Raw genomic sequence first — 55,142 nt, forward strand, 5'->3', positions numbered from 1 at the left:
ACGTTGAGGAGCTGCGGCAGCTCGTCGAGATTCGTCCGCCGCAGGATCGCGCCGACCTGGGTGATGCGGCTGTCGTTGCGGGTCGCCTGCTTGAACACCGCGCTGGCATCCGCCCGCATCGACCGGAACTTGAACACGCCGAAGGGCTGCTGATTGAAGCCGTAGCGCTTCTGCCGGAAGAAGACCGGGCCCGGACTGTCGAGCTTGATCGCCACGGCGATCGCCGCGAGCAGCGGCGACAGGGAGACCAGGGCGATCGCCGCCACGACTAGGTCGAGGGCGCGCTTCAGCACGATCTCGGCGATGTTGAGCGGCCGGCGGCCGATATTGATGCCGGAGACGCCGCCGACACGGGCGACCTGCATGTCGGGGAACCGGTCGAGCACGCTGCCGGGCCGGAGATGCAGGGCGGAGGGCACCCGCAGGAAAGCGTCGATGCAGCGCTCGACTTCCGCTGTGTCGGTCCACGGGACCAGCACGAAGACATCGTCCGGCCGCAGGAACCGCACCACCGACACGGCGAGATCGAGATCCTCCTGAAGCTGGTCGTGCCGCGACACGGTGTCGGCGCCCGGATCGACCCGGCGCAGGTAGCTAGTGCCGACGATCCGGGATCCGAGCTGATCGGCCTCGTGGCTGGCATAGAAGCGGGCGATGTCCTCCTCGTAGCCGACGAGGTGAACGCGGCTGGCGGAGGCGGATCCGGATGCGAGGCTGCGGCGCACCAGACGGGTCGCCGCGGTCCGGGTCATCACCAGGACGGGCAGGCCGATGACGAAGGAGGCGATCGAGACGAGGCGCGAGTAATCGTTCGTGGTCTTGGTCAGGAAGCCGACCAGCAGCACCGCCGCCCAGGCGACCAGCCAGAGCGAGGCCATGCGCTGGATGTTGAGCTTCTGCGCCATGATGCCGTCGAGGCTGTAATCCTCCCGCAGCACGTTGGTCGCCACGATGATCGCGCCGAGCAGGGCGGCCAGCCGCAGGCCGCGCAGGGCCGTCACCCAGACGCTCTCGCCCCCGAAGGCGACCTGATAGGCGAATTCGACGCCCAGGATGACCGCGACGATCGCCACGATGTCGGCCACCGCCATCGACGACGACATGGCGATGCGCGCCAGCGCGCGACCGCGGCGCGGCAGGAGCGCCGACCATACGCTGCGACGGCGTTCGGCCGAGGTCGGCAAGGCCTGGAACGTCTCCGGAACCCGCTCGTGAAACATTTCGCTCGCCACGTCCCGGTTTGATCGGACTTTGTACCGGTCTGAAACACGTAAGTTTTCAGCGCCGGCATCTGCCGATGACGGAGCAAGGGGTGAGCCGCGACGGTGAGCGTTTCGGCAGCAAAGGCGTGGCCGCCCATGTAGGCGAACGTCCGGCCGTCGGCAATACATGGTAAATGCTGAGTCACCGGAATACAGACACATGCGGCCCGGCGGGGCTCGACAGCCCGATACCAGCAGTTGCGTTGGAATGTCAGATCATTGCTGGCCGGTTGAATCCCCCCACCGGCGCGTGGCCTGGCGGATCTTTCCGCTTTCGCGTGGATTCAATCATCGCGATTGCCGTGCGCGGGATACGGCAACCCTAAATTAAAAGGCGCCCGCCGCCGATCCGGTAGCGAGCGCCCTGAATACCGTGACAGGTAGCGTCAGACGGCGTCTGCGTGCTGCTTGGCGCCGTCCGCGCCGCCGACCGTCTGGACCATCTCGAACCCCTCGAATTGCGGATGACCGAGATAGAGCGGCTTGGTCGAGGGCGCCCGGCTATGGGCCTTGCGGAACTGCTCGGAGCGCGTCCAGGCCTCGAAGTCGGCGCGCGAGCGCCAGACGGTGTGCGAGGCGTAGAGGACGTGGTCCTCCTGCTCCGGACCGCGGAGCAGATGAAACTCGACGAAGCCCTCCATCTCCCCGAGGTGGCTGTCGCGGCCGAGCCAGACGGCCTCGAAGTCCTCGGTCGCATCCTTAACGACCTTGAAGCGATTCATCGCGATAAACATGGTGATCTCCGTTGCCGCACCGAATTTAGGCCCCGAACCCCGTCCGGGCGAGCCCTGCTGCGGCGACGCGGCGCGCGCCAAGGACTGCGCAGTCTTAGCCCATCGACATTTCAGCAACAATGTTTCGAAGATACGTCAGGTTAAACCACAAGATGTGGTCCTAGACTTGCGGAGCTTAACAACTTGGTGTCCAATTGCGGTACGGTTCGTATTGTGGCGCGGTCGGGGTGTTGACCGACTGCTATAGGGCTCGTCGTTGACGCGGAATCTTGTTCCGCGTTCGAGAGCCGGGGGCAAAAAGGGCTTAGAGACGCGGCCATTTGCAATGCAGTCGGCTGCTGCTCTAGCGTGTGACACAGCACGTTAGGTATAGGCGTGATATGAGATCGAGGGTGGGACGGTGAAGCGGCGCGACGGCGAGGCCAGAACACCGGATCCGCAAGGGGACGTTGTTCAGAGTGTGGACAAGGACACGAACGGTCAAATGATGCCGAAACAGACCACGGACGTGGACCGTCTGGTCGGTATCCGCATCACCGCGTTGCGGAAGGCGCGAGGTCTCAGCCAGACCGCGCTCGGCAACGCCGTCGGCGTGACGTTCCAGCAGGTTCAGAAATACGAGAAGGGCCAGAACCGGGTCGGGGCCGGCCGGCTGCGCGAAATCGCGCGCCTGCTCGAGGTGCCGGTTTCCGCCTTCTTCGAGGAGAGCGAGCCGCGCGAGAACGCCCAGGAGGACGTGTTTGGCTTCCTCAGCGCCCACGGGGCGATCGAGCTGCTGCGCGCCTACGCGCAGATCGATGACGAGCAGATGCGCCGGGATGTCCTGGCGCTCGTGCGCAGCGCCGCCCGCCTCGCGCAGGCCCGCACGGCGCCGCCCGCCGCCGATCCCGCCTGAACGCTAGGCCTTGTCGGACCGGTGACGCGTCTCGCGGTCCGGCCAACCGTTGGCTTTCCCGACCTATTCTGGGTGCCGGTGGAGCCGAGGATCACCCGTCATCCGCCGCGATGAGGTGGAAGAAGCTCCCACCCACCGACCCGACCCGGTGGCCGGCGAGGCCCTGGTCCGTCCCCTCCGCGTCGGTGACGCGGGCCAAAGCGTCCGCCTCCGCGGCGGCCGGCGACAATTCGCTGGCATAGTGGAATTCGTGACCCACGACTCGCGCCCCGCGCCGGCCGAGCGGGCCGTCGCTGCACAGCCGCGCCACGCGGTAGCCGAGATGCAGCTTGCGCTTCCGGTACGACGTGGCGACCGGCAGCAACCCCGCCATGGCGTGGGTGGTGCCGTCCGCATCCTCCAGCGTCTGACCGAGGACCATGTAGCCGCCGCACTCGCCGTGGACCGGGCGCGTTGCCGCGAAGGTACGAAGGCCGTTGAGGAAATGGCTGGCGGCGGCGAGCTGACCCGCATGCAGCTCGGGGTAGCCGCCCGGCAGCCAGCAGGCGTCGCAGGAATCCGGCGGCGCCTCGTCCAGGAGCGGCGAGAACGGCACGATCTCGGCCCCGCCCAAGCGCCATCCGGTCTCGAGATGCGGATAGAGGAAGCTGAACGCCGCATCCCGGGCGATCGCGACGCGCTGCCCGGGCGGGCGCGGCAGCACGCCGGCCGAGGCGGGGGCGCCGCCGCTTGCGCAGGCGAGCACGGCGTCGAGGTCGATTCCGGCCTCGGCGAGATCGGCCAGCCGGTCGAGCCAGGATTCCAGGTCGGCGGTCTCCCCGGCCTGGACCAGGCCGAGATGGCGTTCGGGCAGGACCAGTTCGGCGTCGCGCATGAGCACGCCCAGGACCGGCAGCCCCACGCGCTCCATGCCGGCCTCCACGAGACGGCGGTGACGGGCGCTCGCGACTTTGTTGAGGATCACCCCGGCGATCCGGATCCGCGGATCGTAGAGCTTACAGCCGAGCGCCACGGCGGCGGCCGATTGCGCCGCGCCGGAGACATCGACCACCAGCACCACCGGCCAGCCGTAGCGGGCGGCGATGTCGGCATTCGCGCCGGTCCGGCTCTCCGCCGCCCGGACGCCGTCGAACAGGCCCATCGAGCCCTCGGCGACCACGATGTCGGCCTGCGCCGCGGTCTCGCCCGCCAGGGCGTCGAGGAGGTCGGGCGCCATGGCGAAACTGTCGAGATTGAAGCTCGGCTGGCCGGTCGCCGCCCGGTGGAAGGCCGGATCGATGTAGTCCGGCCCGCATTTCGCGCCGCGGACGCGCAGGCCCCGCCGCCTCAACGCGCGCATCAGCGCCAGCGTGACGGTGGTCTTGCCGGAGCTGGAGCGCGGTGCCGCGACCAGTAGGCCGGGGGCGCTCAAACCGCGCTCCCCACGGTGCCGCCCGGCCGGTAGCGCCGGTCGTAATCGGGGGCGTAGAGCGCGCTCTCGCGGAAATCGGCGGCGCCAAGCGCGGGACCGACGAGGATCAGGGCGGTGCGTTCGAGCCCGGCCTCGGCCACGAGGGCTGGCAACCCGGCGAGGTCGCCGATCAGCGCCCGCTCGTCCGGCCAGGAGGCGCGGAACACCGCGGCGGCCGGGCAGGCGGCGCCGTAGAACGGGATCAGCTCGGCCGCGACTGTCTCGACCACGTGGATCGACAGGTGGATCGCCAGCGTCGCCCCGGTCGCCGCGAAGGCCGCCAGGGTCTCCCGCTCGGGCATCGCGCTCGCCCGGCCGGAGGTGCGGGTCAGCACGACGGATTGCGACACGCCCGGCACGGTCAGCTCCCGGCGCAGCATCGCGGCGGCGGCCGCGAAGGCCGGCACGCCCGGCGTCACGGTGTAGGCGATGCCGAGCCGGTCGAGCCGGCGCATCTGCTCGGCCAGCGCGCTCCAGATCGACAGGTCGCCCGAATGCAGCCGCGCCACGTCATGGCTGCGTGCCTCCGCGGCCGCGATCTCCGCCATGATCGCGTCGAGGTCGAGGGGCGCCGTGTCGACGATGCGGGCGCCCGGCGGGCACCAGCCCAGGATCTCTGGCGCGACCAGGGAGCCGGCATAGAGGCAGACCGGGCAGGCCGCGATGCGGTCGCGGCCGCGCACCGTGATGAGGTCGGCAGCACCGGGGCCGGCGCCGATGAAGTGGACGGTCATGGGTGCCGAGCGGTGTCGTGCGGGATCGCGAGGGCGCAGGTTGCGCCGGCGCTGGCGATGCGGGGGAGGGCGAGGCGGCTCTCGGGACCCGCCGCCGCCAGCGCCGCCGCCTCGGCCAGCGAGCCGACACCGCGCAGGCGCTCGATCCGAACGGAGCGCGTGACCACGCGGGTGTCGCAGGCTTCCAGGGCCGGTGCCTCGACCGGGCAGGGCGACAAGCCGAACGCCGCCGCGGCCTGGCAGATGGACGGGTCCGCAGCCCGGTCGGCCGCCGTCGCGACGGCAGCGAGATCGGTGCGGCCGGCGCCGATGGTGCCGAGGGCGCGGGCGATGAGCGCGGCGATCTCCTCGGCGCCCGTGCCGCGACGGAACCCGATCCCGGCGACGATCCGGTCGCTCATGGCTTGGTCCACGCCCATTGGGTGACCGGCATTGCCGGCCGCCAGCCGTGCAGGCCGCCCACCGGGCTCGCCCGGTCGACCGAGAACCGGCGCAGGCTGCCGCCGTGCTCGGCGAAGGCCGCGAGCAGCGCCGCTTCGCCCTGGAGCGTCACCGCATTGGCGACGCAGCGCCCGCCCGGCTTCAACGCCGCGAGCGAGGCCGCCAGAATGCCCGGCTCGGAGACGCCGCCGCCGATGAAGATCGCATCCGGCGCATCCAGGCCGGCGAAGGCGTCCGGCGCTGCGCCGGTCACAACCGCCAAGTCCGGAACCCCCAGCGATTGCGCGTTCCGGAGGATCCGCTCGGCCCGCTCGGGGCGTGCCTCGACGGCGGTGGCGAGCAGGCTCGGATGGCGCAGCATCCACTCGATGGCGATGGAGCCCGCGCCGGCCCCGACATCCCAGAGATGCAGGCCGGGATGCGGGCGGAGCGCCGCGAGCGTCAGCGCCCGGATCTCGGCCTTGGTGAGCTGCCCGTCATTCTCGAACAGGCCGTCGTCGAGGCCCGGCGCCAGCGACAGCGCGTGGCCTGCGCCCGCGACCGCGATCGCCACGGTGTTGAGCGGGTCGATCGCCGCGAGGTCGAAGGCTTCAGCCGGCGCCGTACGGATCCGCTCGCGCGGTCCGCCCATCGCTTCGAGGACCGTGACGGTCGAGGCGCCGAAGCCGCGGGCGGTGAGCAGGTCGGCAAGAGCCGCCGGCGTCGTGCCGTCCCAGGACAGGACGAGGAGGCGCGCGCCCGGCTGGATATGCGGGACGATCCGGGCGAGCGCCCGGCCGTGCAGGGTGACGAGGCCGCATTGGGCCATGGGCCAGCCCAGCCGCGCGCAGGCGAGGCTGAAGGCCGAGGGCTGCGGGAAGGCCCGGATCTCGGCGGGCGGCACCAGCCGGGCGATCTCGGCGCCGATGCCGTAATGGAACGGGTCGCCGGTGGCGAGGATGCAGGTCGGCCGGCCGCGCCGGCCCAGGACCTCCGGATAGGCCTCGTGGATCGGGCTGGGCCAGGGCCGCGTCTCGGCGTTGAGGGGCGCGGCCAGGGCGAGGTGGCGCCGGCCGCCATAGACGACCCGCGCGGCATCGAGCGCGGCGGCGGCGGCGGGCGCGAGCCCGGCCCGTCCATCCTCGCCGATGCCGACGATCGACAACCATGGGCCGCTCGACAGGGGCTCAGCGCTCATGGACAAGGCCCCGATGAGCGGCGGCGCGATGCGAATCCTGATCCTCGGCGGCACCGGCGAGGCGAGCGCGCTGGCGCGGGCCTTGGCCGGCCGGAATGAATACGCCGTGACGCTGTCGCTGGCCGGCCGCACCGCCGCGCCGAGGCCTGAGCCCGTGCCGACGCGAATCGGCGGGTTCGGCGGTGCCGAGGGTCTCGCCGCTTATCTGCGCAGCGAGCGTATCGACCGCCTGATCGATGCGACGCATCCCTTCGCGGCGACCATCTCGGGCAACGCCGCCCGCGCCGCGGAAGCGGTTGGCGTGACGCTGCTCGCGATCCGCCGTCCGGTCTGGTGCCGCGCGCCCGACGATCTCTGGACCGAGGTCGCCAGCATGCAGGAGGCGGTCACTGCCCTCGGACACGAACCCCGGCGCGTGTTCCTGACCATCGGCCGGCAGGAGGCCGGCGCCTTCGCGGCGGCGCCGCAGCACGCCTATCTGGCGCGCACGGTCGAGCCGCTGGACGGGGTGCTGCCGGTCCCACACCTCACCACCCTCGAGGCCCGCGGTCCGTTCGACGCCGAAGCCGAGGCGGAGCTGATGCGCGCCACCGGCACCGAGATCCTGGTCAGCAAGAATTCCGGCGGGGCTGCGACCTACGGCAAGATCGCCGCAGCGCGCAGCCTGGCGATTCGCGTGGTCATGCTGCGTCGCCCGGAGAAGCCCGACGTGCCGAGCGTCCCCGACGCCGCGGCTGCGCTGCGCTGGCTCGATGCCGGCGCTCATGCCGGCCCCGCGACTTTGCGCGACGTGTAGACGAAGGGCAGGCCCTCGGTCCGCGGGATCAGCCGCGTGGTCGAGGCACCGAGGATCACCATCGTGGCCATGTCGGCCGGCACGTCGCGCGCCTCGGCGAGGGTTGAGACCCGGATCGCCTCGTCCGGCCGGCTGATCGCCCGGGCGAACATCACCGGCGTCTCCGGCGCCCGGATCCCGGCGGCGAGTTCCAGAGCCGCCCCGAGCTGCCAGGGCCGCGCGGTGGAGATCGGGTTGTAGAGCGCGATGACGAGATCGGCCCGCAGCACCGCTTCGAGCCGGGCGGTGACAACCGGCCAGGGCTTCAGGTTGTCCGAGAGCGACAGGGCGCAGAAGTCGCCGCCGAGCGGCGCCCCGAGCCGGGCCGCGGCGGCCAGCATGGCGGTGATGCCGGGCTCGACCGTGATGGCGAGGTCCCGCCAGGCGGGTTCGCCATGCTCCACCGCCTCGAACACGGCCGAGGCCATGGCGAACACGCCGGGATCGCCGCCCGACACCACCGCGACGCGCCGACCGGATGCCGCCAGCTGGAGGGCATGCCGGGCCCGGTCGACCTCCACGCGGTTGTCGCTGGCATGTCGGATCAGGCCCGGACGCTCGGGGACGCGGGCCACATACGGGAAATACCCGACCAGATCGTCCGCGGCGTCGAGGGCCCGGCGGGCGGATTCGGTCAGCAAACCGGCATCCCCGGGGCCGAGGCCGACCACCGTGAGGCTGCCGCTCATGCCCGGAGTCAACGCGCGTCTGCCTGTGCTGTCAGCAACATGGCGGCGATGCCCTGACCCGCGAGCAGCTTGACGGCCCGTCTATCGAACGACACGAAGGCCTCGCTTCCCAACCAGCGTCCTTCGAACGCGATGATACCGTCGGCGAAGTCGCCCCCAGCCTCCAGCAGAGCCAAACCTGTCTCGATCGCCGGTCGGTTGGCTACGACGTTTCCGGGCTCGATCAGGCCGCGGATCGCGGTCGCGATCTCGGCACGAGGCATCGCGTAGCGGCTTCGGAGCACCCAAGCCAACTCGCACAGCGTGTGCAGGCTGATCGCAACCTGGCTCGCACCTTCCATCACGTCCAATGCAGCACGCGCCTGGGCCTCGTCGTCATCCACGACGAGACGCAGAAGAACATTGGTGTCGGGTGTCAGCTTCACGGCCGGTCCAGACCAGCCAGAGCGGCTGCCGCCCCCGCCTCGGCGACCGCCTCGTTGATCTCCTCGATCGAATACCGCGCGCTGTTACCCTTACCTTTGAGAATCCCGTGCACCTGCCGCCACGAGCCGTGCGGCCGGTCGGCCCTCAGCTCGGCCCGACCGTCGGGAAGCAGCTCGAGCCTGATCTTTTCGCCCGGCTGAATGCCGAGATGGTTCAGGACATCCTTTCGGAACGTGACCTGTCCTTGGTCCGTCACCGTCAACGTCGTCATGATGCATCCTCCAGCCTGCAAAATGTAAGGCTGCACTGCATCACAGGCCAGGGCCGCGGGGCTCGTCCGGTGATCACGGCCGCCGCCCCTCGCCGGGCAGGAGGACCATGGAGAAATAGGGCGCGTCGTCATCCGCCTTGTCGGCGAGCATCACCACGCGCTCGCCCGCCATGGTGCCGCGCTCGACATAGATCGCCCGGTCGATGAGCCCGGCGGCGGTGAGCGCCGCCCGGACCTTCGGCAGGTGCCGGCCGAGCTTCATCAGCACGGCGGCGTCGGTACCGCGCAGGCGCTCGGTGAGCGCATCGAGTGGCAAGGTCGCCGGCAGGACCGTCAGGATGTCGTCGCCCCAGGTGATCGGCGTGCCGGCCCGGGTCCAGCAGCCGGACATGCCGGTCACGCCCGGGACCACCTCCACCGGGAAGCGGTCCTTGAGGCGCCGCCACAGGTGCATGAACGAGCCGTAGAAGAACGGGTCGCCCTCCGACAGGATCGCGACGTCACGGCCCGCACCGAGATGGTCGGCCAGCTGCCCGGCCGCGTCGTCGTAGAAGGCGGCCAGCGCCGCCACGTAATCCGGGTGCTCCGGATGGATCTCGGTGGTGTAGGGATAGGCCAGCGGCATCTCGCGCGACGGGTCGCGCAGGATCGCGTCCGCGATGGTGCGGGCGTTGCCGCGCCGGCCGCGCTTGCAGAAATGCACCAGAACCGGCGCGCGCATCAGGATGCGCTGCGCCTTCACGGTGAGCAGCTCCGGATCACCCGGGCCCATGCCGACCCCGTAGAGGGTGCCAGTCACCGCAGCGGCGGGAATCTCCTCGATGGGCGCCTCGACCCGCTCGAACCCGTCCATCACTCGACCTCGCTGGCCAGCGCGTTGACCGCCGCGGCGGTCATGGCGCTGCCGCCGCGGCGGCCGTGGACGACCACGAAGGGCACGCGGCCGTCCCGGGCCAGCGCGTCCTTGGACTCGGCCGCGCCGACGAAGCCCACCGGGATGCCGATCACCGCGGCCGGCGGCGGCACGCCGGCATCGAGCAGTTCCAGCAGGCGGAACAGCGCCGTCGGGGCGTTGCCGACCGCCACGATGCTGCCGGGCAGATGCTCGCGCCACAGCTCCATGGCGGCGGCGGAGCGCGTGGTGCCGAGGCTCTTGGCGAGATCCGGCACCCGCGGATCGCCGAGGGTGCAGACCACCGGATTGTTGGCGGGCAGGCGTGCCCGGGTGACGCCGTCGGCGACCATGCGGACATCGCACAGGATCGGGGCCCCGGCCTGGAGCGCCGCGACACCGGCCTCGGCGAAGCCGTCCGACATCTCCACGTCGGCGGGGAGGTCGGTCATGCCGCAGGCATGGATCATCCGGACGACCACGCGCTCGGCCGCGCCCGACCAGCGCGCGAGGTCGGCCTCGGCTCGGATCATGGCGAAGGAGCGCGCGTAGATCGCGGCGCCGTCGCGGATATACTCGTAGCGAGAGGTGGCCTCCGGCTCCGAACCTGCCTGGCGCAGGGCATTCTGGCTCGCGCTCATGCCGGTCTCCTGGTCCTCCCAATATCGGTCCTGGCGCGATCCGGCGCGAAAGCGGCGGCGAGCCCGATTGTCTTCGCCCTTCCTAACCGCTCCAGCACCGCCTCGATAGGGAGATGCATCGCCGGCTCATCGCCAGGCGTGCCGCCGACGATTGCGCCGTAGAGGCCATCCCGGCCGACGAGGGTGAGGTCCGCCGGGCCCGGCCGGGCGCAGCCCTTGGCGCAGCCGGAGACGTGGGCCGCGCGCCCGTCCACCGCGAACAGCCTGAACGCCTCGGCGACACTGGCGGCGTCGGCGAGCGTCGGTGTCGATCCGGAGGCGCAGGCCGGCGCACCGGTGCAGGCGGCGACGCTGCGCCGCGGATCGTCGGGTGCGACGATGAAGTCCCGGGCCAGGGCGGCCGGATCCTCCTGAGCCGCAGCCGGGAGCAGCAGCACGAAGCCGCGGGCCGGAGACAGGCGGACCTCCTTCGCGCCGAGGCGGGCGGCGAGATCTACGAGGCGATCGAGGGCGCCCGCCGTGCAGCGACCGAACGGCGCATCCACGGTGCGCACTGACTTGCTCGTCGCCAGCGGCGCGATGCCGGCCGGTGGACAGAAAGGCGCAACGTCCGAAGTGAGGCCACCGTGCCCCCTCTCCCATGCGGGAGAGGAGAGGGTTGGGGTGAGGGGGGCGCGCTTTCCGGAGAGGTCGCATCCCTCACCCTGTCCCTCCCCCGCACGAGAGAGGGGACCCGCGCCTGCAACTCTCCGCGCACGGCATCCGCTAATGTGCTGAACGCATCGGGCGATAGATCCCGCATCCGCCGCAAGCCGCTTCGGGCGAAGGCCTTCAGCAGCTTCGCTATCGCGGCCGGCGCCTCGTTCTCGGTACAGGTGGCGAGATCGTGAAAACCCTGCTCCGCGGCGATTGCGATCCCGACCTCGCCGGAGGCACGGGAGAAGACGTACGCATCGGCGTCCGGCATCTCCGCACCCGCGCGGCCGTCGACCACCACCAGCGTCTTGGCCGGCAGCCCCGGCACGGCGAGCCCCGCCGCCTCGATGGCGCGAGCGAGGGCCGGGGCGTCGAACGTCTCGGCGGGATCATGGCCGGCGAGGGGACTGGTGAGCGTCAGGCGCTGCGGGCCGCCGTCGGCGCGCGTGTCGCCGAGGCCGGCGGCCTCCAGCAGGCGGGCGAGCGGCGCGCGGGTCGCCTCCGAGACGCCCCGGATCTGAAGGTTGGCGCGGGCGGTGAGGTCGAGATGGCCGTTGCCGAAGCGGCGCGCGCCCTCGGCCACCGCCCGGGCCTGCGGCAGGGTCAGGATCCCCAGCGGCGGATGCACCCGGGCGAGCAGGCCGTCCCCGGTGGGCATCGGCCGGCTGAGACCGGGGCACCAGCCCCGGCGCGCCGGCGCCTCGGGAAGAACGCGGCGATGGGTGGCGACGCTCATTCGGCGGCCTCCGGCATCAGCGCGTCGGCCGGCAGCGCGTTGCGCCGGCTGTGCCACAGGCCGCGGTCGCGGGCCTCGTCGAACCGCTCCAGGATCGCCCGGGTCGCGGCAGGGTTCGCCGCGCGCAGCCGGTCGAACACGTCGGGATCGGCGATCCAGGCGGCGTAGAGCCGGTCGAAACCGGCATCGGTCACGGCGTCGCTCGTGGCGGCAAGGACGAAGACCGCGTCGAGCCCCTGGGCCAGCTCCTGAGCGCCGCGGTAGCCGTGGCGGAGCTGGGCGGCGATCCAGCGCGGAGCGGTCAGGCGCCCGCGGATCAGCCGGGCGGCATCCTCCCGGGCGGTGCGGGTCTTGGGGCGGTCCGGAACCGAGACGTCCAGGCTGTAGAGGGCGGGGCTGGCGCCCTGGAGGGTCGCCGCGGCCGCGAAGCCGCCCATGGCGTCCACCGCCGCGTCGCCGTCGAACAGGTCGCGCTCGGCCACGTCGAAGGCGTGCAGATAGGCATCCGCCGCCGCGACCCGGGCGCCGAAGGCCGCATCCGGTCCCTCGCGGTCGCCATAGGCATGGCCGCTCGCCGCGAGATAGGCCCGGCCGAGATCGGCCCGGTCATCCCAGGCGCCGTCGAGGGCGGTGGCGGCCGTGCCGGCACCGTATTGACCCGGGGCGGCCCCGTAGACCCGGGCGATGTCTTCGCCGCGGCGCCGGGCGGCAGCCAGGGGATTTTCGGCATCCTCCTCGTCCCGCTCGGCCACGGCGCGGGCGGCGCGATCCATTAGGGCGAGCGTATCCGGGAAGGTGTCGCGGAACGCGCCCGAGACGCGCACGGTCACGTCGATGCGCGGCCGGTCGAGCATGGCCAGCGGCAGCACCTCGAAGCCGGTGACGCGGGTGCTGGCATGGTCCCAGACCGGACGTACGCCCATCAGCGCCAAAGCGTGGGCGACATCCTCGCCGCCGGTGCGCAGGGTCGGGGAGGCCCAGAGATCCATGACGATCCGGGCCGGGTACTCGCCCTCGTCCTGCAGGTAGCGAGTCACCACCGAGGCGGCGGCCCGCTCACCCAGCAGCGCGGCGGCGCGGCTCGGGATCGCCCGGGGATCGAGGGTCGCGAGGTTGCGGCCGGTGGGCAGCACGTCGGCCCGCCCGCGCGACGGCGAGCCGGCGGGGCCCGGCGGCACGAAGCGGCCGTCGAGCGCGGCGAGCAGGCCCGCCCGCTCGCCCGCGGCGCTCGCGACAACCGCGTCCGGCGCACCGTCGCGGGCGCGTCCGAAGACGTGCAGGCCGTCGCGGAAGGTGGTCTCGCCGAGGTCGCAGAGATGGGCGTCGAGGCGGGTCAGCGCCTCCTCCATCGGTGTGTCCGGGCCGATACCGGCGCCGTCGAGCAGCCCGGCGGCGTCCGCATCCTCCAGGATCGCGCTCGCGATCAGGCCGGCCCGGCGCGGATCGAGCACGCTGGCAGCCGAATACTCCTCCACCAGCTCGCGCAGGCGCGCGGCCTCCGGCGGCAGGGCGTGGAGGGTCGTGTCGGGGGTGATGTGGCCGAGGGCGATCCCGCCGAGCCGGCGCTTGAGCGGCGCGGCCTCGCCCGGATCGTCGACGATGAACGGGTAGATCACCGGCAGCCCGCCGATGCAGAGCGCCGGGACGCAGTCCGGGGACAGGGCCACCGCCTTGCCGGGGAGCCATTCGGTGGTGCCGTGCGTGCCGAGCTGCACCAGCGCGTCGAAACGCCGGCGCAGGCCGAGGTGGAAGGCCAGGTAGGCGTGGGTCGGGACGCGATCCGGGTCGTGATAGCCGGCCTTGCGGTCGGGATCGCGGCCGCGGTCGGGCTGGAGGAAGACCGCGAGTTGCCCGCCCCTTCCCACCAAGGCCTCGGCATTCGTCATTCGGCGCGCGAAAGATGCGACGTGCCCCCCCTCCCGTGCGGGAGAGGGGACCGGAGTTCCCTGCGGCAGCGTTTGAATGTGGTCGTCCGCAGTGAGGGACTGGTGCGCGGCACGCGCTGTGGCCATCCGGAACCGGAACAGGCCGCCGTGACAGGTTGGGTCGTCGGCCGGCTCGCCCCAGGCTTCCAGCAGCGCATAGCGCAACGCCGCGGGCAATTCGGAGAGCCAGGCTGCGTAATCCGCCAGCGGGACCGTGAAGTCCGCCGCGCCCTCGGTGAGCGCCTGCATCAGCGCGTCCGGCTCCGGCAGCGTGCCGGTCGCGTAACCCGCCTCAGCCAAGTCCGAAACAAGCGCGCGGGCGCTCTCGGGGGTGTCGAGGCCGACCGCGAAGCCGGCCCGGCCGCCGCGGGCCGGATAATCGGACAGGACGACGGCCACCCGCCGCTCGTCGCGAGGGAGGGCGGCCAGGCGCAGCCAGCCCGCCGCCCGCTCGGCCAGGGCTTCGATGCCGGCGGGATAGGGGACGGCCCGGCGCTCGGCGAAGCCGGCGACTTCCGGGGCTTCCTCCTTGAACGAGATCGGGAAGCCGGAGAGCCGGCCGTCGAATTCCGGCAGGGCGACCTGCATGGCGAGGTCGGCGGCGCCAAGACCCCGGGCCGAGGCCTCCCAGGCCGCCCGGGGGGCGCCGACCGTGAAGGCCTGGAGCACCGGGCAATCGGCGCCGTCGAGGACGAAATCGATCCCGTCCTCCCGCGCCGAGAAGGCAGTGGCGGCGATGACGAGATCCGGCTTGCGGGCTCGCACGGCCTCGGCGACCGCCCGGGCCGCTACCGGCTCCTTGAGGCTTGAGACCGCCATCGGCAGCACGCCGATGCCGCGGGCGCGCAGGGACGCGGCCAGGGCGACGAACGGCGCGGTATCGCCGCCGAGCACCGCGGAGCGGTAGACCAGAAGCAGGGCGAGCGGGGTCGCGGTCACGCGCGGGTCCGAGAGCGGCACCGCCGTCTCGGCCGCCTCGATCGCCGTATCCAGCGTGAGCACGCCGCAGCCGGGGCACCAGGGAAAGCCCCGCGGCAGCGGCTGCGGCGGCTCGACGGCACCGCCCGCGCCGATCCGGGCAGCGAGCAGGCGCAGCATCCGCCGCAGATTCTCTGGGCCGCCGGCACGGAAATACGCGTCGAGCTGCTGCGCGAGATCCGGATCGGTGGAGAAGCCCGCCAGCCGTGGGTCCGGCCGGTCGTCGCCCGGCAGCACCGCCAGCACGACCCCGTGCACCCGCGCCGCGGCGGCGCAGCGCTCGATCCCATAGCGCCAGTAATCCAGGCCGCCGAGGCAGCGGATCACCACGAGCTTCGCCCGCGACACCACGCGCTCGACATAGAGATCGACCGACATCGGATGCCGGAGCTTGGCGAGCTTGGCGAGCCGCAGGCTCGGCAGACCCGGCTCGGCGGCCTGGGCCTGCCCGATCCCGGTGAGGTCGCTGTCGGTGAACGACAGCACGACGAGGTCCCCGGGCTCCTGCCCGAGATCCACCGCCGCCTCGCCCTCGTCGAGCGAGACGCTATCAATGCGAACGAGATGCATGGCGCGCCTCCTAGGCCGCGCCGAAATGGGCGCGCGCGCAGCGTCTCAGCGAGGGAGCGCGCGCGACCGGCTTCATCCCGCGAGCGCCGCGGCGACGGCGCCCTGGTCGAACCCCTTCAGGCCGATCACCACGAGGCGCCCGTCGCGGCTCTCGCCCGCCCGCCAGGGACGGTCGAAATGGTGGACGACGCGCCGGCCGACCCCCTGCACCACGAGGCGCATGGCCTTGCCCTCGACCTCGGCGAACCCCTTGATGCGCAGGACGCCCGGTGCTTCGGCGGCCTTCTCCACCCGGGCCGCGAGGTCACCGGCGGTGATGGCCGGGCGGACCGGCAGGGCCACGGTCTCGAAATCGTCGTGGTCGTGATCCTCGCCGTCGCCGTGATGCGAGGGGCGGGCATCGAGGTCGTCCTCGGCGGCCGCGCCGAGCCCGAGCAGCACCAGCGGGTCGATCGCGCCGTTGGCGGTCTCGACCACCTTCACGGCCCGGGGCAGATGCCCCTCGACCTCGGCGCGCACCCGCGCCCGGGTCTCGGCATCGAGCAGGTCGGACTTGTTGAGAACGACGAGGTCGGCGCAGAGGAGCTGGTCCTCGAACACCTCCTCCAGCGGGTTGTCGTGATCGACCGCCGTGTCGGCGGCGCGCTGGGCGGCCAGCGCCGCGGGATCCTCCGCGAAGGCACCGGCGGCCACGGCCGGCCCGTCCACCACGGCCACGACCCCATCGACGGTGACCCGCGAGCGGATCGCCGGCCACTGGAACGCCTGGACCAGGGGTTTCGGCAGGGCGAGGCCGGAGGTCTCGATCAGGATGTGCTCCGGCGGCTCCGCGCGGCCGAGCAGGGTCTCAAGCGCCGGCACGAAATCGTCGGCCACGGTGCAGCAGATGCAGCCATTCGGCAGCTCGACGATGGAGTCCTCGGTGCAGCCCTCGACGCCGCAGGCGGCCAGGAACGACTTGTCGAAGCCGACATCACCGAACTCGTTGACCAGGATCGCCAGGCGGCGGCCCTTGGCGTTCTCGACGACGTGGCGGACCAGGGTGGTCTTCCCGGCCCCGAGGAAGCCGGTGACGATGGTGCAGGGGATCTTGGTGACGATGGTCATTCCGCAGCCTCCAGGGTGCCGGCCGGAAGCGGGCGGGGATCGGGAAAGGGCGGGATCCGGGCGATCACGCCGGTCTTGAAGGCGGCGGGCCGCTCCCGCCACGGTACGATGCCGTCCTGCGTCGCCGCGTAGGACGCGAGGCCGCCGAGGATAATGGCGGCGGACTCGATCGGATCCATGTCGCCGTAGACGTAGGTCCAGCGGTTCGCGGAGGCGACCGCCACCGAGCAGGGCCGCTTGCAGACCGAGAGGCACTCGACCCCCTCGATCCGCAGGTCCGGCGCGGCGTTGCCCGCGCGCAGGGCGTCGAGCAGGCGCGCCCCGGCCCGCGGGCCGTCCGGGTCGTCGCCCGGGCGGCGGCAGGTGGTGCAGACGTAGAGGACGGTCTCAGGCATGGGCCGTCCCGCGCACCGGGCCCCGGGCGAAGGCCTGCCACGCCCAGCCGAAGCCGAGACCGATCAGCAGCCAGAAGACGAAGCTGATCGCTAGCGACCGGGCCGCGAACTGCGCCGCCAGCGCTGCCGGAAGCTCCGAGGCGGCCTCGGGGGCCTGCGGTGCGCCGGCCACGTGCGGGGCGATGATCAGCACGAGCCCGCCCAGGATCGCGATCAGCGAGCGCCGGATCGCGATCAGGTACAGGCCCATGCCGGTGGCGGCGGCGGTCATCACCCACCAGGCTTGGCGGGTGGCGAGCGGTGCAGCCTCGCTGCCGGGCAGTTCGGGCGGCAGGCCGAGGCCCGGGGCCAGGGCGACGCTGGCGAAGCCCGCGATCGCGAAGGCGACGCCGACCTGGCGGGTCGGCTCCCGCCCGCAGGCGAGAATCGCCGCACCGAGCAGCAGCGCATAGCCCACCGCACCCACGAGGGTCGCCAGGGCCGTGAAGGCCATGCGCGGCAGGCCCTCGCCGGGCTGCCATTCGGGCGCAGCATCCGGCGCGGCATGATCGTGCCCGGCATGCGCCAGGACGATCGGCAGGCCGCGCTCGGCCTGATGCGTCTGTTGATGTTCGTAACGCTCGGCCGCCACGATCAGCGGCGAGGTCAGCGTCAGCTCGAGGCCCGTCACGACGACGGCCGCGAGGAAGCCGGCGGCCAGAGCCGCCGACAGAAGCCGGATGATCATCCCTGGGGCAGGGGCGTCAGTGGCAGGGGAAGTTCTGGGTGTGCCGGAAATCGTGCGCCGCGTTGTGCAGCGCGATCGCCGGCGAGAAGCCCGCCATGAACAGCAGGCCGAGTCCGAGGAAAGCCGCGATCGCGACGGCGACAGGGCGCTCGGCAGCGCGGGTGCCGGTGGCGACGGGTGCGAGGGTCGAGGTGGTCATCAGCGTGTCTCCAGCCGCCCCACCGGCGGCATTGCGGGATCTCAGCGTGACGGCAGGTCTCCTGGCTCGCGGCTCGGCGCGCCTGCCGCCTTCCCGGATCGCTCCGGTGGCCTACTGGCAGACGCTCGCCGCTCACAGTTGCGGGGGCAGCCGCGGATTCGGAACTCGCGCTCCTCACCGCATTCCCTTTTCACCCCGTTGCCGGGGCACCGTCACGGGATCGTTGTAGACGCATGACAGCTCTCGCACAACGGAGGCGCGGCGGAATCATCTCCGACTCTTCGGGTATGACGTGGTTCAGTGGTGTGGTCGGTGGCTGTGAAGCTTTTGCCGAGGCCGGGCGACGATCTTCGCGGTGAAACCGTCCCGCCCCGACTTGCCGAACATGATTAGCCCCGATCATCCGGACTGCCGGCGGACGACTCCCGCAGCGGCCGCGCAGGCCGCCGATTCCCGAGCATATTGAGTGTGATACCGATGCGAACCTTGTGGCTGGCCCTCGCCCTCGCGGCGACGGCGTCCTTGCCCGCCCGGGCGGATGACAGCAGCGCCGCGCTCGCCGCGGGCGGTCTGGTCCTCGAGAAGACCGACAAGATCACGCTCGCCTCCGAGGAACTGTACCTGTCCGAGAAGGCCGTGCGGATCGACTACCGGTTCCGCAACCTCACCGACGCCGATATCGAGACCACCATCGCGTTTCCGATGCCCGACATCACCGGGGATCGCGAAATGCTGACCGCGATTCCCGATCCGGCCCACGACAACTTCCTCAAGTTCGCCACCGAGGTCGATGGACGGCCGGTCGAATCGCAAGTCGAGCAGCGCGCCTTCCTGATCCGGAACGGCGCGCCGCCCGTCGAGATCACCGATCGCCTCAAGGGCCTGGGCATTCCCCTGATGCCGACCGTCGAGGCGACGGAAGAGGCCCTGCGCCGTCTGGGCGAGCGCCGGCGCCTCGCCCTGGCCGTCGACGGCATCCTGGAGCGGCAGGTGCACAAGGATGGGACGATCGCGGATGTCCCGCTCTGGACGCTGAAATCGAAGTTCTGGCGCCGGCAGGTCTTCCCGGCCGGCCGGGAGATCACGGTCCGCCAGAGCTACGTGCCGAGCCTGGGCAGCCTGCCCAGCCTGTCCTACGGCGCTCCGAACGTGGATCCGGCGCAGAAGGCGCAATACGCAACCCGCTACTGCACGGAGCCCGCGTTCGAGAAGGCGGCCCAGGCGCTGTACCGCCGGGCGAGCGCGGATGGCAGCCGGTCGTTCCAGGCCTATGAGCAGTACCTCTCCTACGTCATCACGTCCGGGGGGAACTGGGCGGGACCGATCGGCACGTTCAAGCTGGTCGTGGACAAGGGCGACCCCGCGACCCTCATCGCGTTCTGCGGCACCAACGTGAAGAAGACCGGGCCGACCACCTTCGAGATGGTCGTGAAGGATTACGTCCCCCAGCGCGACATCGACATCCTCCTCCTGAAGTCCGGGACGAACGGCTGAGGCGGCGACCGGGTGCGATGGCTTCAGCCGGCGGGCTTGACGGGCCGGTGTCGATGCGGGCACCGCCGGTCGCGCCGTCCGGCAGCGCCCCGGCGCGACCGGCCCAGATCCGCCCCGGAGACATGATGGCCCCGGCAGACGATTCGAATCCCGCCCTCGTCGACCTCGCCGACGGCCGCACGCCGCAAGCGGTCGCGGATACGACCTGGCTGGAGATCGATCTCGGCGGCCGCTTCCCGATCCATTCCATCGTCGTCGTCTGGAATGGCGCGGATCCGGCACCCGCCGCGGATGTCGCGATCCTCATGTTGCAGGACGGCGCGTCCTGGTCGGAGCCCGGCCTTGCGTCCCGGCAGAGCGAGGCGGGCTCTAGCACCGCATTCATCGAGGCCGATGAGCGCGCCTGGACGCGGTCCGTTCGCATCGCGGTGCCGGATCCCGACCGGGTGGCCGCCGTGCAGGTCCGCGCCGAGGAGGCCGCGATCGACCTGATCGCGCTGCGGGCGATGCTCAACCTCGACGTGACGCTCCTCAACGAGAAGCCGGGGGCCAACCGCTACCTCGCCTACAGCCTCGAGAGCGGACCGGATCGGGCGAGCCGTACCCTGGTCGGCCTGTCGCTGTTCGAGAACGGCGCGTTCGGCAATTGCCTGGTTCAGTACATCATCGCGCTCTCGGTCGCGAAGGCGCTAAACCTCAAATACGTCAAGGTCCCGAAGGTCGACCGCAGCAAGGTGATCTTCCTGACCGAGCGGCTCACCCGCGACGGCATCACCTTCATCCCGCCGGATGAGGCGCTGCCGTCGGACGGCTACTTCCTGTCCGGCCTGTATTTCGACCCGACGCAGTTCCAGCGGCTGGTGGGGCTCGAGACGCCGCCGGATTCGCGGGCGATCATCCAGGAGATCATCCGCCCGCTATTCAACGGGCTGCCGGCGACGTTCCCCCCCAAGCCCGACGACCAGCTCCTGATCCATATCCGCTCGGGCGACATCTTCAGCACCTGGGTCGATCCGCACTACCCGCAGCCGCCCTCCGCCTTCTACCGCATGGTCATCGACCGGCTGCGCGGCGAGGGGCGGATCCGCTCGGTCAAGCTGGTCTTCGAGAACCGGCTGAACCCGGTGATCGCCGAGGTGGAGGCGTATGCGAAAGGCCTCGGCTTGCCGGTGGAGACCCAGAGCGAGTCGCTCGTGGCCGATGTCGCGGCACTGGTGAACGGTCGCTACCTTGTCTTCGGCCTGGGCACCTTCGGTCCGGCGATCTGCCACCTGTCGGAGCGGGTCGAGCAGGTGTTCTACTTCGCGTCCAATTGGCCGCAGGCGTTCCAGGGCATCGAGACCATCCGCAAGCTAATCGAGGTCCGGGACATCGCGGGACGCTACATGAAGGTCGGCGAGTGGCAGAACACCGACGCCCAGCGCCGGATGATGATCGACTACCCGGCCGAGGCGCTCGCGTTCGACGACGCGGCGTGACCGTCAGGGCGCGTCCTTGAGCCGTTCCGCCGGTGCCCCGGCCGGAGGCGCCGAGCCACCATCGCGGGCCTTGAGGGCGTCCTGGTAGAGTCGCCGGACATCGCGCTTGAACGCGGCCCGGGAATCGTCGCGCGAATAGAACATGTGCCCCCCGGGATAGACCGCGAGGCTGAGACGCCCGGCGCCGTAGGCCGGGACCTGCGCCAGCAACAGCTTCGAAGCGTAATACGGGGTCACGAGGTCCGTGAAGCCGTGGGCGACGAGGACGCGCAGCTGGCCGTCGAGAGCCAGGACGCCCTTGAGGTTCGAGAGCACTTCCGGCGCCTGCCGGCCCGAGCCCCAGCTCCAGCCGCGGTTCACCGCGTTGCTCAGAAGCTCGTAGCGCAGGTTCGGCACCGGCCATTTCAGCGTGCGCGCGTAGAGGTCGAGCATGGCGCTGGTCAGCGGCGCCTGGAGTGCGGTGAGCTGCGGATCCTCGAAGCTCGGCTGCGCAGCATCCGGGTTCGGGTCCCAGCCGGTGATGCCCGTGTCGTAGGCGCTGGTGACGCGGCCCTCCGTCCGGTCGATCTCGCGCTGGATGCTGCGGGTGGAGAGACGCGCGGCCTGGGCGCGGACGAAGGCCGGGTCGAAGCCGGTGAGCGGCGCGACCTTGTCGGTCATCCGGGCGACCGCGGCGGTGTCGCTCGGGCCCTTGAGCAGGTCGGTCAGATACGGCCCCGCCGCGTAGGCCTCGGCGTCGCTCAGCAGCGCCGGATTCGGCATGGTGCCGGCCCGTTCCAGGGCACCGGCCGCCAGGGAGGGCAGCTTCAGCACGTAGCCCCACGGATTCGCCCGCGGGGTCTCGAGCCAGCCGAAATCGAGCACCGGCGAGAGCAGAACCATCCCGGACAGGCCGACCCCGATCTCCTCCTGCAGCTTCTCGGTGATCAGCGGGCCGCGGAAGCCGCCGTAGCTCTCGCCGACATAGAATTTCGGGCTCGCCATCCGGTCGTTGACCCGCAGGTAGCGGGCGATGACGGCGGCGAGCGTCGCGGCGTCGCTGTCGATGCTCCAGTAGGTCTTACCGTTGCCGTCGCTGGCCCGGCTGTAGCCGGTGCCCACGGGATCGATGAACACGAGGTCGGTGAAGTCGAGCCAGGTGCCGTCATTGGGCGTGAGTGCCACCGCTTGCGACGGGCTGATGCTCGTGCCGCCGGTGGGCAGCCGCCAGGGACCGATCGCGCCGAGATTCAGGTACGCCGAGGCCGCGCCCGGTCCGCCGTTGATCGCGAAGGTGACCGGCCGCTCGCGCCCGGCCTCCGGGGCCATCGTGTAGGCGACATAGGCGATCTCGGCCTGGAGCTTCCCGGCCTCGTCGACCAGCGGCAGGCTGCCGGCCGTGGCGGTGAAGTCGAGGGTCCGTCCGTCGGGGAGCTTGATGCTCTGGCGAGTGGTGGAATCCGGTGGGAGGCGCCGTCCTTCCGGACCGCGCGGGGCCGGCTTCGCCTCGGCCTGGGGGCCGGGATGGTGGGCGTCCTGCGCGCGGAGCGGCAGCGGCGCCGCCACGAGGGTGAGGGCGAGCGCGGTATGCGCGAGACGCTTGCTGAGGGGCACGGTCAAGCCTTCTTGTTCCAGCGGCCCGAATCGTCCTGCTGCCAGTAGGCGACGGCGTGACCCGCCTCCTTGGCCTGCCGCCACTGCTCGCGGGCACGCAGCAGGGCGTCCTGGTCGGTCCCGTCGAACAGGATGCAGATCCGCTCGTAGCTCTCTGCGTCGGGCGGCAGGTCGGCGCCCTCGACCAGGAACCGGATCGAGGCGGTGTTGGGGTTCACGTCGCGCAGCGTCAGCACCACCGGCTGGCCGGCCGCATCGGGGTCGCGGTCGGTGCCGTGCGGCAGGAAGCTCTCGTCGGAATAGGTCCAGAGATGGTCGTCGAGGGCCTGCAGGCGCTCCTCGGTGGCCGCCTGGATCGCGGCCTGCCAGCCCCGGCCGAGCGAGCGCTCGACAAGGTTCGGCAGCACCTTCTCCAGGGGCTGGCGCTGCATGTGGTAGAACAGGATCTCGGTCACGGTCAGACCGATATAGGGTTCGGGCGCACGGAGCGAGCAGCGGCGCGCAGCCGCGGCTCCGGTGTTCTAGACCAGCCGGCTCTGCTCGATCGCCGCGCCGACGAAACCCTTGAACAGCGGGTGCGGCTCGAACGGGCGCGACTTCAGCTCCGGGTGGAACTGCACGCCGATGAAGAACGGGTGCCCGACATGCTCCACCGTCTCGGGCAGGAGCCCGTCCGGCGAGAGCCCGGAGAAACGCAGGCCCTTGGCCTCCAGCCGCTCGCGATAGGCCATGTTGACCTCGTAGCGGTGGCGATGGCGCTCGGAGATCCGGTCGGACCCATAGATCTGGGCGATCTTCGAATCGGGGTCGAGCTGCGCGTCGTAGGCGCCGAGCCGCATCGTGCCGCCGAGATCGCCGACCGCGGCGCGCCGCTCCAGCTCGTTGCCGCGCAGCCACTCGGTGAGCAGGCCGACCACCGGCTCCGAGGTCTCCCCGAACTCGGTCGAGTTGGCATCCGGCACGCCGGCCAGGGACCGGGCTGCCTCGATCACCGCCATCTGCATGCCGAAGCAGATGCCGAGATAGGGGATGCGCTTCTCGCGGGCGTAGCGGGCCGCGCGGATCTTGCCCTCGGCGCCGCGCTGGCCGAAGCCGCCGGGCACCAGGATGCCGTTCAGGCCTTCGAGGAACGGCGCGGGGTCCTCGCGCTCGAACACCTCGGCCTCGATCCATTCGAGGTTGACCTTGACCCGGTGGCTGATGCCGCCGTGGATCAGGGCCTCGGTCAGCGACTTGTAGGCGTCCTTCAGCCCCGTGTACTTGCCCACGATGGCGATCGAGACCTCGCCCTCGGGGTTGCGCACCCGGTCGGAGATCGTCGTCCAGCGGCCGAGATCCGGCTCCTCGCCGTGCTCCAGGCCGAAATGGCCGAGCACCTCCCGGTCGAGCCCGGCCTTCCGGTAGGAGAGCGGCACCTCGTAGATCGAGGCGACGTCCAGCGCCTCGATCACCGCGGTCTCGCGGACGTTGCAGAACAGGGCGAGCTTGCGCCGCTCCTCGACGGGGATCGGGCGGTCGCAGCGGCACAGCAGGATATCGGGCTGGATGCCGATCGAGCGCAGCTCCTTGACGGAGTGCTGGGTCGGCTTGGTCTTCAGCTCGCCCGCCGACGGGATGTAGGGCAGCAGCGTCAGGTGGACGTAGCAGCAGGTGCCGCGGGGCAGTTCCTGACCGAGCTGGCGGATCGCCTCGAAGAACGGCAGCCCCTCGATGTCGCCGACGGTGCCGCCGATCTCGACCAGCACGAAGTCGAACGTGTCGTTGCCGTCGAGGACGAAATCCTTGATGGCGTTGGTGACGTGCGGGATCACCTGGATCGTGGCGCCGAGATAGTCGCCCCGCCGCTCCTTGGCGATGATGTCCTGGTAGATCCGGCCGGTGGTGATGTTGTCGGCCCGGCTCGCCGGCACGCCGGTGAAGCGCTCGTAATGGCCGAGATCCAGGTCGGTCTCGGCGCCGTCGTCGGTGACGAAGACCTCGCCGTGCTGGGTCGGGCTCATCGTGCCCGGGTCGACGTTCAGATAGGGGTCGAGCTTGCGCATCCGGACCCGATAGCCCCGTGCCTGAAGCACGGCGGCGAGCGCTGCGGAGGCGAGTCCCTTACCGAGAGAGGAAACCACGCCGCCGGTGATGAAAACGTACCGCGTCATGGGCCTCGGTCCATAAAGAAGGCGCTGGCATTTGCCAAACGGCAAGCCTGCCGGCGATGGAATGGCTGGGGATCGTGCAGGCACGGGAAACGGCCTGCCCGGACGGGCCGGAGCCGAGCCGAATCGTCGGCCCCATGCTCATCCGCCGCCCGTCCTCTTGCGGCGCCCGGACACGGATGTCACGCGCGCCCGGCGCAGACCCTGGATGCTTGATCCAGGGTTCGCGCCGGTTTCCCGATCGGCATGCGTTCCGGCACCGCGCGCACGATGCCGGTCAGGTGGGCATCAACGCGACTGCGGTGCCTCGGGCACGGCCGGCTGGGCCGGGGCGGTGGCGGGCGCACGGTCCTGCTGCTGGCGCAGGGTGTCGAGCAGGTTGTCGGCGCCGGTGGGCTGCTTGGCCGGCTGGCCGGCCGGCGCCGACGCGCCGGTATCGAGGATCGACTTCGGCGCCGCCGAGCGGTGCGACATCACGGCGAGCAGCATGCTGGTGGTGAAGAACAGGGCGGCCAGGATCGCGGTCGCGCGCGTCAGGGCGTTGGCCTGGCCGCGGCCGGTCATGAAGCCCGCGACGCCACCACCGCCGCCGCCGCCCAGGCCCAGCCCACCTTCGGAGCGCTGGAGCAGCACGACGCCGATCAGCGCCAGCACGATGATGAGGTGGACGACGATCAGGACGGTCTGCATCGGTGTTCCGGAATCTGGTTCGGCCTCGCGCGCCGGTCCCGAGAGGCCGGTCCGGCGGCGGGCGCGGCGACCGGTGCCAAACGTTCGACTTGGCGCGCCGGTCGCAAATCTGTGCCGGCCATACACCACTCGCCGGCCGCCGCCAACTTGACGATCGGCCTCGCCGTGTCGCCCGCAGCTCTCGCGCCGCGCCGCCGGTCGTGCTCTGTCGGGCGGGAAGGGCGGCTCACGCAACACGCCGCCCCGCCCGGGAGGCCCGCCATGACCCTATCTCGCCGTTCGGCGCTCGCTGCCGCGTTCGCCATCGCCGCCGCCGCGCCGATCCTGATCCACCCGACGCCGGGCTTCGCCGCCGGGACGACCGACGCCGCGCAGGGCGCCGCGGTCGAGGCGGCGGTCGATTCGCTGACCCAGGCCCTGCTCGCGGCGGACGGTGCCGCCCTGGACGCCCTCACCCTCGACGGCTTGAGCTACGGCCATTCGAGCGGCGTGGTCCAGGACAAGGCGGCCTTCATCGCGGCGCTGACCAGCGGCGCTTCGCGCTTCCCGAGCATCACCCTGTCGGACCGTTCGGCCTCTGTGATCGGGGAGGACGCGATCGTCCGGCACGTCTTCTCCGGGGAGGCCGTCTCGAACGGCAAGACCGCCCCGGTCCATATCGGGGTCCTGCAGGTCTGGCGCCGGGACGGCGGCCGCTGGCGGTTGATGGCGCGTCAGGCGTTCAAGCTCTGACGCGCGTCGAGTCCGGTCAGTAGCGGGAGGGGACGAGCATCTCCGGCGGGGTCGGCGTGCGGAGGTAATCCGCGTGGCGTACCCGCTCGGGCAGGTGAACCGGCGGATGCTCGACGGTCTCGTAGGGGATCTGCTCGAGCAGGTGGCTGATGCAGTTCAGCCGGGCGCGCTTCTTGTCCACAGCCTCGACGACCCACCAGGGTGCCTCCGGGATGTGGGTGCGGGCCAGCATGTCCTCCTTGGCGCGGGTGTAATCCTCCCACCGCCGCCGGGATTCGACATCCATCGGCGAGAGCTTCCACTGCTTCAGCGGATCGGTGATGCGCATGTGGAAGCGCAGCGCCTGCTCCTCGTCCGTGATCGAGAACCAGTACTTCAACAGGATGATGCCCGAGCGCACGAGCATGCGCTCGAACTCGGGCACGGAGCGGAAGAACTCCTCCACCTCGGCTTCCGAGCAGAAGCCCATGACCCGCTCGACGCCGGCGCGGTTGTACCAGGACCGGTCGAACAGCACGATCTCGCCGCCCGCGGGCAGGTGGGTGACGTAGCGCTGGAAGTACCATTGCGTGCGCTCGCGCTCGCTCGGCGCGGGCAGGGCCACGACGCGGCAGACGCGCGGGTTCAGGCGCTGGGTGATCCGCTTGATCACGCCGCCCTTGCCGGCCGAATCGCGTCCCTCGAATAGGACGACGACGCGCAGCTTCTTGTGCTGGACCCAGTCCTGGAGACGGACTAGCTCGTGCTGGAGGTGCAGGAGGTCGCGGAAGTAGCGCCTGCGGTCAAGGCCGGATTCCGATCCGCCTTCGAGGCTGTCGAGGCGGTCATCCTCGAAGCCGAGTTCCATCTCCTCGTCGTAGCTGTCGAGGATTTCGCGGCGGATCATCTCCACCATCGTGGGATCCGCGGAGGCATGGTCGATCGTCATGTCGGGCTTCTTGGTCGGATGTCGTCACGCCCCTCAAAGCAGGATCGTGTGACAGCTCCGAGAACCCCGGCGCCTCACGCGTAGGCGGCGCAAATCCCCAGGAAGTCCTCGGCCACGAGGCTCGCGCCGCCGACCAAGGCGCCGTCGACATTCTCCACCGCCATCAGCTCGCGGGCGTTGCTGGGCTTCACGGAGCCGCCGTAGAGGATGCGGATCCGGTGGGCCTCGTCGCCGACGAGCTTGTCCAGCATCTCGCGGAGGGAGGCGTGGACCTCGGCGATGTCGCGCGGCGTCGGGGTGCGGCCGGAGCCGATCGCCCAGACCGGCTCGTAGGCGATCACCGTGTCGGCCGCGGTCGCGCCCTTCGGCAGGCCGATGGCGAGCTGGGCGCGGACGATGTCGAGGGCGCGGCCCTGCTCGCGCTCCTCGATGGTCTCGCCGACGCAGATGATCCCGCACAGGCCGGCCCGGCGGGCGCCCAGCGCCTTGGCGTGGACGCCGTCATCGGTCTCGTGGTGGTAGGCCCGGCGCTCGGAATGGCCGACGATCACGTATTTGGCACCGAGATCGGCGAGCATCTCCGCCGAGATCGAGCCGGTGAAGGCGCCGCTCGGCCGGGCATGCAGGTTCTGGCCGCCGATGGCGATCGGCGATCCGGCGGTCGCCGCCACGCAGGAGCCGATCAGCGTCGCGGGCGGGCAGATCAAAACGTCGACCCGGGCGGCAAGCTCCGGCGTGATCCCGTCGCGGATCGCCTCGACCACTTTGATCGATGCCCGCGTCCCGTTCATCTTCCAGTTGCCGGCGACCAGCGGTTTCCGCCCCGTCTGCGTCATCCCTAGCCCTCGCCTCACCCCCGTGCCGCCTCGGCTTTTCCGGGGTCGGCGGGGCCTACCAGAGCGAGCTTGAGCGCGCAAACCGTCCGATAGGCTGAGCCTTTGCCTGTGGACGCGAATGGTCTATCGCGGACGCCTTTCAGGGATGGCACCGGCCCGGCGACGGGTCGAAGGCCGAAGGTATCCGATCACAGATCATGCTTCAGGGCATCCGTAACGCCAGCCAGCATTGGCTCGGCAAGATCGTCTTGACGATCATCTTCGCGCTGCTGATCGCGGGCGTGGGCATCTTCGGCGTGGAGGAATTCTTCCGCGGTGGCTCGAGCAACAACGTCGCCACGGTGGGCAGCACGCCGATCACCGCCGAGCAGGTGCGCCAGGCCTACCAGAACCAGCTGCAGCGCTATCAGGCCCAGCTGAAGCGCGCGCTCACCCCCGATCAGGCGCGCATGCTCGGCCTCGACCGGGCGGTGATGTCGCAGCTGATCACCGAGGCGGCGCTCGACCAGAAGACGCATGATCTCGGCCTCGGCGTGCCGGACGCGTCGGTGATCCGGGCGATCCACGACGAGAAGAGCTTCCAGAACGCCCAGGGCCAGTTCGACCCGACTTTGTTCTACCAGACCCTCCAGCGCGCCGGCCTGAACGAGAACCTGTTCGTGCGCGAGCAGCGCGCCGTCATCGCCCGGCTGCAGCTCGCCGAAGCCGTGTCGTCCGACCTCCATGTCCCGGCGGCGATGCGCGAGGCGGTCCACCGCTACTCCACCGAGCGCCGCTCGGCCGCCTACCTGATGCTGACGCCCTCCGTGGCCGGGGAGATCCCGGCCCCGACCGAGGACGAGCTGAAGACCTGGTACGAGGCCAACAAGTCGGGCTTTCGGGCGCCGGAATTCCGCGCCGCCACCCTGCTGGTGGTCGATCCCGAGGCGATGGCCAAGCCCGAGGCGATCACCGACGCGGATGCCAAGGCCGCCTACGAGCTGAACAAGGGCCGCTACGGCAGCCCGGAGAAGCGCACGATCCAGCAGATCGTGTTCCCGGACGCGGCCGCCGCAGACGCCGCCCGCAAGGCGATCGAGGACGGCTCGAAGACGTTCGAGGCCGTCGCCGAGGAGCGCCGCACCGGCGGCACCGACCTGACCCTGGGCACGCTGACCAAGGCCGAATTGTTCGACAAGGTCGTGGCCGATGCCGCCTTCGCGCTGCCCGAGGGCGGCGTGAGCCAGCCGGTCCAGGGCCGGTTCGGCACGGTGCTGCTGCGGGTGACCAAGATCGAGCCCGGCACGGTCAAGCCGTTCGAGGAGGTCGAGGGCGAGATCCGCAAGAACCTGGCGCTGAGCCGCGCCCGGGACGCCATGGAGACGACCCGCGACGCCATCGAGGATCAGCGCGCCGGCGCCAAGCCGCTCGCCGACATCGCCACCGAGCGCGGGCTCAAGCTCGTGACCGTCAAGGCGGTCGATCCCCAGGGCAAGGGCCCGGACGGCCAGCGCGTCGCCGACATCCCTGACCCGGACACCACCCTGCCTGCCCTGTTCCGCGCCGAGATCGGCGGCGACAACGAGCCCCTGCGCACCAAGTCCGGCGGCTACGTCTGGTACGACGTCACCGGCATCGACGCCGCGCACGACAAGCCCCTCGACGAGGTCCGGGACGGCGTGAAGGCCGGCTGGACCGCCGCGGAGATCGCCAAGCGCCTCCAGGCCAAGGGGCGTGAGCTGGTCGAGAAGCTCAACGGCGGCGCGACCATCGAGGCGGTCGCCCAGGAGGTCGGGGTCAACACCCAGGAGGCGCAGGATCTCGCCCGCAACCAGGCCAAGGACATGCTCACGGCCGACGACGTGAACCTGATCTTCGCGACCCCGGTCGGCAAGGCCGGTACCGCGGCGGCGGGCGATTCGCGGGCGGTGTTCAAGGTCACGGCGGCGACGATGCCGGCCTTCGTGGTCGACACCCAGGCCGACAAGACCATCACCAAGAACTTCCAGGCCGCGCTCGCCGACGACGTGCTGTCCCAGTACATCTCGGAGGTCCAGAAGAACGCCGGCGTGAAGATCGACCAGGCGGCCCTGCGCCGCGCCATCGGCGGAGAGTATTGAGGGCCATGGCCGAGGCGCCTGACTACGCGGCGTTTGCCGGACGCTACGAGGCCGGCCAGCCGAGCCTCGTCGAGCTGAACCTCGTGGCCGATCTCGAGACGCCGGTCGCGGCGTTCATCAAGCTGCGGGCCCGGCATTCCGGCCCGGCCTTCCTGCTCGAATCGGTGGAGGGCGGCGCGGTGCGCGGCCGCTACTCGATGATCGGGCTCGATCCGGACCTGATCTGGCGCTGCCGCGACGGCGCCCCCGCCATCGCCCGGGGCGCCGATCTCGACGCGTTCGAGCCGGACGACCGGGCGCCGCTCGCCAGCCTCCGGGCCTTGATCGCCGAGAGCGCCATCGGCGCCTCCGAGGGCCAGGATCTGCCCCCGATGGCCGCCGGCCTGTTCGGTTATCTCGGCTACGACATGGTCCGCGCCATGGAGCGGCTGCCCGAGCCGAACCCGGATCCCCTGGGCGTGCCGGACGCGATCCTGATGCGCCCGCGGGTGATGGTGGTGTTCGATTCGATCCGCGACCAGATCACCGTCATCTCGCCCGTCCGCCCGGCGCCCGGCGTCACCTCCCGCGCCGCCTACGAGGCCGCGCTCGCGCGCCTCGACCGGGTGGCGGAAGCCCTCGAAGGGCCGCTGCCGGTGGACGCCCGGGTGGATCTCTCGACCGTGGCGCATCCCGAGCCGGTCTCGAACACGTCGCCGGAGGCCTTCGCCGCCATGGTGGCGCGGGCCAAGGAGTACATCGTCGCGGGCGACGTGTTCCAGGTGGTGCTGTCCCAGCGCTTTTCGGCGCCGTTCACGCTGCCTGCCTACAGCCTGTACCGGTCGCTGCGCCGGACCAACCCGGCCCCGTTCCTCTGCTACCTCGATTTCGAGGCCTTCCAGATCGTCTGCTCGTCGCCGGAGATCCTGGTGCGGGTGCGCGAGGGCACCGTCACGGTCCGGCCGATCGCGGGAACGCGCCGTCGCGGCGCGACCCCGGTCGAGGACGCGGCCCTGGCGGCCGAGCTGCTGGCCGACCCGAAGGAATGCGCCGAGCACCTGATGCTGCTCGATCTCGGCCGCAACGATGCCGGCCGGGTCTCGAAGATCGGCACCGTGCGGGTCACCGATTCGTTCTTCATCGAGCGCTACAGCCAGGTCATGCACATCGTGTCGAACGTCGAGGGCGACCTCGACCCCCGCCACGATTCCCTCGACGCCCTGGCGGCAGGCTTCCCGGCCGGCACGGTCTCCGGCGCCCCGAAGGTGCGGGCCATGGAGATCATCGACGAATTGGAGCACGAGAAGCGCGGGCCCTATGCCGGCTGCATCGGCTATTTCGGCGCCCGCGGCGAGATGGATACCTGTATCGTCCTGCGCACCGCCGTGGTGAAGGACGGGCGGATGCACGTCCAGGCCGGCGCCGGCATCGTCTACGATTCCGACCCGGCCTCCGAGCAGCAGGAATGCGTCAACAAGGCCAAGGCCCTGTTCCGGGCCGCCGAGGAGGCGGTGCGGTTCGCTGCCCAAGCGAAGCGCGGGCAATAGGGCAGGTTGACCCCGCGGGTGAGAGGGCTCACATCGCGAAAATGCCCGAGCGTGCCGCAGCGATGTCCAACGTCCTCGTCATCGACAACTACGATTCCTTCACCTGGAATCTCGTGCACCTGATCGGCCCGCTCTGCGGCGCCGTCGAGGTAGCCCGCAACGATGCTCTGAGCGTCGCCGACATCCGCGCCAAGGCGCCGGACGCGATCGTGCTGTCGCCCGGCCCGTGCACGCCGAACGAAGCGGGCATCTGCCTCGACGTAGTGCGCGATCTCTCCGACGAGATCCCGATCTTCGGGGTCTGCCTCGGCCTGCAGGCGATCGGCCAGGCCTTCGGCGGCGACGTGATCCGCGCGCCGCTGCCGCTCCACGGCAAGGTCTCGACCATCCGGCACGGAGCCAGCGGCCTGTTCCGCGGGCTCAACGACAGTTTCGAGGCGACGCGCTACCATTCCCTGGTGGTCGACCGCGCGAGCTGCCCCGAGACCCTGCGGATCACCGCCGAGGCGGACGGCCTGATCATGGGGCTGGAACATGCCGAGCGGCCGCTGCACGGGGTGCAGTTCCACCCCGAGAGCATCCGGTCGCAGCACGGCACGGAGATCGTGAAGAACTTCCTGGATCTCGCCGCCGCGTGGAACGCGGCGCGTGACAGAGCCCGCCCCGACGTGCATTGACCCCGGACGGCCGGGGCGGCCTTCCGACAGAGCGCATGGACAGTTTCAGACCCCATCTCGCCAAGGTCGCCGGGGGCCTGGCCCTCGACCGTGCGGAAGCGCGCGCGGCCTTCAACGACCTGTTGTCGGGCGAGGTCACGCCCGTCCAGGCCGGCGCCTTCCTGGCCGCCCTCAAGGTGCGCGGCGAGACCGTCGAGGAGATCGTCGGCGCGGCCGAGGCCATGCGCGCCCGCATGACCCGGATCGTGGCGCCCGACAACGCCGTCGACGTGGTCGGCACCGGCGGCGATCATTCCGGCAGCGTCAACGTCTCGACATTGGCCGCCATCCTGGTCGCCGCCTGCGGCGTGCCGGTGGCCAAGCACGGCAACCGCGCTGCGACCTCGCGATCCGGCGCCGCCGACGTGCTGGCGGCGCTCGGCGTGAAGCTCGGCCTCGATGCCGCGGGGCAGGCAAGGTGCCTCGCCGAGGCCAATCTGTGCTTCCTGTTCGCCCAGGCCCATCACGGGGCCATGCGCCACGTCGCGGCGGTGCGCTCCGAGCTGCCGGTGCGGACGATCTTCAACCTGCTCGGTCCCCTGTGCAACCCGGCCGGCGTCGCCTACCAGCTGTTCGGCGTCGCCCAGGAGGCGCTGGCCGAGCCGCTGACCCGGGTGCTGGCCGAGCTCGGCAGCCGCCGGGTCTGGACCGTCCACGGCTCGGACGGGCTCGACGAGATCACCGTCACCGGGCCGACCTGGGTGGTCGCCCTCGAGGACGGCCGCCTGACCCGCTTCACCGTCGATCCGCGCGAACTCGGCCTGACGCTCCGGGCGCCGGAAGAGCTGCGCGGCGGCGATCCCGCCGACAATGCGCGGGCGCTCGAAGCCGTCCTGGCGGGCGCACGCAACGCCTACCGGGACATCGCCGTTCTCAATGCAGGCGCGGCCCTCGTCGTCGCGGGGGCGGCTTCGACCCTGGCGGACGGGCTCGCGCGGACGCAGGATGCCGTCGATTCCGGGGCGGCGCGGGACACCCTTGCCCGCCTGGTCCGGGCCTCGAACGATCGCTCGAACGGGCAGGAGTGCCGATGAGCACGCTCACGCAGGAATCGGTGGCCCAGGAGGGTTCTGCCGAGGCGCCGCCCGAGCGGCCCAACGTGCTGGCCCGGATCGAGGCCTACAAGCGCCGCGAGATCGCCGAGGCGAAGCTGCGCGTGCCGCTGGCCAAGCTGGAGCGCCGCGCCGCCCAGGCCGAGCCGGTCCGCGGCTTCGCGGCGGCGATCCGGACCCATCTCGCCGCTGGCCGCCCGGCCCTGATCGCCGAGGTGAAGAAGGCCTCGCCGTCGAAGGGGCTGATCCGGGAGGATTTCGCCCCCGCGACGCTGGCCGCCGCCTACGAGGCGGGCGGAGCCACATGCCTCTCGGTGCTGACCGACGAGCCGTCGTTCCAGGGCCGGCCGGAATACCTCACCGAGGCACGGGCGGCCTGCGGGCTGCCGGTCCTGCGCAAGGACTTTTTGTTCGAGCCATACCAGGTCTACGAGGCGCGGGCCTGGGGCGCCGATTGCATCCTCGTCATCATGGCCTGCCTCGACGACGACGAGGCCGAAGCCCTGGTCGCCACCGCGCACGAGCTCGGCATGGACGTGCTGGTCGAGGTGCATGACGAGGCCGAGCTGACCCGGGCGCTGCCGCTGGGCACGGCGCTGATCGGGATCAACAACCGCAACCTCAAGACTTTCGAGGTCTCGTTTGACACCGCGATCCGCCTCGCCCCGGGCATCCCGAAGGACCGGATCGCCGTGGCCGAGAGCGGCATCGGCGGCCATGGAGATGTCGAGCGGCTCCGGGAGCACGGCCTCGGCGTCGTGCTGGTCGGCGAGAGCCTGATGCGCCAGGCGGACGTGACCGCGGCGACCCGGACGCTGCTGTTCGGCGCGGGCAGCGCAGCGGAGCCGGACGCCAAGGCCGGCAAGGCCAAGAAGCAAGACGACAAGAAGAAGGGCTGAGCATGGAGCCCGGTTCGACGCTCACCCATCTCGACACCACCGGCGCGGCCAACATGGTCGACGTCACCGATAAGCCCGCCACCGACCGGACCGCCCGGGCCGAGGGCAGCGTGGTGATGCAGCCGGAGACCCTGGCGCTGATCCGCGAGGGCGACGCCAAGAAGGGCGATGTCGTCGGCACCGCCCGGCTCGCCGGGATCATGGCGGCCAAGCGCACGCACGAGCTGATCCCGCTCTGCCACCCGCTGCTGCTCTCGAAGGTCCGGGTGGAGTGCGAGCTGGACGACGCGTTGCCGGGTTTGCGCATCGCCGCCGAGGTGCGGGTCCATGGGCCGACCGGCGTCGAGATGGAGGCGCTGACCGCCGTCTCGGTGGCCTGCCTGACCGTCTACGACATGGTGAAGGCGGTCGATCGCGGCATGCGGATCGAGGGCATTCGGCTTGTCGCCAAGGATGGCGGGCGCTCCGGCACCTACCGGGCGCCCGAGGCATGAGCGGCCTGATCCCGGTCGCCGAGGCGCTGGCGCGAGTCCTGGCGAGCGTGTCCGACCCGGTCGAGGCGGAGACCGTTCCCCTGGCCCAGGCCGCTGGCCGGACCCTGGCGGCCGATGTCGCCGCCTCCCGCACGCAGCCGCCGTTTCCGGCCTCCGCCATGGACGGCTACGCGGTCCGCTTCGCCGACGCCTCGGCTGTCGGGGCGAGCCTGAAACTGATCGGAACCAGCGCGGCGGGACACGGATTCTCAGGCCGCATCGGCCCCGGCGAGGCGGTGCGGATCTTCACCGGCGCACCTGTGCCCGAGGGCGCCGACGCGATCCTGATCCAGGAGGACGCCCAGGCCGAGGGTGAGACCGTCCGGGTCGTCGAACCCGTTGAACAGAACCGCTTCATCCGCCGGGCGGGCCTCGACTTCACCGCCGGGGAGACCCTGCTGGTCGCCGGCATGACTCTCGACGCGCGGCGTCTGGCGCTGGCGGCGGCGGCCGGCCATCCGCGCCTCTCGGTCCGGCGCCGGCCGCGCGTGGCGATCCTCGCCACCGGCGACGAGCTGGTCGAGCCCGGCGCCGAGCCGGCCTGGGACCAGATCGTCGCCTCGAACAGCCTGGCGCTGGCCGCCCTCGCGTCTGAGGCGGGCGCCGAGATCATCGATCTCGGCATTGCCGCGGACGATCACGGCGCCCTGGAAGACGCCTTCCGCCGGGCCCGCGAAGCTAGAGCCGACCTGCTGATCACGCTCGGCGGCGCCTCGGTGGGCGACCACGACCTCGTCCAGGCGGCGCTCGCCAAGGAAGGGCTGGAACTGGGGTTCTGGCGGGTGGCGCTCCGGCCCGGCAAGCCGCTGATGCACGGGCGCCTCGGCGACATGCTGGTGATCGGCCTGCCGGGCAATCCGGTCTCGTCGATCGTCTGCGGGCTGCTGTTCGTCGTGCCGGCGATCCGGGCCCTGCAGGGCGACCCCCAGGCCGGGGCCGACCGCAGCGAGCCGGCAACCCTCGGCCGCGACCTGTCGGCCAATGACGGCCGCGCCGACTACATGCGGGCGAGCCTCGCCATCAAGCCCGGCCGGCTGCCCGTGGCCTCGCCCGAGCAGCGCCAGGATTCCTCGATGCTGGCGGTGCTCGGCCGCGCCGAGGCGTTGCTGATCCGCGCGCCGCACGAGCCGGCGGCCAAGGCCGGCGATCCGTGCCGGATCATCCGGCTGGACCGCCGGTTGCTCTGACGGCTCACCGCGCCACGCGCCAGACCTTCAGCGGGCCGGGCAGGGCGATCGGCTCCAGCCGGTCGGAGCGAACCTCCCCGCGGGCAAGCCGGGTGACGAAACCCGGCTCAGGCTGGAGGTCGTCGGCCGGCCGGCCCGGGCAGGCCACCAGATAGCGGACCCGGAACGCATCGAGCACGCGGTCGAGCTCGGCTTGCGTCCCGCCCAGCCCCTCGATCGCGGCGGTGAGGCCCGGGATCGCCCGGTGATAGGGCGCAGCGACGATCGTGTGCGGCGTCCGCAGCAGGATCGACGGACCCAGCGCGATCGGCGCCAGCACGGTCCCAGCCGGCAGACCCGCCAGGGGCCGCACGGCGGCGTCGCCCTGGCAAGCGAGAGCGGCCGCCGGATCGGGCGCCGTCCGGGCGGGCGGCACGAGCCGTTCCGCGAGCGCCATCGGCGCCAGCCAGAGCGCGCTGACCAAGCTGCCGCCGAGCAGGGCCGCGTTCCAGCGGCGCGAGCCGGCTTGCGAGGCCAGCGTCAGGGCGCCGTCGATCACCGGCCCCGCAACCAGCGGCACGAAGCCCGAGGCGATGTAGAGGCCACGGAACTGGGCGTAGCCGAGGAGCAGCCCCGGCCACAGGAACAGGGCCGCTACCGACCACGCGCGGCGCTGCGGGCCGCGCCAGGCCATCCTGGTGGCAGTCAGCGTCGCGAGCAGCACCACCGGATAGAAGACCAGCATCTCCCACCGCCCCTGCGCGACGGATTTCGGCAGCGAGGCCATCTCGTTGACGGTGAGAAGCCAATGCTCCCGGACCAGGGGCGTCATTCCGGGGAACGGTCCGTCCAGGCAGACCGGAAAGGCGAGGGCGAAGCCGCCGATCAGGAGGATCCCGCAGAGGATTGCCAGGGCGAAGCGCGATCCGGGCGTGGCGAGGCGGCGGTCGAAGGTGGCCGCCGCCATCGCGAAGCCGAGGCCGCCGGCGGCGAGCCACAGCCAGGGCGGGGAGAGCGCGTCGCAGCGCGTCAAGGTCCAGAGGGCGGGGGCCGTCTGGGCGGCGAACAGGAGCGGTGCGGCGACGCCGAGCCCGAGGCCGAATCCCGCGAGGCAGGGGAGGGCGGGGCGGCCGCGCCAGCACCAATCGCCGGCGCAGGCCAGGGCGCCGAGCGCCAAGCAGGGCAATCCCTCCAGGCCCACCGCCAGCGAGAGGGCCGCGAGCCCGCCACCGGCGAGGCCCGCGCGAAAGCCGCCGCGGATCAGGCAGACCGCCAAGCCCAGCATCGCTAGGATCTGCAGGTTGTGATGGTCGACCCGGCCCGGCTGGAACTGGATCACGATCCCGAAGGTCTGCGATGCCACGAGCAGCGCCAGGATCGCAGCCCGGTCCCCGAAGGTCTCGCGGACGCCGCGATACATCAGGGCGCAGAACAGCCCGAACAGCAGCAGCGGCCAGAACGCGGCCGTCAGCCCCTCGGCGCGGGGCCGTCCCACAAGCGGCGTGAGCACCCGGATCAGCCCGGCGATCGGCGCGTCCACGAGGCGCGACCAGTGGCTCGCCACGCCCTCGGGCGGGAGGAACCGGTACTGGACGTTGTCGTACCAGCCCTGGCCGCCCAGGAGGTCGCGCACCGCGACGAGCCGCATGGCGTCGTCGGTATCGGGCACGCGCAGGTGCCGGATCGTGTCCCAGATGTCCTGCGGCGCGTGCATGGTCGCGAGCGATAGGGCCACGAGCAGCCACAGGAAGGCGCGGGTGTCGATCCGTGCCGGCGAGGCGGCGGCCGCGGGCGGCATCTGTGCGGGTTCCCGGACGCGCCGAGCTCGAGCGCGGGATGGAGCCTGCGCGAACCGGCTTAACGGCCGGTCAATCGACCGTGAGTCGGTTCCTTAACCATCCGCGCCCAATCTCCGCGCGAGCCGGCCGGGATCCGGCCGCGACGGCAGCCGGAGCAGGGGATGAGCCACCACACCGAGACGCTGGTGATCGGCGCGGGGCCGGCCGGCCTCACCGCCGCTTACCTGCTGTCGAAGCAGGGGCGGTCGGTCACCGTGCTGGAGCGCGACCCGGCGCAGGTCGGCGGCATCTCGCGCACGGTCTCGCATAACGGCTACCTGTTCGACATCGGCGGCCACCGGTTCTTCTCGAAGTCCAAGGCGGTGGTCGATCTCTGGGACGAGATCCTGCCCAACGACTTCATCGAGCGGCCGCGGCTGTCGCGGATCTACTATCGCGGCAAGTACTACGCCTACCCGCTCAAGGCCTTCGAGGCGCTGCGCAATCTCGGCCTGGTGACCAGCGCGGCCTGCGTGGCCTCCTACCTGTATGCCCGCGTGCGGCCGGTGCGCGACCCGAAGAACTTTCACGCCTGGGTGCGCAACCAGTTCGGCGAGCGGCTGTTTTCGATCTTCTTCAAGACCTACACCGAGAAGGTGTGGGGCATGTCCTGCGACGCGATCTCGGCGGATTGGGCGGCCCAGCGCATCAAGGGGCTCGATCTCGGCGCGGCGATCCGCGACGGCATCAAGCGCTCGCTCGGCCTGCGCAAGGCGCCGAAGGCCGGCGGCCCGGTGATCAAGACCCTGATCGAGTCCTTCCGCTATCCGCGCCGCGGACCCGGCATGATGTGGGAGGCGGCCGCCGCCAAGATCCAGGCCCAGGGCGGCCGCGTACGCCTCGACCGCGGGGTCGATTCCCTCAACTACGATGCCGGCACCGGCATCTGGACCGTGGCGGCCCGCAGCGCCGACGGCAGCCGCGAGACCTTCACGGCCCGGCACGTGATCTCGTCCGCCCCGGTGCGGGAGCTGGTGGATTCGATCCGCCCGCGCCCGCTCAGCACCTTCAACGCACGCTCCCTCAAGTACCGCGACTTCCTCACCGTCGCGCTCATCGCAAAATCCCAGAAGAACTTTCCGGATAACTGGATCTACATCCACGATCCGTCGGTGCAGGTCGGGCGTGTGCAGAATTTCCGCTCCTGGTCACCCGAGATGGTCCCGGACGCGGACCACACCTGCCTCGGCCTCGAATATTTCTGCTTTGAGGGCGACGGGCTCTGGACCGCCTCGGACGACGAGCTGGTGGCCCTCGCCAAGCGCGAGATCGGCCAGATCGGCCTGATCGACCCGGCCGACGTGGTCGATGCCTGCGTGGTGCGGCAGCCCAAGGCCTATCCGGTCTACGACGAGGATTATGCCGGCCACGTCGTCACCGTGCGGCGCGAGCTGGAGCGGGATTTCCCGAGCCTGCACCTCGTCGGCCGCAACGGCATGCACAAGTACAACAACCAAGACCACGCGATGATGACCGCGATGCTGACCGTGGAGAACATCCTCTGCGGCCGGCGCCGGCACGATGTCTGGCAGGTCAACGAGGACGCGGAATACACCGAGTCCGGCGTGTCCGGGGCCCGGGCCGCCCTGGGGAGTGAGCGCCTCGTCCCCCGCAAGGTCGCCTGACACGGGACAAGGGCGGAGTCGCGTCACCGATGCGGCTTGCCGGCCCGAAGTGAAACTCTATCGTTCGCTCCGACAACGCCCGTATCCAAGGGCGGCGGGAGGACGAATAAAGATGCGCTCTGTGATTATCGCCGCGCTCTGGGCGGGTGTCGCCCTGCCCGCCTTCGCCGTGTCGGCCCTCGCACAGGGTGCGGCGCCGGCCGAGACGAAGACCAAGGCCGACGACCTCGAGAAGCTCCAGAGCTTCCGCAGCACCGACACCCAGGCCGCCCCCGAGATCCCGCAGAGCGGCCGCCGGGCCGACGCGATCCGCAAGACGCTGGGCAAGATCAAGCTGCCCGAGGGCTTCAAGATCGACCTCTACGCCGTGGTGCCGGATGCCCGCGCCATCGCGGTCGGCCCCAATGCCGGCGTGCTGTTCGTCGGCACCCGCAAGAACAAGGTCTACACGGTCACCGACCGCGACAAGGACCGCGTCGCCGACGAGGTCCGCGCCTTCGCGCCCGGCATCGCGTTCAAGATCCCCAACGGCGTCTGCTTCTCGAAGGACGGCGTGCTCACCGTGGTCGAGCAGAACCGTGTGCTGGCCTTCCCGGCCGCCGAGTTTTTTTATGAAAATCCCGACGTTGCCGCCGGCATTCTCGTGAAGGAGGGTGCGCTCATTCCGGCCGCGGAAGAAAGCTTCAACCACACCGCCCGCGTCTGCCGGGTCGGGGCGGACGGCAAGACCTACATCGCGCTGGGCCAGCCCTACAACGTGCCCCCGGCCGAGAAGATGGACCTGTACCGGAAGGCCGGCATCGGCGGCATCATCCGCATCGACGCCGACGGCAAGAACCGCGAGGTCTTCGCCACCGGCATCCGCAATTCGGTGGGCATGGATTTCGCCGCCGACAAGTCGCTCTGGTTCACCGACAACCAGGTCGACGGCATGGGCGACGACAAGCCGCCGGGCGAGCTGAACCACGCCACCAAGGCCGGCGAGAATTTCGGATTCCCCTGGTACGGCGGCGGCGCGGTCCGCACCGTCGAGTACAAGGACCAGACCCCGCCCGCGGACGCGGTCCCCCCGGTCGCCGAATTGCCGCCCCACGCGGCCGACCTCGGCATGACCTTCTACAACGGCAAGCAGTTCCCGGCCTCGTACAAGGGCGGGATCTTCATCGCCGAGCACGGCTCCTGGAACCGCACCGAGCCGGTGGGCGCCCGGGTGATGTTCGCTCCCATGGGCGCGGACGGGAAGCTCGGCGCGGTCAAGCCCTTCGCGGAGGGCTGGCTGACCGGCGACGGCGAGTATCTCGGCCGCCCGGTGGACGTGGCGGTGATGCTCGACGGCTCGCTGCTGGTCTCGGACGATTCCGCCGGGGCGATCTACCGGATCTCCTACGAGAAATAGGTTCTTGAGACTTGGCGCCTCTGTTCGTGAGAGGCGCCACGAACCCTTCGCCTCGTGCGGGCTACGGTTGCTTGTGAAGGCCGCGCCGCGCCCCCTCTCCCGTGCGGGAGAGGGTTGGGGTGAGGGACCGGGTCTTTCCGGAATGCGCACTTCCCTCACCCTGTCCCTCTCCCGCACGGGAGAGGGGACCTACGCCTCTTGCGTCGACCGTTCGTGAAACCGTCTGCTGAGCCCCCCGATGATCCGCCCGATCCTTCTCCTCGCCGCAACCTTGATTCCGCTCTCGGCCCAGGCCGGCGACGCCGCGCTCGGGCGCAAGAAAGCCAGCGCCTGCCAGACCTGCCACGGGATGGACGGGCTCTCGAAACTGCCCGAGGCGCCGAACCTCGCCGGCCAGGTCGAGCCCTACCTGGTGAAGGCGCTCAGCGAGTACCGCGACGGCAAGCGGCAGAACGAGATCATGAACGTGGTCGCCAAGGAGCTGTCGGATGCCGACATCGCGAACCTGGCGGCGTATTATGCAGGCATCCAGATCGACGTGCTTCCGCCGGGGTAAAAACGTTTCCCGCGCGCCACACCGTCATTGCGAGCGCAGCGAAGCAACCTAGGGAAACGCCACGTTCTGCCGCCGCGCGCTGCCCTAGGTTGCTTCGCTGCGCTCGCAATGACGGGCGCGGCGGGTTTCACGTTCGGACGCGGAAGCTAGATCAGGCCCCGGGTCTCCCCTTAGCAATCGGGGAAGAGCGCAGCACGCGCCCGTCCCTCAATCATCCATCTTCAACGCCGCGATGAACGCCTCCTGCGGGATCTCCACGCGCCCAAACTGGCGCATCTTCTTCTTGCCTTCCTTCTGCTTGTCCAACAGCTTGCGCTTGCGCGAGATGTCGCCGCCGTAGCATTTGGCGGTGACGTCCTTGGACAGGGCCTTGATCGTCTCGCGGGCGATGATCTTGCCGCCGATCGCCGCCTGGACCGGGATCTGGAACAGGTGGCGGGGGATCAGGTCCTTCAGCTTCTCGCACATGGCCCGGCCGCGCGATTCGGCGCGGGTGCGGTGGACCAGCATCGAGAGGGCGTCCACCGGCTCGGCGTTGACCAGCAGCGACATCTTCACGAGGTCGCCCTCGCGGTAGTCGGAGACGTGGTAGTCGAAGGAAGCGTAGCCCTTCGAGATCGATTTCAGCCGGTCGTAGAAATCGAACACGACCTCGTTCAGCGGCAGGTCGTAGACCACCATGGCGCGCTTGCCGACGTAGTTGAGGTCGATCTGGACGCCGCGGCGGTCCTGGCAGAGCTTGAGCACGCCGCCGAGATACTCGTCGGGGGTCAGGATCGTGGCGCGGATCCAGGGCTCCTCGATCAGCTCGATCTTCATCACGTCCGGCATGTCGGCCGGGTTGTGCAACTCCTTGACGGTGCCGTCGCGCATCTTCAGCCGGTAGACCACCGAGGGCGCGGTGGAGATCAGGTCGAGGTTGAACTCGCGCTCCAGCCGCTCCTGGATGATCTCCAGGTGGAGAAGGCCGAGGAAGCCGCAGCGGAAGCCGAAGCCCAGCGCGGCCGAGCTTTCCATCTCGTAGGAGAACGACGCGTCGTTGAGCCGGAGCCGGCCCATGGCCGAGCGCAGGTTCTCGAACTCGGCGGCGTCCACCGGGAACAGGCCGCAGAACACGACCGCCTGGACCTCCTTGAAGCCCGGCAGCATCGAGCTGGTCTGGCGCTTGTCCTCGGTGATCGTGTCGCCGACGCGGGTATCGGCGACCTCCTTGATCGAGCCGGTGAAGAAGCCGACCTCGCCCGGGCCGAGTTCGCCGATCTCGGCCATCTTCGGCCGGAACACACCGATCCGGTCGACACCGTGGACCGCGTCGGCGCCCATCATCCGGATGGTCATGCCCTTCTTGAGCACGCCGTCGATGATGCGCACGAGCACGACGACGCCGAGATAGGCGTCGTACCAGCTGTCTACCAGCAGGGCCTTGAGCGGCGCGCTCCGGTCGCCCTTGGGCGGCGGCAGGCGGGTGACGATCGCCTCGAGCACCGCCTCGATGTTGAGGCCGGTCTTGGCCGAGATCGGCACCGCGTTGGAGGCGTCGAGGCCGATCACCTCCTCGATCTGCTCCTTCACCCGGTCGGGCTCGGCGGCCGGCAGGTCGACCTTGTTGAGGACCGGGACGATCTCGTGGTTGGCGTCGAGCGCCTGGTAGACGTTGGCGAGCGTCTGCGCCTCGACCCCCTGGGAGGCGTCCACCACCAGCAGAGAGCCCTCGCAGGCGGCGAGCGAGCGCGACACCTCGTAGGCGAAATCCACGTGGCCGGGCGTGTCCATCAGGTTGAGGACGTAATCCTTGCCGTCCTCGGCCCGGTATTCCAGGCGCACGGTCTGCGCCTTGATGGTGATGCCGCGCTCCTTCTCGATATCCATCGAGTCGAGCATCTGCTCGCTCATGTCGCGCAGGGCCACGGTGCCGGTGGCCTGGATCAGCCGGTCCGCCAGGGTCGATTTGCCGTGGTCGATATGCGCGACGATCGAGAAGTTGCGGATGTTGTCGATCGGGGTTGTCATCGGCATTCCGTTCGGGCGCGCGACGGCGCGCACCGTCTGACGTCTGGGCGTGTTCGGATAGGTCGGCTCACGCGCGAGATAGCAGCGCCGCGGGAACGCGCCAAGCGGCGGGCCGGCGCGGCACGTTCAGGCCGGAACGCGCATGCGGCGGGAGCCGGCGCGATCCGGCCCCCGCCGTCTCATTCGATCGGGTCAGGCGATCAGCGACCGCGGTCGCGGATCAGGCGCTCGATCTCGGCCTCGCCATGGGTCCGAGCCTTCGACTCGGTCGGGTGCTTCCGGTCGGAGCGCTGATGCAGCTTGCCGTGCTTGCGGATGCTCCACTGGAACATCGAGCCGCTCTCGCCGACCGGCTGCACATCGAGGCTGAATGGGTAGGTGTCTGTCTGTGTGTCGCTCATCGCGCGGATATGGTGCAGCACACCGCGCTTCGCCATGCCTCAGGGCGATCTCGGGCGTTACGCTTCGGCCGTTCCGACACCCCCGCGTGCCTGCGCCGCCATCGCGACGAGGCTCTTGCGCAGGCCGCCCATATCGGTGACCCGTTCCGGATAGACCACCCGCGCGGTGCGCTCGCCTGCGATCAGGTCCATGCCTTCCGGATCGAGCCCGGTCAGGTGCCAGGGCAGCCCGGCCTCCGCACCGGCCGCGGCCGCGTAGAGTGCCAGCGCGTCGGCATGGTCGGCATTCATGTGCTCGACCGCGCCGCGCTCGCCGGCGACGATGGCTTCGGCCCCGCTCAGGTCGAGGAGCAGCTCCGCGCGGGTCAGCGTCGCGGCCTTCGCGAAACCGCCATTGAGATGGCCGGCCTTCGGATCCAACGCGAAGAACCCGAAATCCGGGAAGTCGGCATAGAGCTTTGCCTTCGGATGGCGCGCCAGGAATCGCTCCCGCGCGCGCGGCTCGGCGGTCTGGACGGCGCTTCCGACCACGGTGAGCCGGGGATGCGCCAGCGGATCGCCCTTGCCGCCCTGCGAGAACAGCAGCGAGCAGCGTGGGTCGGCCAGCAGGTTGCGGGTATGCGCCGAGAGCCGCGACAGCAGCATCAGCGGCGTGCCGTCCTGGTCGGTTGCGATGGTGACCAGGGAGGCGAAGGGCGTCCCCTCGGGGTCGAGCGTCGCCAGCGCGCCGGAGCGGATGCTCCGCAGCAGCATCCGGGACAACCCGATGGCGTCGAACGGCGCGTCCGCGGCGGGAAGCGGGCGGGCCGGCTCGCGCTGTTCCGACGCACCTGTGCTCACATCCGCCATGGAATCCCCCGGGTTTCGAACCGCCGCCACAATCGGGCGCCATGGTAGCGATGCCTTAGCCGGCGCACGAGCGCCGCGGCCCGCGTCAGATCGGCCTTTATGGCCAAGCTATGACCGCCGCTCGCTTTTTCCGATCGACCGTACTAAAGCACCTGTCCCGTTGCGCGAACCGGGCGGCGCCGAAACCGGCCCGGTTCGCACTTCCGCCTGCCCCTCGGGGGCCGGGATGAAGCGCGGCCCGTGCGAAGAGCCGGGACCGCGCTTGAGCCCGTTCAGTCAGGGACCGCGCATGCCAACCATCGCCCTCGTCGACGACGACCGGAATATTCTGACCTCCGTGTCGATCGCGCTTGAGACCGAAGGCTACCGCATCCAGACCTATACCGACGGCGCCTCCGCCCTCGACGGTCTGCGGCATTCCCCGCCGGACCTCGCGATCTTCGACATCAAGATGCCGCGTATGGACGGGATGGAGCTTCTCCGACGCCTGCGGCAGAAATCCGACCTTCCGGTGATCTTTCTGACCTCGAAGGACGAGGAGATCGACGAATTGTTCGGTCTCAAGATGGGCGCGGACGACTTCATCCATAAGCCGTTCTCGCAGCGCCTGCTGGTGGAGCGGGTCAAGGCGGTGCTCCGGCGCTTCGCCAAGGAGGCCCCCGGCTCGACCCCGCGGGGCGAGGCCGAGGTCGCGGCCCGCTCGCTCGAGCGGGGCTCGCTGATGATGGATCCCGAACGCCATACCTGCACCTGGAAGGGCGAGCCCGTGACCCTGACCGTCACGGAATTCCTGATCCTCCAGGCGCTCGCCCACCGCCCCGGCGTCGTGAAGAGCCGCAACGCCCTAATGGATGCGGCCTACGACGATCAGGTCTATGTCGACGACCGCACCATCGACAGCCACATCAAGCGCCTGCGCAAGAAGTTCAAAGTGACCGACCAGAGCTTCGACATGATCGAGACGCTGTACGGCGTCGGCTACCGGTTCAAGGAGGCGTGATCCAAGGATCCGCTCCGTGACCGGCCGTACCCCCGCCCAGGCCGAGGACGCTGAGCCTCGCGGCTCGCTCACCCAGCTCCTCTCCCGACCGTTGACCTGGCCGCGCGCCCTCTGGGACGCGGTGGGCCAGCGCGCGTCGTCGAGCCTGACGCGCCGCATCGTCGTGCTCAACCTCGTCGGGCTGATCGCCCTGCTCGTCGGCTTCCTCTACCTGAACCAGTTCCGGCAGGGCCTGATCCAGGCCCGGATCCAGAGCCTGGCGATCCAGGGCGAGATCATCGCCGGCGCCATCGCGGCCTCCGCCTCGGTCGATACGGACACGATCCAGATCGATCCCGACAAGCTGCTCCAGCAGCAGGCCGGCGAGGCCGCCGAGGAAGAATCGCAGCCGCTCGCCTTCTCGCTCAACCCCGAGAAGGTGGCGCCGCTGCTCTCGCGCCTGGTGACCCCCACCGGCAACCGCGCCCGGGTCTACGACCAGGAAGGCGGCCTGCTGTTCGACACCCGGACCCTGTTCAAGCGCGGCGATGCCGGCCGCGGTGATCCGATCGCCGCCAAGCCGCACAAGGCCGGCATGCTCGAATCCGCCTTCCAGGCGGTGCAGACGAAGCTGAGTGCCCTGTTCGGCAGCCGCTCCGCCCAGCCCGAGGAGACCGGGCCGGTGAACGGCCACTCGCTGCGCGAGGTCCAGGCGGCGCTCAACGGCAATCGCGGCAGCCTGGTCCGCCGCAACGCGCTGGGCGAGACCACCGTCTCGGTGGCGGTGCCGATCCATCGCGCCGGCTCGGTGCGCGGCGCGCTGCTGATCTCGACGCAGGGCGATGCCATCGACCGGGTCATCGCGTCCGAGCGGTTCGGCCTGCTCCAGGTGTTCCTGGTCGCCTCGGCCGTGATGGTGGTGCTCTCCGCGCTGCTCGCTGGCGCCATCGCGGGCCCGGTGCGCCGTCTCGCGGAGGCCGCCGAAAAGGTGCGGATGGGGATCAAGACCCGGGAAGAGATCCCGGACTTCACCCAGCGCACCGACGAGATTGGCCATCTGTCCGGGGCGCTCCGGGACATGACCCAGGCGCTCTACCGGCGCATCGACGCGATCGAGAGCTTCGCCGCGGATGTGAGCCACGAGTTGAAGAACCCGCTGACCTCGCTGCGCAGCGCGGTCGAGACCCTGCCGCTGGCGAAGTCGGACGATTCGCGCGGTCGGCTGATGGCGATCATTCAGCACGACGTGAAGCGCCTCGACCGGCTGATCAGCGACATCGCCGATGCCTCGCGGCTCGACGCGGAACTCGCCCGGGCCGAGGCGCGCCGGGTCGACCTGAAGAAGCTGCTGACCACGGTGGTCTCGGTGGCGAACGAGCGCCGCCGGCCGAAGGATTGCCTGATCCAGCTCGACGTCGAGGGGATCGCGGACCAGGATGCGCCGTTCACGGTGATCGGCCACGACAGCCGGCTGGGGCAGGTGGTCAACAACCTGCTGGACAATGCCCGGTCGTTCTCGCCCACCGACGCCAAGGTGCGGGTCGCCTTGCGCCGGGTCCGTGGCGAGGTCGAGATGGTCTGCGAGGACGAGGGGCCGGGCATCCCGGAGCACGCCCTGGAGCGAATCTTCGAGCGCTTCTATACCGACCGGCCCGAGCAGGGCTTCGGACAGAATTCGGGCCTCGGCCTGTCGATCTCCCGGCAGATCGTCCAGGCCCATCGCGGCACGATCCGCGCCGAGAACCGCCCCGGCGCCCCCGACGAGGACGGCGAGCCCACGGTGCGCGGCGCCCGCTTCACGGTCCGCCTTCCCGCAGCGCCGCGCCAGCTCCACGCCTGATGCCGAGCCTTCACGCCGCCTGCGTCGCCCTGGGCGATGCCGGCATCCTGATTCGGGGCCCGTCCGGCTCGGGCAAGTCGAGCCTCGCGGTGCTCCTCGCCGCCGAGCCGGACGGAGCGCTCGTCGCGGATGACCGGGTGATCTGCGAACGGCACGCCGATTCGCTGCTCGCTCGACCTCACGAGACCTTGGCGGGCCGGGTCGAGATCCGTGGTCAGGGCATCCTTTCCGCCGCCGATCTCGGCCTCAGGCTCCGTCCGGACACGGTCCTGAATCTCGTGGCCGATCTGGTCACGGACGCGCCGCGCCTGCCGGAACCACCGGAGGACGCCGGAATCCTCGGCCTTCGGCTGCCCCGCCTGGTGCTTGATCGAGGGGTGCGGCGGGCCGGATTAGCAACGTTGCTGATTCGTGCGGCATTGCGAAAGGGCAAGCCGTGACTTCGCAGCCGCACAGGCCGTTGATTCGCGTCACGGTGGTGAGACCCCATAGCGCGCGCCGAGCCCGCATGGCATGATCGCGGTAATGTCCGAGCAAAAACGTCGCGATCGCCTTGTTGGGACCTGTGCATTGCACAACATGGCGGCAGACAGAGGACGTTGGAACACGTGTCGATGATTGGCATGGTGCTCGTCACTCACGGGCTATTGGCGACCGAATTCAAGGCCGCCCTGGAGCACGTGGTCGGCCCTCAGGATCAGATCGAGACGATCACGATCGGGCCGGAAGACGATATGGAATTGCGACGGCGGGACATCATGTCCGCGGTCTGTCGCGTGAACACCGGTGACGGTGTGGTGGTGCTGACCGACATGTTCGGCGGCACGCCCTCGAACCTTGCGCTGTCGTGTATGAACGGCGGCTCGGTCGAGGTGGTGGCGGGGATCAACCTGCCGATGCTGATCAAGCTGGCGAGCGTCCGCGACGAGGAGAATCTCGGCGACGCCGTCCTTCACGCCCAGGAAGCCGGCCGCAAATACATCAACGTCGCTTCGCGCGTTCTCGCCGGCAAATAACGTTTCTCAGACCTCCTCGATCACCCGTTCCTGCGCCGGCCTGCGGCTGGTGGCCGTGATGCCCGCGGAGGCGGCGATCACCAGCCCGATGGCGAGCCATTGGACGGCGCCGAGCCGCTCGCCCAGCAGGGCGAAGCCCGCGCAGGCCGCGACCGCCGGCTCCAGGCTCATCAGCACGCCGAAACTCTTCCGGTCGAGGCGGCGCAGGGCGAACATCTCCAGCGAGTAGGGCAGGGCGCTCGACAGGAGCGCCACGAGGAGGCCGGCCATCAGGACGCCCGGGGCCAGCAGGGCCGCGCCGGCCTCGGCCAGGCCGAACGGCGCCGCCACGAGGGCGGCCACCAGCATCCCCAGCGACACCGCCTGTCCGCCGTCGATCCGGCCGGCGCGCTGACCGAACAGGATGTAGAGCGCCCAGGCCAGGGCCGCCCCGAGGGCGAGAGCGACGCCGAGCGGGTCCAGCGGGCTCGTGGGCGCGATGGGCAGGAGCAACCCGAGCCCGGCCACCGCGACGCCGATCCACAGGAAGTCCGTGGTGCGGCGCGACGCGATCAGCGCGATGGCGAGCGGCCCGGCGAACTCGATCGCCACGGCCGGCCCCAGCGGCAGCCGCGCGATCGCCAGGTAGAACAGCAGGTTCATCACCCCCAGGGTGATCCCGTAGAGCGCGATCCACCCCGCCTCGCGCCGCGCCAGGCTCCGCCGCCACGGGCGCCAGACGGCGATCAGGATCAGCGCCGAGAAACCCACCCGCAGGGCCGACGTCCCGGCCGCGCCGACGACCGGGAACAGGTTCTTCGCGATGGTCGCGCCGTATTGCAGCGAGATCATGCCGGTCACCAGCGCGGCGACCGGGAGGAGGACCGAAACGGGCCCTCGCTCCGGGAGGGTGGTCACAGAATGAACCGGCTCAGATCCGCGTTGGCCGCCAGATCCTCGACCCGAGCCCGGACATAGGCGGCGTCGATCGGCACCGTCTCGCCGGAGCGGTCGGTCGCCGTGAACGAGATCTCGTCAATCACCCGCTCCAGCACGGTCTGAAGGCGGCGGGCGCCGATATTCTCCACGGAAGAGTTCACCTCGACGGCAACGCGGGCGAGCGCGTCCACGGCGTCGTCCGTGAAGGTCAGGGTCACGCCCTCGGTCTCCATCAGGGCGACGGTCTGCTTGAGCAGGCTGGCCTCGGTAGAGGTCAGGATCTGGCGGAAATCGTCCACCGTCAGCGGCTGCAGCTCGACGCGGATCGGCAGGCGGCCCTGGAGCTCGGGGAGCAGGTCGGAGGGCTTCGAGACGTGGAAGGCGCCCGAGGCGATGAACAGCACGTGGTCGGTCTTCACCGGGCCGTGCTTGGTCGCCACCGTCGTGCCCTCGATCAGCGGCAGCAGGTCGCGCTGCACACCCTCGCGGGAGACGTCGCCTGAGGAGCGGCCCTCGCGGGCGCAGATCTTGTCGATCTCGTCGAGGAAGACGATGCCGTTGTTCTCGACCTCGCGGATCGCCTCGCGAATCAGGGCGTCGTCGTCGACCAGCTTGTCGGATTCCTCGGCGAGCAGCGGCGCATAGGCGTCCCGGACCAGGATCCGGCGGGGCTTGCCGCGCTGGCCGCCCAGCGCCTTGCCGAGCACGTCGCCGATATTGATCGCCCCCATGGAGGCGCCTGGCATGCCGGGAATCTCGAACATCGGCAGGCCGGCGGGGGCGCCGGAGGCCAGTTCCAGCTCGACCTCCTTGTCGTCGAGCTCGCTGTCGCGCAGCTTCCGGCGGAAGCTGTCGCGGGTCGCCTGGCTGGCGGTGGGCCCGACCAGGGCGTCGAGGATCCGGTTCTCGGCGGCCGCCTCGGCCTTGGCCTTCACGGCGTCCCGCTTCACCTGCCGGGTCAGGCCGATCGCCACCTCCACGAGGTCGCGCACGATCTGCTCCACGTCGCGGCCGACATAGCCGACCTCGGTGAACTTGGTCGCCTCGATCTTCAGGAACGGGGCGTTGGCAAGCCGCGCGAGGCGCCGGGCGATCTCGGTCTTGCCGCAGCCGGTCGGCCCGATCATCAGGATGTTCTTGGGCGCCACCTCCTCGCGGAGCGGGCCGGTGAGCTGCTGGCGGCGCCAGCGGTTGCGCAGGGCGATCGCGACGGCGCGCTTGGCGTCCTGCTGTCCGACGATGAAGCGATCGAGTTCGGACACGATCTCGCGCGGAGAGAACGTCGTCACCGCTGGGCCATCCTGTTTTTCCCGGCCCGACGAAACCACGGGCCCAGGCCGGGAATGGGGTCGCGGCGCGCGCGACGCAAGAGGCGGCGCGCGGCCGCAGGGGCCAGCTTACCGGCTCAGTGTCCCGCCGGCGACGCCGCGGCGCCGGGCTTGTCGTGCGTTCCGAATCGCTCGACCAGCGTCGCGCTGGCGGCGTTCAGGCCGACGACCTCGACGATCCGCCCGCGGCCGCGCGCCTTCAGCACGACGCGGTCGAGGGCGGCGACCGCCGAGATGTCCCAGAAATGCGCGTCCTGCACATCGATGACGAGGCGATCCACAGGCTCCAGCACGTCGATCGCCTCCGAGAAGGTGCCGGCCGAGGCGAAGAACACCTGCCCGGTGACCCGGTAGGTCCGGGTCCGGCCATCCTCCGAGAGCGTCGCGGTGACCTGGCTGAGCCTCGACACCTTGCCGGCGAAGAACACGCCGGACAGGAGCACGCCGGCCAGGACGCCCTGCGCCAGGTCCTTGGTGGCGACCACAACCAGCACGGTCGCCAGCATCACCGCCGAGGAGGGCAGGGGGTTGGTGCGCAGCTGCGCCAGGGACCGCCAGGAGAAGGTGTTGAGCGAGACCATGATCATCACCGCCGTCAGCGCCGCGACCGGCACCACGGCCAGCAGGTCCTGCAGCGCCACGAGGAGCAGCAGCAGGAAGGCCCCCGCGACCAGCGTCGACAGCCGGCCCCGCGCCCCCGAGGAGACGTTGATGACCGACTGCCCGATCATCGCGCAGCCGCCCATGCCGCCGAACACGGCCGACGCCATGTTGGCGACGCCCTGGCCCATGCATTCGCGGTTCTTGTCGCTGCCGGTATCGGTCAGGTCGTCGACGATCTGCGCGGTAAGCAGGCTCTCCAGCAGGCCGACGGCGGCGAGCGTCGCCGCGTAGGGCAGCAGGATCCGCAGGGTCTCGAAGGTGAAGGGAACGTCCGGCAGGGCGAAGCTCGGCAGCGTCGAGGGCAGGGCGCCCAGATGCGAGACCGTGCGGACGTCGAGGTGGAAGATCGCCGTCACCGCGGTCAGGACCGCGATCGCCACCAGGGGCGAGGGCACCGCCCGGGTGATCCGCGGGACGCCGTAGATGATCGCTAGCCCCAGGGCGATCAGCCCGTAGGTTGCCGGCGTGACGCCCGTGAGCTCGGGCAGCTGGGCGAGAAAGATCAGGATCGCCAATGCGTTGACGAAGCCGGTCATCACCGATTGCGAGACGAACCGCATCAGCCGGCCGAGCTTGAGCAGGCCGGCCAGGATCTGGATCACGCCCATCAGGATGGTGGCGGCGAACAGGTACTGGACGCCGTGCTCGCGGACGAGGTCGATCATCACCACCGCGGTGGCGGCGGTGGCGGCCGAGATCATGGCCGGGCGCCCGCCCGCGAAGGCGATCGTGCAGGCGATGACCACCGAGGCGTAGAGCCCGACCTTGGGATCGACCCCGGCGATGACCGAGAAGCCGATCGCCTCCGGGATCAACGCCAGGGCGACGACGATGCCCGACAGGGTATCGCCGCGGATATTGGACACCCACGACCCGAGAGGGCCGCCGGTTCCGGTTGTGCTGCGTTGCATGTGATGAAAATCCGCACGAGACGCGCGTCCGCTCGATGGGCGGATCGTGTGGCGTCTCGGATGCGTGGTCCGGCGGATCGGCGGCCGGAAGAGCCACCCGGGCTTTCACCGGGTCCTTGCGAATGCCTCAGACCCTACGGGTCCTGGCATCGCGATGCAACATCGGCGGCGTCAGGCGGCCCGCACCTGGGCCACGAAGCCCGCGACCTCGCCGCCGAGCCCGTCGGACCGGCGGGCGATGTCGGCCGCCGCGTCGAGGACCTGGCCGGCGCTGGCCCCGGTCTCGTGGGCGGCCTCGAGCACCAGCGACATGGTCTCGGTCACCGCGCGGGTGCCGCTGGCCGCCTCAGCGACGCTGCGGGCGATCTCCTGCGTGGCGACCTGCTGCTGCTCCACGGCCGAGGCAACCCCGATCGCGATGCCGTGGACCTGCTCGATCGTGCCGCCGATCTCCTCGATCGCGGTGACCGCCTCGTGGGTCGCCGCGCGCATGGCGGCGATCTGCCCGGCGATCTCGTCGGTCGCCCGGGCGGTCTGGGTCGCCAGGGCCTTCACCTCGGTGGCGACCACCGCGAAACCGCGCCCGGCCTCGCCGGCGCGAGCTGCCTCGATGGTGGCATTGAGGGCCAGCAAGTTGGTCTGGCCGGCGATGGTCGAGATCAGCGACACGACCTGCCCGATGCCGTCGGCGGTGCGGGCGAGGGCCTGGACGCTCGACCGGGTCCGCCTCGTCGCCTCGACGGCGCCCGCCGCGGCCTCGGAGGTCTGCGAGACCTGGACGCCGATCTCGCTGGCGGTGGCGGCGAGCTCTTCCGTGGCGGCGGCCACCGCCTCGACATTGTGCGCCGTCGTCTCTGCGGCGCGGGTCACGGCCCGGGATTGCTGGTCGGTACGCTCGGCATTGCCGGCCATCGCGGCGGCGGCCCGCTCCATACCGGCGGCGGCGCTGGCGAGATGCCCGACCAGGCCGCCGATGCTGCCTTCGAACTGGTTGGCCAAGCCGACCATCTCGGCGCGCTTGCGGGTGGCCGCCTCGGTGCCGGTCCGCTCACGCTCCAGGCGCAGGGTCTCAGCCTCCCGCATCGTCCCAGCGAAGACCGCCATGCTCGTCCAGATCGCTCCGATCTCGTCGCGGCCGGCCTTGACCGCCGGGAGGGTCAGGTCGCCCCGCGATAGGCGCTGGATCGCCTCCGAGACCGCCCGCAGCGGCCGGGCGATCTGGCGTTGCCCCACGAGGAGCCCGAGGGCGGCGCAGGCGAGGGTGCCCAGGAAGGCGAGTCCGAGCAGGAGGCGGGTGCGCGCCGCGAACAGATCCTGCGTCTGCGCCTTCACGGTCGCCATCTCGTCGCGTCCGCGGCTCACCAGCGCGTCGATGCCGGCCTGGAACGCCTTGCGGTTGGCGCGGTTCGCGTCATTGAAGCCGAGATCCGCGGCGGCGCGCGGGCCGATCGTCTCGCCGGCCTGCGCAATCGCAGTCCGCATCGTCCGGTAGGCGTCGGCGTTGCGCGCCATGGCGTCGAAGAGTGGCCGCTCATCCTCGGTGACCAGCGGCGCCCAGGCGGCGCGGAGCGCGTCCATGTCGGCGAGGCCCTTGCGGACGCCGGCAGCGTACTTGGCGGCGTCGGTGGCGTCGGCGGCCGCGTAGACGCCGCGGGAATCCATCGTCACCTCGGCGGCGAGGCGGTTAAAATTGGCCGCGTAGAGCGCGCGGGTCGAGGCGCCCTCGACCTGCCCCAGCGAACGCTCGAAGCTCTGCAGCGTGGCGACGCTCACGCCGGCCACGACCAGCGTCGTGAGACTGCAGGCGCCCACGAAGGCCAGGAGTTTCCCGCCGATGTTCATTTTAGTTCCAGTCCGAGTATGCGCCGGCTGAAACTAAGCAGAATTGTTCAATACCGCGTTAAGCACTCCCGATCGCGGCTCACGCTCGAATCGGGGGCGGGAGGCGCTCAAGTCTGATCGAGCGCTTCGATCACCAGGTTCCCGTTGGTGTAGACGCAGATCTCGGCGGCGATCGCCATGGCCTTGCGCACGATCGCCTCGGCGTCGAGGTCGGTGTCCTCGAGGGCGCGGGCGGCCGCCAGGGCGTAGTTGCCGCCGGAGCCGATCGCCATCACGCCGCTCTCCGGCTCCAGAACGTCGCCCGAGCCGGACAGGAGCAGGCTGACCTCCTTGTCGGCCACGACCATCATCGCCTCGAGGCGGCGCAGGTAGCGGTCGGTGCGCCAATCCTTGGTGAGCTCGACGCAGGCCCGGGTGAGCTGGCCGGGATACTGCTCCAGCTTGGCCTCCAGCCGCTCGAACAGCGTGAAGGCGTCGGCGGTGGCGCCCGCGAAGCCGCCAATCACCGCGCCCTTGGCCAGGCGCCGAACCTTGCGGGCATTGCCCTTCACGATGGTCTGGCCGAGGCTCACCTGCCCGTCGCCGCCCACGACGACGCGGCCGCCCTTGCGGACCATCAGGATCGTGGTCGCGTGCATCTGGGGCACGGAGCCCCTGTCGTCGTACCTGAAGGCGTCGTGGCTCAAGGTTTCAGCTCCGATCTCGGTCCGGCCGAGATGGGGAGCTTTGCCGGCCGCGTCCAGCCGTCGGCTACTCGGCAACCGCCTCGACGGTGTGGACCGAGCCCGCATCGGTGAGGATCGAATCGGCCGCCGCCTGGGCGAGCAGGGCGTAGCCGCCATCGGCCATGTGGAGGCCGTCCGAGGCGAAGAGCTGCTTGGCGGTGAGTTTCCCTTCGCGGACCCAGCCATGCATCAAGTCGGCCCGGCGGATCACCGGCACGTCGAGCTCAGCCCCGATCGAGCGCACGGCGTCCCGGAACCGCGAGGAGCCGGGCGTCGAATCGAGCTTCGGGCACCATTGCGGCTCCATCAGCACCACGTCGATGCCGGCTTCGCGGATCCGACGGATGGCCGCGGCGGTGGCGTCGCGGAAATGGTCGAGCGAGACACCGCGCAGCGGGTCATTGCTGCCGGTCTGCCAGATGACGAGCTGCGGCTCGGCCGCGATCACGTCGCGGTCCAGGCGCTTGAGCATGTCGTCGACATGCTCGCCGCCGATGCCCCGGTTGATCACCGAGACATCCATGCCGCGCAGCTTCTTGCGCAGGTCGACCTGCAGGCGGGACGGGTAGGAATTGG

At 70.6% G+C, this 55,142-nt stretch carries 51 protein-coding genes, 1 pseudogene, 1 riboswitch and 1 other annotated feature (2 of these 54 running past the window's edge); of the genes and pseudogenes, 19 read left to right on the forward strand and 33 right to left on the reverse strand.

Annotation, left to right across the window (positions count from 1 at the left end):
- Positions 1-1,220: the 5' portion of an undecaprenyl-phosphate glucose phosphotransferase gene (locus WYO_RS09015; RefSeq protein WP_007561459.1), read on the reverse strand. It extends 286 nt beyond the left edge of the window; only the first 1,220 of its 1,506 coding nucleotides appear in the window; it begins with the start codon at positions 1,218-1,220; its stop codon lies off the left edge, out of view.
- Positions 1,221-1,648: 428 nt separating this feature from the next.
- Positions 1,649-1,996 (reverse strand): antibiotic biosynthesis monooxygenase, encoded by a 348-nt coding sequence (locus WYO_RS09020; protein ID WP_007561461.1) that lies wholly within the window; start codon positions 1,994-1,996, stop codon positions 1,649-1,651.
- A gap of 484 nt (positions 1,997-2,480) precedes the next feature.
- On the opposite strand from WYO_RS09020, the gene WYO_RS09025 reads away from it, so the two are divergent.
- Positions 2,481-2,891, forward strand: a complete 411-nt coding sequence (locus WYO_RS09025; protein ID WP_039902555.1) for a helix-turn-helix transcriptional regulator — start codon at positions 2,481-2,483, stop codon at positions 2,889-2,891.
- 91 nt (positions 2,892-2,982) lie between these two features.
- Here WYO_RS09025 and WYO_RS09030 read toward each other — a convergent pair whose 3' ends face one another.
- From WYO_RS09030 to WYO_RS09045, 4 genes are read right to left on the reverse strand one after another with little or no spacing between them, the layout of a single operon-like run.
- Complete coding sequence (locus tag WYO_RS09030; protein WP_007561466.1) at positions 2,983-4,302, reverse strand: cobyrinate a,c-diamide synthase; 1,320 nt, start codon at positions 4,300-4,302, stop codon at positions 2,983-2,985.
- A complete protein-coding gene (cobM, locus tag WYO_RS09035; protein WP_007561467.1) occupies positions 4,299-5,075 on the reverse strand; it encodes a precorrin-4 C(11)-methyltransferase in 777 nt (258 codons plus the stop codon). Before cobM ends, WYO_RS09030 begins: the two co-directional genes overlap by 4 nt.
- Positions 5,072-5,476, reverse strand: coding sequence for a cobalamin biosynthesis protein (locus tag WYO_RS09040; RefSeq protein ID WP_007561469.1), 405 nt, complete (start codon positions 5,474-5,476; stop codon positions 5,072-5,074). The genes cobM and WYO_RS09040 overlap by 4 nt, the downstream gene beginning before the upstream one ends.
- Positions 5,473-6,693: a bifunctional cobalt-precorrin-7 (C(5))-methyltransferase/cobalt-precorrin-6B (C(15))-methyltransferase gene (locus WYO_RS09045; RefSeq protein ID WP_039902557.1), complete on the reverse strand. Its 1,221-nt coding sequence runs from the start codon at positions 6,691-6,693 to the stop codon at positions 5,473-5,475. Before WYO_RS09045 ends, WYO_RS09040 begins: the two co-directional genes overlap by 4 nt.
- On the opposite strand from WYO_RS09045, the gene WYO_RS09050 reads away from it, so the two are divergent.
- Positions 6,692-7,489: a cobalt-precorrin-6A reductase gene (locus WYO_RS09050; protein ID WP_039902558.1), complete on the forward strand. Its 798-nt coding sequence runs from the start codon at positions 6,692-6,694 to the stop codon at positions 7,487-7,489. The genes WYO_RS09045 and WYO_RS09050 overlap by 2 nt on opposite strands.
- On the opposite strand, the gene cobJ is transcribed toward WYO_RS09050, so the two are convergent.
- From cobJ to WYO_RS09105, 11 genes and pseudogenes are all read right to left on the reverse strand, one after another.
- Complete coding sequence (cobJ, locus tag WYO_RS09055; protein ID WP_007561477.1) at positions 7,456-8,217, reverse strand: precorrin-3B C(17)-methyltransferase; 762 nt, start codon at positions 8,215-8,217, stop codon at positions 7,456-7,458. The genes WYO_RS09050 and cobJ overlap by 34 nt on opposite strands.
- Positions 8,218-8,225: 8 nt before the next feature.
- Entirely contained in the window at positions 8,226-8,642 is a 417-nt protein-coding gene (locus WYO_RS09060) for a type II toxin-antitoxin system VapC family toxin (protein WP_007561479.1), read from the reverse strand.
- On the reverse strand, positions 8,639-8,914 hold the full coding sequence (locus WYO_RS09065) for an AbrB/MazE/SpoVT family DNA-binding domain-containing protein (protein ID WP_007561481.1): 276 nt from the start codon (positions 8,912-8,914) through the stop codon (positions 8,639-8,641). The genes WYO_RS09060 and WYO_RS09065 overlap by 4 nt, the downstream gene beginning before the upstream one ends.
- 73 nt (positions 8,915-8,987) lie before the next feature.
- Positions 8,988-9,767 carry a precorrin-2 C(20)-methyltransferase gene (locus WYO_RS09070; protein ID WP_007561482.1) on the reverse strand — a complete coding sequence of 260 codons (780 nt, stop codon included), beginning with the start codon at positions 9,765-9,767 and terminating at the stop codon, positions 8,988-8,990.
- On the reverse strand, positions 9,767-10,447 hold the full coding sequence (locus tag WYO_RS09075; RefSeq protein WP_007561485.1) for a precorrin-8X methylmutase: 681 nt from the start codon (positions 10,445-10,447) through the stop codon (positions 9,767-9,769). Before WYO_RS09075 ends, WYO_RS09070 begins: the two co-directional genes overlap by 1 nt.
- Positions 10,444-11,879 (reverse strand): annotated as a pseudogene (locus tag WYO_RS29825) (precorrin-3B synthase). The gene WYO_RS09075 and the pseudogene WYO_RS29825 overlap by 4 nt, the downstream one beginning before the upstream one ends.
- Positions 11,876-15,352: a cobaltochelatase subunit CobN gene (gene cobN / locus WYO_RS09085; protein ID WP_007561487.1), complete on the reverse strand. Its 3,477-nt coding sequence runs from the start codon at positions 15,350-15,352 to the stop codon at positions 11,876-11,878. Before cobN ends, WYO_RS29825 begins: the two are co-directional and overlap by 4 nt.
- A 72-nt stretch (positions 15,353-15,424) precedes the next feature.
- The gene (gene cobW, locus WYO_RS09090) at positions 15,425-16,459 is read right to left on the reverse strand and encodes a cobalamin biosynthesis protein CobW (RefSeq protein ID WP_007561489.1); all 1,035 of its coding nucleotides are present in this window, start codon (positions 16,457-16,459) and stop codon (positions 15,425-15,427) included.
- Positions 16,456-16,854, reverse strand: coding sequence for a DUF1636 domain-containing protein (locus tag WYO_RS09095; RefSeq protein WP_007561491.1), 399 nt, complete (start codon positions 16,852-16,854; stop codon positions 16,456-16,458). The genes cobW and WYO_RS09095 overlap by 4 nt, the downstream gene beginning before the upstream one ends.
- Entirely contained in the window at positions 16,847-17,581 is a 735-nt protein-coding gene (locus tag WYO_RS09100; protein ID WP_007561493.1) for a CbtA family protein, read from the reverse strand. Before WYO_RS09100 ends, WYO_RS09095 begins: the two co-directional genes overlap by 8 nt.
- 16 nt (positions 17,582-17,597) lie before the next feature.
- The gene (locus tag WYO_RS09105; protein WP_007561495.1) at positions 17,598-17,780 is read right to left on the reverse strand and encodes a CbtB-domain containing protein; all 183 of its coding nucleotides are present in this window, start codon (positions 17,778-17,780) and stop codon (positions 17,598-17,600) included.
- A 33-nt stretch (positions 17,781-17,813) separates the two neighbouring features.
- Positions 17,814-18,009: riboswitch (cobalamin riboswitch) on the reverse strand.
- Between the two features lie 248 nt (positions 18,010-18,257).
- On the opposite strand from WYO_RS09105, the gene WYO_RS09110 reads away from it, so the two are divergent.
- A complete protein-coding gene (locus tag WYO_RS09110; protein WP_007561497.1) occupies positions 18,258-19,274 on the forward strand; it encodes a DUF4424 domain-containing protein in 1,017 nt (338 codons plus the stop codon).
- A gap of 125 nt (positions 19,275-19,399) precedes the next feature.
- Positions 19,400-20,752 carry a hypothetical protein gene (locus WYO_RS09115; RefSeq protein WP_007561499.1) on the forward strand — a complete coding sequence of 451 codons (1,353 nt, stop codon included), beginning with the start codon at positions 19,400-19,402 and terminating at the stop codon, positions 20,750-20,752.
- Positions 20,753-20,755: 3 nt separating this feature from the next.
- Here the strand turns inward: WYO_RS09115 and WYO_RS09120 are convergent, their stop codons facing one another.
- The 4 genes from WYO_RS09120 to secG all read right to left on the reverse strand — a co-directional run bounded on the left by WYO_RS09120 (position 20,756) and on the right by secG (position 25,182).
- The gene (locus WYO_RS09120; RefSeq protein WP_007561500.1) at positions 20,756-22,345 is read right to left on the reverse strand and encodes a peptidase S10; all 1,590 of its coding nucleotides are present in this window, start codon (positions 22,343-22,345) and stop codon (positions 20,756-20,758) included.
- Positions 22,346-22,347: 2 nt separating this feature from the next.
- Positions 22,348-22,800, reverse strand: a complete 453-nt coding sequence (locus WYO_RS09125; RefSeq protein ID WP_007561502.1) for a DNA polymerase III subunit chi — start codon at positions 22,798-22,800, stop codon at positions 22,348-22,350.
- Between the two features lie 66 nt (positions 22,801-22,866).
- Positions 22,867-24,495 (reverse strand): CTP synthase, encoded by a 1,629-nt coding sequence (locus tag WYO_RS09130; RefSeq protein ID WP_007561505.1) that lies wholly within the window; start codon positions 24,493-24,495, stop codon positions 22,867-22,869.
- Between the two features lie 285 nt (positions 24,496-24,780).
- On the reverse strand, positions 24,781-25,182 hold the full coding sequence (secG, locus tag WYO_RS09135; RefSeq protein ID WP_007561507.1) for a preprotein translocase subunit SecG: 402 nt from the start codon (positions 25,180-25,182) through the stop codon (positions 24,781-24,783).
- A gap of 261 nt (positions 25,183-25,443) precedes the next feature.
- On the opposite strand from secG, the gene WYO_RS09140 reads away from it, so the two are divergent.
- A complete protein-coding gene (locus WYO_RS09140; RefSeq protein WP_007561510.1) occupies positions 25,444-25,914 on the forward strand; it encodes a nuclear transport factor 2 family protein in 471 nt (156 codons plus the stop codon).
- Between the two features lie 16 nt (positions 25,915-25,930).
- Here the strand turns inward: WYO_RS09140 and ppk2 are convergent, their stop codons facing one another.
- Entirely contained in the window at positions 25,931-26,842 is a 912-nt protein-coding gene (ppk2, locus tag WYO_RS09145) for a polyphosphate kinase 2 (protein WP_007561512.1), read from the reverse strand.
- A 74-nt stretch (positions 26,843-26,916) separates the two neighbouring features.
- Positions 26,917-27,678: a triose-phosphate isomerase gene (tpiA, locus tag WYO_RS09150; protein WP_007561514.1), complete on the reverse strand. Its 762-nt coding sequence runs from the start codon at positions 27,676-27,678 to the stop codon at positions 26,917-26,919.
- A gap of 197 nt (positions 27,679-27,875) precedes the next feature.
- On the opposite strand from tpiA, the gene WYO_RS09155 reads away from it, so the two are divergent.
- The 7 genes from WYO_RS09155 to glp all read left to right on the forward strand — a co-directional run bounded on the left by WYO_RS09155 (position 27,876) and on the right by glp (position 35,690).
- The gene (locus WYO_RS09155; protein WP_007561515.1) at positions 27,876-29,777 is read left to right on the forward strand and encodes a peptidylprolyl isomerase; all 1,902 of its coding nucleotides are present in this window, start codon (positions 27,876-27,878) and stop codon (positions 29,775-29,777) included.
- 5 nt (positions 29,778-29,782) lie between these two features.
- Entirely contained in the window at positions 29,783-31,303 is a 1,521-nt protein-coding gene (trpE, locus tag WYO_RS09160; RefSeq protein ID WP_007561517.1) for an anthranilate synthase component I, read from the forward strand.
- Positions 31,304-31,365: 62 nt separating this feature from the next.
- Positions 31,366-31,980, forward strand: coding sequence for an aminodeoxychorismate/anthranilate synthase component II (locus tag WYO_RS09165; RefSeq protein ID WP_007561519.1), 615 nt, complete (start codon positions 31,366-31,368; stop codon positions 31,978-31,980).
- Between the two features lie 35 nt (positions 31,981-32,015).
- Positions 32,016-33,053, forward strand: coding sequence for an anthranilate phosphoribosyltransferase (gene trpD, locus WYO_RS09170; RefSeq protein WP_007561521.1), 1,038 nt, complete (start codon positions 32,016-32,018; stop codon positions 33,051-33,053).
- Complete coding sequence (gene trpC, locus WYO_RS09175) at positions 33,050-33,970, forward strand: indole-3-glycerol phosphate synthase TrpC (protein WP_007561523.1); 921 nt, start codon at positions 33,050-33,052, stop codon at positions 33,968-33,970. The genes trpD and trpC overlap by 4 nt, the downstream gene beginning before the upstream one ends.
- A 2-nt stretch (positions 33,971-33,972) precedes the next feature.
- Complete coding sequence (moaC, locus tag WYO_RS09180; protein WP_007561525.1) at positions 33,973-34,464, forward strand: cyclic pyranopterin monophosphate synthase MoaC; 492 nt, start codon at positions 33,973-33,975, stop codon at positions 34,462-34,464.
- Positions 34,461-35,690 carry a gephyrin-like molybdotransferase Glp gene (glp, locus tag WYO_RS09185; RefSeq protein ID WP_007561527.1) on the forward strand — a complete coding sequence of 410 codons (1,230 nt, stop codon included), beginning with the start codon at positions 34,461-34,463 and terminating at the stop codon, positions 35,688-35,690. Before moaC ends, glp begins: the two co-directional genes overlap by 4 nt.
- Positions 35,691-35,694: 4 nt before the next feature.
- Here glp and WYO_RS09190 read toward each other — a convergent pair whose 3' ends face one another.
- A complete protein-coding gene (locus tag WYO_RS09190; RefSeq protein WP_007561528.1) occupies positions 35,695-37,467 on the reverse strand; it encodes a hypothetical protein in 1,773 nt (590 codons plus the stop codon).
- Positions 37,468-37,629: 162 nt separating this feature from the next.
- On the opposite strand from WYO_RS09190, the gene WYO_RS09195 reads away from it, so the two are divergent.
- The 3 genes from WYO_RS09195 (at position 37,630) to WYO_RS09205 (ending at position 41,084) form a co-directional block, all read left to right on the forward strand.
- Positions 37,630-39,132 (forward strand): NAD(P)/FAD-dependent oxidoreductase, encoded by a 1,503-nt coding sequence (locus WYO_RS09195; RefSeq protein ID WP_007561529.1) that lies wholly within the window; start codon positions 37,630-37,632, stop codon positions 39,130-39,132.
- A 112-nt stretch (positions 39,133-39,244) separates the two neighbouring features.
- A complete protein-coding gene (locus WYO_RS09200) occupies positions 39,245-40,528 on the forward strand; it encodes a PQQ-dependent sugar dehydrogenase (RefSeq protein WP_007561532.1) in 1,284 nt (427 codons plus the stop codon).
- A gap of 238 nt (positions 40,529-40,766) precedes the next feature.
- Positions 40,767-41,084, forward strand: coding sequence for a cytochrome c (locus WYO_RS09205; RefSeq protein ID WP_007561534.1), 318 nt, complete (start codon positions 40,767-40,769; stop codon positions 41,082-41,084).
- Positions 41,085-41,291: 207 nt separating this feature from the next.
- On the opposite strand, the gene lepA is transcribed toward WYO_RS09205, so the two are convergent.
- The 3 genes from lepA to WYO_RS09220 form a co-directional block, all read right to left on the reverse strand.
- On the reverse strand, positions 41,292-43,094 hold the full coding sequence (gene lepA, locus WYO_RS09210; RefSeq protein ID WP_007561536.1) for a translation elongation factor 4: 1,803 nt from the start codon (positions 43,092-43,094) through the stop codon (positions 41,292-41,294).
- A 200-nt stretch (positions 43,095-43,294) separates the two neighbouring features.
- Positions 43,295-43,531, reverse strand: coding sequence for a hypothetical protein (locus WYO_RS09215; RefSeq protein WP_007561538.1), 237 nt, complete (start codon positions 43,529-43,531; stop codon positions 43,295-43,297).
- A 21-nt stretch (positions 43,532-43,552) separates the two neighbouring features.
- A complete protein-coding gene (locus WYO_RS09220; RefSeq protein WP_244424119.1) occupies positions 43,553-44,335 on the reverse strand; it encodes a DUF2470 domain-containing protein in 783 nt (260 codons plus the stop codon).
- Between the two features lie 298 nt (positions 44,336-44,633).
- On the opposite strand from WYO_RS09220, the gene WYO_RS09225 reads away from it, so the two are divergent.
- The 4 genes from WYO_RS09225 to WYO_RS09240 all read left to right on the forward strand — a co-directional run bounded on the left by WYO_RS09225 (position 44,634) and on the right by WYO_RS09240 (position 48,179).
- The gene (locus WYO_RS09225) at positions 44,634-45,344 is read left to right on the forward strand and encodes a response regulator transcription factor (RefSeq protein WP_007561543.1); all 711 of its coding nucleotides are present in this window, start codon (positions 44,634-44,636) and stop codon (positions 45,342-45,344) included.
- Positions 45,345-45,360: 16 nt separating this feature from the next.
- Positions 45,361-47,163 carry a sensor histidine kinase gene (locus WYO_RS09230; protein WP_007561545.1) on the forward strand — a complete coding sequence of 601 codons (1,803 nt, stop codon included), beginning with the start codon at positions 45,361-45,363 and terminating at the stop codon, positions 47,161-47,163.
- Positions 47,163-47,603 carry an aldolase gene (locus WYO_RS09235; RefSeq protein WP_007561547.1) on the forward strand — a complete coding sequence of 147 codons (441 nt, stop codon included), beginning with the start codon at positions 47,163-47,165 and terminating at the stop codon, positions 47,601-47,603. Before WYO_RS09230 ends, WYO_RS09235 begins: the two co-directional genes overlap by 1 nt.
- Positions 47,604-47,777: 174 nt before the next feature.
- Positions 47,778-48,179 carry a PTS sugar transporter subunit IIA gene (locus WYO_RS09240; protein ID WP_007561549.1) on the forward strand — a complete coding sequence of 134 codons (402 nt, stop codon included), beginning with the start codon at positions 47,778-47,780 and terminating at the stop codon, positions 48,177-48,179.
- Positions 48,180-48,185: 6 nt separating this feature from the next.
- On the opposite strand, the gene WYO_RS09245 is transcribed toward WYO_RS09240, so the two are convergent.
- The 6 genes from WYO_RS09245 to WYO_RS09270 all read right to left on the reverse strand — a co-directional run.
- Positions 48,186-49,010 carry a DMT family transporter gene (locus WYO_RS09245; protein WP_128754973.1) on the reverse strand — a complete coding sequence of 275 codons (825 nt, stop codon included), beginning with the start codon at positions 49,008-49,010 and terminating at the stop codon, positions 48,186-48,188.
- A gap of 62 nt (positions 49,011-49,072) precedes the next feature.
- Positions 49,073-50,386 carry an ATP-dependent protease ATPase subunit HslU gene (gene hslU, locus WYO_RS09250; protein ID WP_007561552.1) on the reverse strand — a complete coding sequence of 438 codons (1,314 nt, stop codon included), beginning with the start codon at positions 50,384-50,386 and terminating at the stop codon, positions 49,073-49,075.
- Between the two features lie 116 nt (positions 50,387-50,502).
- Positions 50,503-51,999, reverse strand: a complete 1,497-nt coding sequence (locus WYO_RS09255; protein ID WP_007561553.1) for a SulP family inorganic anion transporter — start codon at positions 51,997-51,999, stop codon at positions 50,503-50,505.
- 63 nt (positions 52,000-52,062) lie between these two features.
- Positions 52,063-52,118, reverse strand: a sequence feature (sul1 is cis-regulatory element that is thought to sense ions involved in sulfur or methionine metabolism; They are found in Alphaproteobacteria).
- Between the two features lie 52 nt (positions 52,119-52,170).
- Positions 52,171-53,841, reverse strand: a complete 1,671-nt coding sequence (locus tag WYO_RS09260; RefSeq protein WP_007561554.1) for a HAMP domain-containing methyl-accepting chemotaxis protein — start codon at positions 53,839-53,841, stop codon at positions 52,171-52,173.
- Between the two features lie 107 nt (positions 53,842-53,948).
- Positions 53,949-54,479 (reverse strand): ATP-dependent protease subunit HslV, encoded by a 531-nt coding sequence (gene hslV / locus WYO_RS09265; RefSeq protein WP_039902562.1) that lies wholly within the window; start codon positions 54,477-54,479, stop codon positions 53,949-53,951.
- A gap of 112 nt (positions 54,480-54,591) precedes the next feature.
- Positions 54,592-55,142, reverse strand: the 3' portion of a protein-coding gene (locus WYO_RS09270; RefSeq protein ID WP_128754974.1) for a GDSL-type esterase/lipase family protein. The gene runs 184 nt beyond the window's last position; the window shows 551 of its 735 coding nt (coding positions 185-735); its start codon lies beyond the right edge, outside the window; the stop codon is at positions 54,592-54,594.

Origin of the sequence: Methylobacterium sp. GXF4, assembly GCF_000272495.1 — a bacterium.
Taxonomy (GTDB): Bacteria; Pseudomonadota; Alphaproteobacteria; order Rhizobiales; family Beijerinckiaceae; genus Methylobacterium; species Methylobacterium brachiatum.

What these genes read in the sequence shown, in the direction of transcription:
- WYO_RS09020 (WP_007561461.1), bottom strand. Translation starts at nt 1,996, where the DNA reads ATGTTTATCGCGATGAATCGCTTCAAGGTCGTTAAGGATGCGACCGAG.
- WYO_RS09025 (WP_039902555.1), top strand. Translation starts at nt 2,481, where the DNA reads ATGATGCCGAAACAGACCACGGACGTGGACCGTCTGGTCGGTATCCGC.
- cobM (WP_007561467.1), bottom strand. Translation starts at nt 5,075, where the DNA reads ATGACCGTCCACTTCATCGGCGCCGGCCCCGGTGCTGCCGACCTCATC.
- WYO_RS09040 (WP_007561469.1), bottom strand. Translation starts at nt 5,476, where the DNA reads ATGAGCGACCGGATCGTCGCCGGGATCGGGTTCCGTCGCGGCACGGGC.
- WYO_RS09050 (WP_039902558.1), top strand. Translation starts at nt 6,692, where the DNA reads ATGGACAAGGCCCCGATGAGCGGCGGCGCGATGCGAATCCTGATCCTC.
- WYO_RS09045 (WP_039902557.1), bottom strand. Translation starts at nt 6,693, where the DNA reads ATGAGCGCTGAGCCCCTGTCGAGCGGCCCATGGTTGTCGATCGTCGGC.
- cobJ (WP_007561477.1), bottom strand. Translation starts at nt 8,217, where the DNA reads ATGAGCGGCAGCCTCACGGTGGTCGGCCTCGGCCCCGGGGATGCCGGT.
- WYO_RS09065 (WP_007561481.1), bottom strand. Translation starts at nt 8,914, where the DNA reads ATGACGACGTTGACGGTGACGGACCAAGGACAGGTCACGTTCCGAAAG.
- WYO_RS09070 (WP_007561482.1), bottom strand. Translation starts at nt 9,767, where the DNA reads ATGGACGGGTTCGAGCGGGTCGAGGCGCCCATCGAGGAGATTCCCGCC.
- WYO_RS09075 (WP_007561485.1), bottom strand. Translation starts at nt 10,447, where the DNA reads ATGAGCGCGAGCCAGAATGCCCTGCGCCAGGCAGGTTCGGAGCCGGAG.
- cobN (WP_007561487.1), bottom strand. Translation starts at nt 15,352, where the DNA reads ATGCATCTCGTTCGCATTGATAGCGTCTCGCTCGACGAGGGCGAGGCG.
- cobW (WP_007561489.1), bottom strand. Translation starts at nt 16,459, where the DNA reads ATGACCATCGTCACCAAGATCCCCTGCACCATCGTCACCGGCTTCCTC.
- WYO_RS09095 (WP_007561491.1), bottom strand. Translation starts at nt 16,854, where the DNA reads ATGCCTGAGACCGTCCTCTACGTCTGCACCACCTGCCGCCGCCCGGGC.
- WYO_RS09100 (WP_007561493.1), bottom strand. Translation starts at nt 17,581, where the DNA reads ATGATCATCCGGCTTCTGTCGGCGGCTCTGGCCGCCGGCTTCCTCGCG.
- WYO_RS09105 (WP_007561495.1), bottom strand. Translation starts at nt 17,780, where the DNA reads ATGACCACCTCGACCCTCGCACCCGTCGCCACCGGCACCCGCGCTGCC.
- WYO_RS09110 (WP_007561497.1), top strand. Translation starts at nt 18,258, where the DNA reads ATGCGAACCTTGTGGCTGGCCCTCGCCCTCGCGGCGACGGCGTCCTTG.
- WYO_RS09115 (WP_007561499.1), top strand. Translation starts at nt 19,400, where the DNA reads ATGGCCCCGGCAGACGATTCGAATCCCGCCCTCGTCGACCTCGCCGAC.
- WYO_RS09130 (WP_007561505.1), bottom strand. Translation starts at nt 24,495, where the DNA reads ATGACGCGGTACGTTTTCATCACCGGCGGCGTGGTTTCCTCTCTCGGT.
- secG (WP_007561507.1), bottom strand. Translation starts at nt 25,182, where the DNA reads ATGCAGACCGTCCTGATCGTCGTCCACCTCATCATCGTGCTGGCGCTG.
- WYO_RS09140 (WP_007561510.1), top strand. Translation starts at nt 25,444, where the DNA reads ATGACCCTATCTCGCCGTTCGGCGCTCGCTGCCGCGTTCGCCATCGCC.
- ppk2 (WP_007561512.1), bottom strand. Translation starts at nt 26,842, where the DNA reads ATGACGATCGACCATGCCTCCGCGGATCCCACGATGGTGGAGATGATC.
- tpiA (WP_007561514.1), bottom strand. Translation starts at nt 27,678, where the DNA reads ATGACGCAGACGGGGCGGAAACCGCTGGTCGCCGGCAACTGGAAGATG.
- WYO_RS09155 (WP_007561515.1), top strand. Translation starts at nt 27,876, where the DNA reads ATGCTTCAGGGCATCCGTAACGCCAGCCAGCATTGGCTCGGCAAGATC.
- trpE (WP_007561517.1), top strand. Translation starts at nt 29,783, where the DNA reads ATGGCCGAGGCGCCTGACTACGCGGCGTTTGCCGGACGCTACGAGGCC.
- WYO_RS09165 (WP_007561519.1), top strand. Translation starts at nt 31,366, where the DNA reads ATGTCCAACGTCCTCGTCATCGACAACTACGATTCCTTCACCTGGAAT.
- trpD (WP_007561521.1), top strand. Translation starts at nt 32,016, where the DNA reads ATGGACAGTTTCAGACCCCATCTCGCCAAGGTCGCCGGGGGCCTGGCC.
- trpC (WP_007561523.1), top strand. Translation starts at nt 33,050, where the DNA reads ATGAGCACGCTCACGCAGGAATCGGTGGCCCAGGAGGGTTCTGCCGAG.
- moaC (WP_007561525.1), top strand. Translation starts at nt 33,973, where the DNA reads ATGGAGCCCGGTTCGACGCTCACCCATCTCGACACCACCGGCGCGGCC.
- glp (WP_007561527.1), top strand. Translation starts at nt 34,461, where the DNA reads ATGAGCGGCCTGATCCCGGTCGCCGAGGCGCTGGCGCGAGTCCTGGCG.
- WYO_RS09190 (WP_007561528.1), bottom strand. Translation starts at nt 37,467, where the DNA reads ATGCCGCCCGCGGCCGCCGCCTCGCCGGCACGGATCGACACCCGCGCC.
- WYO_RS09195 (WP_007561529.1), top strand. Translation starts at nt 37,630, where the DNA reads ATGAGCCACCACACCGAGACGCTGGTGATCGGCGCGGGGCCGGCCGGC.
- WYO_RS09200 (WP_007561532.1), top strand. Translation starts at nt 39,245, where the DNA reads ATGCGCTCTGTGATTATCGCCGCGCTCTGGGCGGGTGTCGCCCTGCCC.
- WYO_RS09205 (WP_007561534.1), top strand. Translation starts at nt 40,767, where the DNA reads ATGATCCGCCCGATCCTTCTCCTCGCCGCAACCTTGATTCCGCTCTCG.
- lepA (WP_007561536.1), bottom strand. Translation starts at nt 43,094, where the DNA reads ATGACAACCCCGATCGACAACATCCGCAACTTCTCGATCGTCGCGCAT.
- WYO_RS09215 (WP_007561538.1), bottom strand. Translation starts at nt 43,531, where the DNA reads ATGGCGAAGCGCGGTGTGCTGCACCATATCCGCGCGATGAGCGACACA.
- WYO_RS09225 (WP_007561543.1), top strand. Translation starts at nt 44,634, where the DNA reads ATGCCAACCATCGCCCTCGTCGACGACGACCGGAATATTCTGACCTCC.
- WYO_RS09235 (WP_007561547.1), top strand. Translation starts at nt 47,163, where the DNA reads ATGCCGAGCCTTCACGCCGCCTGCGTCGCCCTGGGCGATGCCGGCATC.
- WYO_RS09240 (WP_007561549.1), top strand. Translation starts at nt 47,778, where the DNA reads ATGATTGGCATGGTGCTCGTCACTCACGGGCTATTGGCGACCGAATTC.
- WYO_RS09245 (WP_128754973.1), bottom strand. Translation starts at nt 49,010, where the DNA reads ATGATCTCGCTGCAATACGGCGCGACCATCGCGAAGAACCTGTTCCCG.
- WYO_RS09255 (WP_007561553.1), bottom strand. Translation starts at nt 51,999, where the DNA reads ATGCAACGCAGCACAACCGGAACCGGCGGCCCTCTCGGGTCGTGGGTG.
- WYO_RS09260 (WP_007561554.1), bottom strand. Translation starts at nt 53,841, where the DNA reads ATGAACATCGGCGGGAAACTCCTGGCCTTCGTGGGCGCCTGCAGTCTC.
- hslV (WP_039902562.1), bottom strand. Translation starts at nt 54,479, where the DNA reads ATGCACGCGACCACGATCCTGATGGTCCGCAAGGGCGGCCGCGTCGTC.